32 protein-coding genes (1 of these 32 running past the window's edge) are annotated in these 57,671 nt (G+C 30.3%); 19 read left to right on the forward strand and 13 right to left on the reverse strand.

The genetic code is table 11. From position 1 onward, the window contains the following. Positions 1–397: 397 nt before the first annotated feature. The gene (locus L3J60_RS02445; protein ID WP_291973895.1) at positions 398–1,864 is read right to left on the reverse strand and encodes a glycoside hydrolase family 130 protein; all 1,467 of its coding nucleotides are present in this window, start codon (positions 1,862–1,864) and stop codon (positions 398–400) included. Between the two features lie 307 nt (positions 1,865–2,171). Between L3J60_RS02445 and L3J60_RS02450 the strand changes: the two genes are divergently transcribed. After that, positions 2,172–4,193 (forward strand): glycoside hydrolase family 65 protein, encoded by a 2,022-nt coding sequence (locus tag L3J60_RS02450; RefSeq protein ID WP_291973896.1) that lies wholly within the window; start codon positions 2,172–2,174, stop codon positions 4,191–4,193. Positions 4,194–4,260: 67 nt separating this feature from the next. Here the strand turns inward: L3J60_RS02450 and L3J60_RS02455 are convergent, their stop codons facing one another. The 5 genes from L3J60_RS02455 to L3J60_RS02475 are packed head-to-tail and all read right to left on the reverse strand — an operon-like array spanning position 4,261 to position 15,205. Further along, on the reverse strand, positions 4,261–5,583 hold the full coding sequence (locus L3J60_RS02455) for an MFS transporter (RefSeq protein WP_291973897.1): 1,323 nt from the start codon (positions 5,581–5,583) through the stop codon (positions 4,261–4,263). A 7-nt stretch (positions 5,584–5,590) separates the two neighbouring features. After that, entirely contained in the window at positions 5,591–7,708 is a 2,118-nt protein-coding gene (locus L3J60_RS02460) for a glycoside hydrolase family 97 protein (RefSeq protein WP_291973898.1), read from the reverse strand. Between the two features lie 6 nt (positions 7,709–7,714). Next, positions 7,715–8,629: a GyrI-like domain-containing protein gene (locus L3J60_RS02465; RefSeq protein ID WP_291973899.1), complete on the reverse strand. Its 915-nt coding sequence runs from the start codon at positions 8,627–8,629 to the stop codon at positions 7,715–7,717. Continuing rightward, complete coding sequence (locus L3J60_RS02470) at positions 8,626–11,904, reverse strand: VCBS repeat-containing protein (protein ID WP_291973900.1); 3,279 nt, start codon at positions 11,902–11,904, stop codon at positions 8,626–8,628. The genes L3J60_RS02465 and L3J60_RS02470 overlap by 4 nt, the downstream gene beginning before the upstream one ends. After that, entirely contained in the window at positions 11,897–15,205 is a 3,309-nt protein-coding gene (locus L3J60_RS02475; protein ID WP_291973901.1) for a VCBS repeat-containing protein, read from the reverse strand. Before L3J60_RS02475 ends, L3J60_RS02470 begins: the two co-directional genes overlap by 8 nt. A 238-nt stretch (positions 15,206–15,443) precedes the next feature. Between L3J60_RS02475 and L3J60_RS02480 the strand changes: the two genes are divergently transcribed. From L3J60_RS02480 to L3J60_RS02545, 14 genes are all read left to right on the forward strand, one after another. Further along, complete coding sequence (locus L3J60_RS02480) at positions 15,444–16,943, forward strand: RagB/SusD family nutrient uptake outer membrane protein (protein WP_291973902.1); 1,500 nt, start codon at positions 15,444–15,446, stop codon at positions 16,941–16,943. A 192-nt stretch (positions 16,944–17,135) separates the two neighbouring features. Next, the gene (locus L3J60_RS02485) at positions 17,136–20,447 is read left to right on the forward strand and encodes a VCBS repeat-containing protein (RefSeq protein WP_291973903.1); all 3,312 of its coding nucleotides are present in this window, start codon (positions 17,136–17,138) and stop codon (positions 20,445–20,447) included. A 44-nt stretch (positions 20,448–20,491) separates the two neighbouring features. After that, positions 20,492–22,207: a CRTAC1 family protein gene (locus L3J60_RS02490; RefSeq protein ID WP_291973904.1), complete on the forward strand. Its 1,716-nt coding sequence runs from the start codon at positions 20,492–20,494 to the stop codon at positions 22,205–22,207. A gap of 7 nt (positions 22,208–22,214) precedes the next feature. Next, on the forward strand, positions 22,215–23,627 hold the full coding sequence (locus L3J60_RS02495) for a hypothetical protein (RefSeq protein WP_291973905.1): 1,413 nt from the start codon (positions 22,215–22,217) through the stop codon (positions 23,625–23,627). A gap of 8 nt (positions 23,628–23,635) precedes the next feature. Then, positions 23,636–25,654 (forward strand): cytochrome D1 domain-containing protein, encoded by a 2,019-nt coding sequence (locus L3J60_RS02500; protein ID WP_291973906.1) that lies wholly within the window; start codon positions 23,636–23,638, stop codon positions 25,652–25,654. A 9-nt stretch (positions 25,655–25,663) separates the two neighbouring features. Further along, positions 25,664–26,773 (forward strand): hypothetical protein, encoded by a 1,110-nt coding sequence (locus tag L3J60_RS02505; protein WP_291973907.1) that lies wholly within the window; start codon positions 25,664–25,666, stop codon positions 26,771–26,773. A gap of 52 nt (positions 26,774–26,825) precedes the next feature. Next, a complete protein-coding gene (locus L3J60_RS02510; RefSeq protein ID WP_291973908.1) occupies positions 26,826–27,410 on the forward strand; it encodes a Rid family hydrolase in 585 nt (194 codons plus the stop codon). 6 nt (positions 27,411–27,416) lie between these two features. Beyond that, positions 27,417–28,691, forward strand: coding sequence for an ABC transporter substrate-binding protein (locus L3J60_RS02515; RefSeq protein ID WP_291973909.1), 1,275 nt, complete (start codon positions 27,417–27,419; stop codon positions 28,689–28,691). A gap of 55 nt (positions 28,692–28,746) precedes the next feature. After that, a complete protein-coding gene (aroF, locus tag L3J60_RS02520) occupies positions 28,747–29,607 on the forward strand; it encodes a 3-deoxy-7-phosphoheptulonate synthase (RefSeq protein WP_291973910.1) in 861 nt (286 codons plus the stop codon). Next, entirely contained in the window at positions 29,604–30,704 is a 1,101-nt protein-coding gene (locus L3J60_RS02525) for an ABC transporter substrate-binding protein (RefSeq protein ID WP_291973911.1), read from the forward strand. Before aroF ends, L3J60_RS02525 begins: the two co-directional genes overlap by 4 nt. Before the next feature lie 40 nt (positions 30,705–30,744). Next, positions 30,745–34,308 (forward strand): FG-GAP-like repeat-containing protein, encoded by a 3,564-nt coding sequence (locus L3J60_RS02530; protein ID WP_291973912.1) that lies wholly within the window; start codon positions 30,745–30,747, stop codon positions 34,306–34,308. Next, a complete protein-coding gene (locus L3J60_RS02535; RefSeq protein ID WP_291973913.1) occupies positions 34,308–35,975 on the forward strand; it encodes a CRTAC1 family protein in 1,668 nt (555 codons plus the stop codon). The genes L3J60_RS02530 and L3J60_RS02535 overlap by 1 nt, the downstream gene beginning before the upstream one ends. A 28-nt stretch (positions 35,976–36,003) precedes the next feature. Continuing rightward, a complete protein-coding gene (locus L3J60_RS02540; protein WP_291973914.1) occupies positions 36,004–37,332 on the forward strand; it encodes an asparagine synthase-related protein in 1,329 nt (442 codons plus the stop codon). Then, the gene (locus L3J60_RS02545) at positions 37,325–38,272 is read left to right on the forward strand and encodes a hypothetical protein (RefSeq protein ID WP_291973915.1); all 948 of its coding nucleotides are present in this window, start codon (positions 37,325–37,327) and stop codon (positions 38,270–38,272) included. Before L3J60_RS02540 ends, L3J60_RS02545 begins: the two co-directional genes overlap by 8 nt. Here the strand turns inward: L3J60_RS02545 and L3J60_RS02550 are convergent. From L3J60_RS02550 to L3J60_RS02575, 6 genes are all read right to left on the reverse strand, one after another. Then, complete coding sequence (locus tag L3J60_RS02550) at positions 38,269–38,721, reverse strand: hypothetical protein (RefSeq protein WP_291973916.1); 453 nt, start codon at positions 38,719–38,721, stop codon at positions 38,269–38,271. The genes L3J60_RS02545 and L3J60_RS02550 overlap by 4 nt on opposite strands. A gap of 43 nt (positions 38,722–38,764) precedes the next feature. Then, complete coding sequence (locus L3J60_RS02555) at positions 38,765–42,079, reverse strand: VCBS repeat-containing protein (protein ID WP_291973917.1); 3,315 nt, start codon at positions 42,077–42,079, stop codon at positions 38,765–38,767. A 78-nt stretch (positions 42,080–42,157) separates the two neighbouring features. Further along, positions 42,158–43,726, reverse strand: a complete 1,569-nt coding sequence (locus tag L3J60_RS02560) for a RagB/SusD family nutrient uptake outer membrane protein (RefSeq protein WP_291973918.1) — start codon at positions 43,724–43,726, stop codon at positions 42,158–42,160. 11 nt (positions 43,727–43,737) lie between these two features. Next, positions 43,738–46,860, reverse strand: a complete 3,123-nt coding sequence (locus L3J60_RS02565) for a SusC/RagA family TonB-linked outer membrane protein (protein WP_291973919.1) — start codon at positions 46,858–46,860, stop codon at positions 43,738–43,740. 751 nt (positions 46,861–47,611) lie between these two features. Further along, positions 47,612–48,304: a response regulator transcription factor gene (locus L3J60_RS02570; RefSeq protein ID WP_291973920.1), complete on the reverse strand. Its 693-nt coding sequence runs from the start codon at positions 48,302–48,304 to the stop codon at positions 47,612–47,614. Positions 48,305–48,307: 3 nt separating this feature from the next. After that, on the reverse strand, positions 48,308–49,576 hold the full coding sequence (locus L3J60_RS02575) for a HAMP domain-containing sensor histidine kinase (RefSeq protein ID WP_291973921.1): 1,269 nt from the start codon (positions 49,574–49,576) through the stop codon (positions 48,308–48,310). 341 nt (positions 49,577–49,917) lie between these two features. Between L3J60_RS02575 and L3J60_RS02580 the strand changes: the two genes are divergently transcribed. The 4 genes from L3J60_RS02580 to L3J60_RS02595 are packed head-to-tail and all read left to right on the forward strand — an operon-like array spanning position 49,918 to position 55,788. Beyond that, complete coding sequence (locus L3J60_RS02580; protein ID WP_291973922.1) at positions 49,918–51,156, forward strand: MFS transporter; 1,239 nt, start codon at positions 49,918–49,920, stop codon at positions 51,154–51,156. Between the two features lie 47 nt (positions 51,157–51,203). Continuing rightward, positions 51,204–53,459, forward strand: a complete 2,256-nt coding sequence (locus L3J60_RS02585; RefSeq protein WP_291973923.1) for a glycosyl hydrolase family 65 protein — start codon at positions 51,204–51,206, stop codon at positions 53,457–53,459. Between the two features lie 25 nt (positions 53,460–53,484). Further along, positions 53,485–54,915, forward strand: a complete 1,431-nt coding sequence (gene gtfA / locus L3J60_RS02590; protein ID WP_291973924.1) for a sucrose phosphorylase — start codon at positions 53,485–53,487, stop codon at positions 54,913–54,915. A 12-nt stretch (positions 54,916–54,927) separates the two neighbouring features. Continuing rightward, entirely contained in the window at positions 54,928–55,788 is an 861-nt protein-coding gene (locus tag L3J60_RS02595; protein ID WP_291973925.1) for a carbohydrate kinase, read from the forward strand. Positions 55,789–56,057: 269 nt separating this feature from the next. On the opposite strand, the gene L3J60_RS02600 is transcribed toward L3J60_RS02595, so the two are convergent. Next, positions 56,058–57,671, reverse strand: the 3' portion of a protein-coding gene (locus L3J60_RS02600) for a UPF0182 family protein (protein WP_291973926.1). The gene runs 1,125 nt beyond the window's last position; 1,614 of the gene's 2,739 nt are visible here — the last part of the coding sequence; the start codon falls outside the window, past its right edge; its stop codon occupies positions 56,058–56,060.

Consider the following 57,671-nt stretch of genomic DNA (forward strand, 5'->3'; position numbering starts at 1 on the left):
AATCCCTGATTTTAATAGTTCAACTATCATAACCTTAAACTCATTGTCATACTTTGTTCTTGCCATAATTCAAATATATATTATTTATGGGCTTATTAAAATTGTCACATCAAAGGTAGACACTCCAATGTGTTTGTGGTTCAGATTCGATTTATTTTAGGATAAATAAAAATGATAAAATTGTAGAAATTATGACAATAATTGGACGACAAGATTTAAAAAATATACTTTAAAAATTACAGTTGCCAACAATGGCTAAATTATACTAAAAAGAAAAATTAAAGTAACTTTATAACTTAATAGTAAACATCAAAAAAGCACGATTTATCAATCGTAACTTTTCCTCTCCTAATCCATTGAAACTTACACAATTTGTGATATACTACTAAATAAAGTATCATTCAAATACCATTTCATCAAATAACTCATCCATTGAAATAGTTGCAAATGTAGATGCATAATCTGATATGGCATAAGGTATTATTAATTCATTATTTAAAATAATTGAACCACAGGAATATACAATATTAGGTACATAACCATCCCTTTCATCTTCATTTGGCATAAGTAAAGGTTCTTCTAATCTAGCAATTACCTTTGAAGGATCTTCTAAATCAAGAAGTATTGCACCTAAACTATATCTTCTCATCGGTCCAACACTATGCGTTATTAATAACCAACCTTTTTCTGTTTCAAGAGGTGAACCTGCATTACCAATCTTTGTAAATTCCCAAGGAAAAGTGGGTTCTTGTATTTTTTTTGCGGTTTGCCAAACATTTAAATTATCAGAAAACATAATATAATTAGCATAACCATCATAACGTGAAATCATGGCATATTTTCCATTAATTTTTCTAGGGAAAAGTGCCAACCCTTTGTTTATAGCGTATTTACCATTAAGAGGTTCTATTTTAAAATTATAAAAATCTTTTGTTTCTAATAAAGTAGATAATATAGCACGGCCATTATAGGCTGTATAAGTTGCATAATAGGTTATTTTGCCATCATCATTAGTAAATTTTACAAACCTAGCATCTTCAATTCCATTAGTTTCAGAATAGGAAACTGGAAAAATCACACGTTCAGATAAAGCAGTATCTAAGGAATAGGTTGTTTCATAATGCGAGGTTGCAAACCATTTTATTCTATTTATTTCACCTTTATCAAATTCAGACAACTTTCCATCTTTTAATACTTCTACAATGCTACCCATAAGCTCGCCATAAATAAACTTATCGTTAAGCCTATCTAAAATTTTATTAAGTATAGCTCCATCATGTTCAATTTCCTCAAATTTATGTTTAAATCTTTTTTTATCATAAACATAACGTTTTATGGTTTCAGGTACATCAACAAGATATCCTGGTTCAATAACCGATATGTTATTGTCTTTATCAATTATGGCACTTCTAAAAACTATAGAAGAAATATGTCCTTCTCCTGTAGCTCTAAAACTAATAATTACTCTGTTTTGACCTTCCTCTAAATTAAATTGATCAGGATCTAATACAATTGATGGATTAAAAAAAGCAGCAGATTCAATAGAATATTCCTGTGTAAAATAAGCTCCAATAAGTAGTTTTTTCTTTTTAGAAACGGTTTTATGATTAACCCTTAGCCTTTTAACTATTTCTTTAATTTCATTATAATTTTTCTCTAGAACTTTAGAGATATTCCGATGGCGTTTAGAAAAGTTTTTTAATGTTTGATCTAATACTAAATAGGTTTCTTCTTCCGAAAGATTTAAAATGTTTTTAATTATCATTTCAACTCTTTCATCACTACTAGGTCTGTAAAAGCGAGTGATAATTCTTTTAGGGTCAGGATAAAAACGAAATTTATTTCGTTTAACAGTTAATGACATAATTTTGAGGTGAATAAATGAATTCGGACAAAGGTATTTATTAAATTTTATTTATGTCTATAATTAAAAATATTTTTTTGAAAAATTTCACCTATTTATCTAAGGTTTTATAAATCATTTTCGAAAAGTTTCGAAAAGATATTTCTCCTTTATTTATACTAGTTACAAGGCTTTTAGTTACTGTTTTAATTAAAAAGAAGGAGTCTAAAATTTCATATTATAATAGTTTCACCTTTTTTCCACCATCTAAAAACATTATTTTTACAACAATAGAATTATTGAATTGATTAATATTAGACAAACCATTATGAAAACTATTTTTATCTCTTTATTTGCTTTATTTATGCTAAATACATATGCACAAAATAAAACCAATTTAGGTTGGAAAATAACAGCAAAAACACATGATCCTTATGTTGGAATTACTTTAGCTAATGGTAGGATTGGATTATTGCCTTCGGCAGAATTATTTAAAGTAAAATCTATTATCTTAAACAATGTTTTTGATCGTGGAGAGTCTGGTGGAGTTAGTAGGGTATTGGAAGGAATCAATTTTGCTAATTTAAATTTAGAAATAGATGGTGATAAACTAGATTTAACAAAGGTTACTAACTGGCAACAAACCTTAAATATGAAAGAAGCCAACTTTACCACTTCTTTTGATTATAAAAACAAAGCCCATATAAGTTATACTATTTACGCCTTAAGACAATTGGCATTTACAGGAATGATAACGGTAAATATAAAAGCTCTTAAACCTATTTCTATAAAAGCTACAGGTATAGTAGCAACACCCCATGATTATAAAGACGTTAAACAAACCTATACAGTTTTACACGATGCAGAAATAGAAATGCCCATTATGCAAACAACAGCAAAAAGCAGATTTGGAAGACAAGAGGTTGCAGTATCGGCCAATTTTTTATTTAAAGAAGAAATTCCAAAGGTAACTCATAAAATTATGGATAACAATCACCAAAGTTTGAGCTTTGACACCTCGTTAAAGGCAAACACATCTTATAATTTTGCCTGGTTTGGAGCTGAATGTACTACGCAAGATTTTGTTTATCCCGATAACGAATCGGCTCGTATGCTTATTTTAGCAGAACGAAGTAATTGGCAAGTACTAATTGACCAACATAAAGCGGCTTGGGCAAAATTATGGCAAGGAGACATTGAAATTGAAGGAGATTTAGCTTCACAATTGGATGTGCGTTTGGCTTTGTATCATTTGTATGCATTTTCCAGAGCCGATTCAAATTTAAGTTTATCGCCAATGGGTCTTTCTTCTCAAGGTTATAACGGTCACGTTTTTTGGGATACAGAAATTTGGATGTTCCCACCACTTCTAATGTTTAATCAAGATATTGCCAAATCTCTATTAAATTATCGGTCAGACCGTCTTGAAAAAGCTAAGGAAAAAGCCCGTAATTTTGGTTATAAAGGAGCAATGTTTCCTTGGGAATCAGATGATACTGGCGAAGAAGCAACTCCTGTTTGGGCTTTAACGGGTACTTTTGAGCAACATATTACTGCCGATGTGGGTATTGCTTTTTACAATTATTATAAAGTAACTCAAGATAGAAATTGGCTTAAAAATACAGGCTATCCAATGCTCAAAGAAGTGGCCGACTTTTGGGTAAGTCGCAGTACGCAAAATGCCGATGGTACTTTTAGCATAAACAATGTAGTTGGGGCTAATGAATTTGCACAAAATATTGACGACAATGCTTTTACAAATGGATCGGCCATTACCGTTTTAAATGATGCTCTCAATACCGCCAAAATTTTAGGGATACTAGGGAAGAAAGATTGGAAAACGGTAGCAGACGGACTAGTTATTCATAAATTTAAAAGTGGTATTACAAAAGAAAACAGTACTTATCACGGTCAAATTATAAAACAAGCAGACGTTAATTTATTGGCTTATCCTTTACAAATTATTACAGATAAAAAACAAATTTTAAAGGACTTAAATTATTATGAACCCCGTTTTGCTAAAGATGGTCCAGCTATGGCTCATTCAATTTTAGCTATTTTATATGCTCGTTTAGGAAATACAGATAAAGCTTTTGAATTATTTAAAAGCTCTTATGAACCAAACAAACGACCTCCGTTTGGAGCATTATCAGAATCAGCTACCAGTAATAATCCTTATTTTGCAACAGGTGCAGGTGGATTGTTACAAATTGTTTTAGTTGGCTTTGGCGGATTACATATCAGCGAAAATGGAATTATTCAGAAAAACCCTATTTTACCAAAACAATGGAAATCATTGACTTTAAAAGGGGTTGGTCCAAATAAGAAGACTTATATCATAAAACATTAAAAGGTTTTTAAAAAAAACAAAAAAAGGAGATTTGATAAATTTCAAACCTCCTTTTTTATATTAAACCTTAGTTAATAGTTTGTGATTTATCAGTTGAAACATTTAATCGCATTGCCAAAATAGCTGAAATGGCAAAGAAAACACCACCAAAAATAATTGCATTTGTGGCTCTATTATTAAGTAAGTGCTTAATAATTGACCCAAAAGTTATGGTTTGTATAAACATTGGTATAACTATCATCATATTAACGATACCCATATAAACTCCTCTTTTACCTTGTGGTACAATTTTAGATACCATAGCATATGGAATACCCATCATAGCTGCCCATCCAATACCTAGAAAAAGCATAGGTAAAAATATGAGTATTTGGTTTTTTATAAAAGGCAAACTAATCATTGCAATGGCTGAAAGAAATAAACTTATTACATATGCTTTTTTATTGCTAAATTTTTTAGCAATAGGTACCAGTGCTAAAGCTACAATCATAGTGATAAAATTATAAGAGCCATTCATTAAAGCTGCTTTACCCAATGCAACTCCTTCATTTATGTTAAGACTTTCTCTTAACATTGGTGCAATAAACTGCCAGTAACAAAACAGGGCATACCATTGAAAAAGATAAACAGCTGCTAAACGCCACATGAATTTTGACATCCCACTAATAGCATCAATTATTTCTTTTATAGGTTCAAATATTCTATCCCAAAAGGGGTCTTTTTTACTTAATTCAATAGTTTCTAATTCTTTAGCTGATGGTGGTGTTTCAGGCGTTTTTAAAACAGACCAAAGTATGGTAGTAATAGAAGCGATGGCTCCTATAAAAAAGGAATAGTATAACCAAGTTGGAATTGAAGTTGCGGTTTCACTTGCACTTCCAGAACCTCCAAACCAATCTTGAAAAAGAAATATAGACAAATTTGCTAAAACTATACCAGCTCCTACAAACAAACTTTGCATTTGAAAACCAAATGTTAGCTGCTTTTCTGGTAGTTTATCTCCTATAAAAGCTCTGTAAGGTTCCATAGCTGTATTATTACCAACATCTAAAATCCACAATAAACCTACGGCAAACCATAACTCTGGGCTAAACGGAAAGGCAAACAAACACAAACTTCCTATTATAGCACCAATTAAAAAAAAGGGTTTTCGCCTTCCCCATCTAGGCGACCATGTTTTATCAGATATAGCACCTATAAGCGGTTGAATTAATAAACCTGTTATAGGTCCCGCCAAGTTTAATAATGGTAATTGATCATTTGTAGCACCTAAAAATGAAAAAATAGGATTTACGGCTGTTTGTTGTAATCCAAAACTAAATTGAATCCCAAGAAATCCAATATTCATATTCCATATTTGCCAAAAGGTAAGTCTGGGTTTAAAAGTCATTTTTTTTTTACTTTTTAATTATACTTATTGCTGTTCCGCCTCCAGGAGCTAAATGTAAGGTTAATTTAGCAGTATTATCAAGCGTTATTTTGCGAATACTAACAGCTGTGGGATTATTTTTCCAATCGGCATTTTTGCCATCTTCATAGACGGTGGCAATATAATTAGTGTTTGGTTCTAGAAAATCAAAATTAATTTTTATATCTCTTTTATTTTCATCAGTAATACTGCCTAAAAACCAGTTTCCTGTTTTTCGCTCTTGTCGTGCTATGGTTACAAAATCACCTATTTCTCCATTTAATATTTCAGTTTTTTGCCAATCAACACCTACATCTCTTATAAATTGAAATGCTGGATTGCCTTCATAATTTTGAGGTAAATCTGCAGCCATTTGAATGGGACTATATATTACAACATATAAAGCCAATTGTTTTGCTAAAGTAGTTTCAACCTGATTATTAGGTTTATAAGGATTTAATTTTAAATTAAAAATACCAGGTGTAAAATCAATGGGACCTGCTAACATTCGTGTAAATGGGACAATAGTGGTGTGTTCTGGTCCGTTACCACCCTCAACTGACCAAGCATTAAATTCTTGTCCGCGTAAACCTTCTCTAGAAACCCAATTTGGATAAGTTCTTCTCATCCCTGTTGCTTTAATAGGTTCATGAGTGTCAATAGCAAGTTGATATTTAGCTGCTTTTATTACGGCATTGTTGTAATGATTTACCATCCATTGACCATGATGGTGTTCTCCTTTTGGAATAATAGGGCCAACATAACCTGATTTTATTGTGTGTAAATCTAAAGACTTATAAAGTGCATAAGCTGTATCCATTTGTTTTTCGTAAGTTCTTGGTGCTGCCGAAGTTTCGTTATGCATAATTAATTGAACTCCTTTAGATTTGCCATAACGCACTACTTCTTTTAAATTATAATCAGGATATGGGGTGATAAAATCAAAAACTCCTTCTCTATCTGGAAATCCAATCCAATGTTTCCAACCCGTATTCCAACCTTCAACTAATATCCCGTGCAAATTATTTTTTGCAGCAAAATCTATATACCGTTTTGCATTTTGGGTAGTTGCACCATGATGCCCTTTTTTCTTTTTAACTTTTGTGAAAGTATTCATGTCTTGTGTAGATTCATAATCCCAAGTTGAAATTCCGAGATGCATTTCCCACCAAATACCAACATATTTCATTGGTTTAAACCAAGAAACATCACCTATTTTATTAGGGTCATTAAGATTTAAAATCATTTTTGAGGCGATTAAATCTCCTGCTTTATCTGCTATTTGAATGGTTCGCCAAGGTGTGTTAAAAGGTAATTTTCTTTTCACTTTGTATTTTGTTAAATCAGAACCCACCAAATTACTTTTTAATTTAAAATTTGTGGTATCAACTTTTAAGGTCATACCGGCATAATCTATTAAAGCAGCTTCGTGAAAACTTAAATAAAGACCTTTTGCAGTTTTCATGGTTACGGGTGTATTTACAGCATTATCAGGAATATAAGAGGAATTTAAATTAGGATGATGACGTTTAATGATTGCATTTATTTTTGAAACTTTAGTTGTATTATACAAATGCTCATAACTATCCCAATCGCCCGGAATCCACCAAACTTTATGATCTCCAGTAAGGTTAAATTCTGTATTTTCTTCTTTTATTTTGGCAACTTCAAAACCTTCTTGTTTTGGAAATTCATATCTAAAACCTATACCATTATTAAAAACACGAAAAACGACATTTATTTTTCGGTTTGGTATTTTGGCTTCTTGTAAATTTACCTTTAACTCATTGTAATTATTTTTTACGGAATCTTGCTCGCCCCAAGGCATTTTCCAAGTTGTATTAGAAGTTAATCTGGTTGTCTTTAAAATTTTAAAATATTTTTTTAGTGAAGGAGCATCAACAAAATCAAACCCTAAAAATGAAGTATCAATAACTTTTGAATTTTTATAATTGATTTCATAACCAAATTGACCATCTTTTGAAAGAAACAGATTAACGGCAATGGCTTTATCTGGTGATTCTACTTTTATCAATTTATTTTCTTTTTGACAAGAAAGCAAACTAAATAAAGTAACAAACGTAATAAATAGATTTACTTTTTTCATTTTATCTTAATTTTTTAGTGGCATAAATACATCCGCTTTCCAATGGAGTTCATTAGCATCAGTATGTGGATCATTATAATATATTTCTAAAATAGATTTTTCAACTTTAAAGTTATGATTTTTTGCATAATTATCAAGTGCAAACCATGCCCTATCTGAATAACGATAATTACCATGAAAAACGGCCTTTAAGACAGGAATAGCTTTTAAATTTCGTTTTATTTTTACCAAGGAATCATTAGGATACTGACTTAAATTTTCTATAGGAAAACAGAATTCGGCATTTATCCTATTTTTTTGTTGATCCCAATGGATCACATTTACAAACGGATTACCTATTTTTTTAATCTGATTTTTTGCCAAATATTGCATTAAGTAAAAAATGTTTTGGTTCATTTTTTCAGCTTTATGTGGTAAAGTAGAATTAAAGGAAACATAAATAATAGATTTATAAGCAGGTCTTTCCGATTTTCCAATAATTTTAACCTTAAATTTTTTAAGATGTTTATTTAAGGCTTGATTAAAATCAGTAACAAATAAAATGGACTTATTAATGAATTGTGATTTCCCAATTAAAAAAAGTAAACGTTGTTTAAAGCTGTGGTTTAGATCTTTTACAAACACTTTTACTTTTGTAAGACTATCATTTACTGGATTTAATTCCCAGTGAAGTTTATAAATAGAATCTTTAAGTTGTACGTGCTGATCAATAGTTTTAAAAGCATTTGAGTGAACTATTTTGATGGTTTTTTCAAGTTTAGTTGTGTTCCAGCTTTCGAGCTGAGTAATTCTGCTATATACAGTACCTGGAGAAGTTTTTGTTGAAAAATTAATTTGATAATCGTATTTTTTAAAAAATAGAAACCAAATGAGGCTTAAAATAATAAGGCTTAAAAAAGTTAAAATTAATTTTTTTTTCATTTTTTATTAGTGTTAATAATTCTATAAATTTGAGTGTTGTTGTTGTTTATTGCCACAATTAAATAGTTTCGTGTTCCAATTGTTGTCATTTTAATTTCTTTAATTTGAACATTTCCAAAATTTAAACCCAACTCTAAACCGTTTGTTATTTTATTTCCTTCTTGTAATAGGTAACCCAAATTTCCATCTAATTTTCCTTGATATGGTGGTACTCCAAAAATATTACCCGCTACTAATACTTCATTTAGTCCATCTCCATTAAAATCATCTTTTAGAAAACTAGTAATGGGTGCTAATTGTAATTGTTCTTCAAAAGGTTTAAAAATAAATTTTCCGTTATTATTTTCTAAATAACCCGATGCTAAATTTGTTACCGTTTTAAGCTTTACGTTATTTTGCAATTCTTTATCAATAATTTCATCAAAGGTTTTACCAGCAAAATTTTTATAGGTTTTAAATTTTTTAACAAATTTATCTCCCAAAACGTGGACAAGTTCGTCTTTGTTATTGACACTGTAATATTTGTCGTTTTTTGCAAAACTTACCAAAGTAACCCAATTTCCATTTTTTAAAATGTCGCCAACATACATTTTAAGAGGAAAATCATTTGATGCTTTAAATTTGGTGTTTAAACCCCAATTTCCTAATAGATAATCCGTATCCCCATCGCCATCAATATCAAAAGGCTGAATGGCTTGCCATAATCCACTGTTATTTTTATTAGAAATTGATTTGGTAATCTCTATGAATTTTCCTTTTTCATTTTCAAAGAACCTAGGTGTCATCCACTCGCCAACTATAATTAAATCGTCATAACCATCATGATTAAAATCTGTAAAAACGGCATCGGTTAACATCCCAATATTTTGTGATAAGGTACTTTTAGAAATGCTAAATTTTCCGTGACCGTTATTCAAAAGTAAATAGGATTTTGGTGATTTTCCAAAGGCATTTGCCACAGCTCTACTGCCAACAAATAAGTCTAAATCACCATCTTTATCAATGTCGTTTACACGAACAAAAGAACCATTTTCAAAATAATCTGGTAAAGAAGATTCTGCTTTCACAAAATAATTTTGTCCATCATTAAAATATAAACGGTCTTTTAAAACTTTCGATTTCTTTGAGAATTCATTACCGCCTGTTACCACAAACAAATCTTTATCACCATCATTATCTGCATCAAAAAATAACGCATCAATATCTTCGGAATTAATATCTTTATCAAAAACTGATGATTCTTTTTTATGAATGCCCAAACTGTCTAAAATAAAAAATTGAGAATTATGGTGCGTTGCACCACCTACAAAAAGCAATTTGCTTTGTGATTGTATGCCGTTCATAATATCAAAAGCGGGTCCTTGAGTTGATAATTTATAAGGTAATAAGGGGTTCATTGAAAATTCCGAAAATCTATTTTCAACATGTTTAATTGTTGTAAAACTTGAATCGATTATTGTTTTAAACAAAGGCTTTGGTTTTTTAAAAAATAGCCTATAATCTATAAGTTTGTCTCTTTGGCTAGGCGAAAGGACTAAATTCTGATTTGTTTTAACATTAATCAATATTTGGGTGGTATTATTTGGCCAAATAATACGTAAGGAATCCACTTTTTTTGCAGTATCAAAACCAAAATATAAAACAGGTTCAACTGAAGATTGAAATCCGTGAGTACTTTGTAAGGCTCTATATTGTAATTGTCCGTTGTTATACGCAAACACCTTTGTTCCTAACGCAAATTTATTTTTAGAAGTTGTTTTAAAACTAAGTTTTAAGTAAGTTTTATTTTTAGAATTATTTTTTAAAATACTTGGCTTAGTGTTATAATTATTGATAACTAAATCTAAATCGCCATCATTATCTAAATCTGCGTAAGTGCTACCACTGGATACTGTTGGTGTTTTAGGAAACCAAACTCCTGATTTATCTTCAAATTTTAAGTGATTAGTTCCTTTAAAAATATAGTTGTGAACTGCTGCTTTTGGCATTATTTCTAACGCTTTTTCATCATATAATCTTGAAGTGCTAATATTTCGTTTTGTGGCTTTATCTGTAAAAATTTTAAGATAATCTAAATCGTTTAAGCGTCTATAAATGCCATTGCTTACAAATAAATCTAATTCTCCATCTAAGTTGAAATCGGCTAATAAAGGTGTCCAACTCCAATCGGTTGCAGCAACACCTGCAAATAAAGCTACATCAGTAAAATATTGTCCTTGGTGATTAATTTGCAACATATTGCGTGAAAACTGAGGCTTATACCCAAGTTTTTCTCTTATTTTATGATACTGAGCATCAACATCAGTCAAACTAGATTTAAGATACTTCTCTTGTTCTGGCATCATATCTAAAGTCATAATATCTGGGAAGCCATCATGATTTATATCTGCAACATCATTTCCCATTGAAAACCTACTTGTTTTACCAAAATGGTTTTTAAGTTGTTCTGTAAATGTCCCATTTTTATTATTGATGTAATAATAATCGTCTTCGTGAAAATCATTACTAATATATAAATCATCCCAACCATCATTATTAAAATCGGCTACAGCTACGCCCAATCCATAACTATTTGGGCCACTATAAATACCTGCTTGTTGGCTTACATTTACAAATTTACCGTTGTCATTTCTGTACAATCTATCTCCGTTTTCTGTACTAATTTTTAATCGATTTGAAGCAGGTCCAAAAGATAAAGCACTGTGTTTCCCTTCATTCAATAAATACATATCTAAATCACCATCGTGGTCATAATCAAAAAATGCCACATTGTTGGCTTGGGTTTTGGCATCTAAATTATAATCTGCTGATTGTTCTTTAAAAGTGTTATCGCCTTGATTGATAAATAACTCATTATGACCTTTAAAACCATAAATACCAACCACAGCACACACATAAATATCTAATAAGCCATCGCCATTTACATCTGCCATAACAGTCCCAGTATTCCAATCTGATTTACCAGCAACACCTGCTTTATCAGTAATGTCTTCAAATACAAAATTACCTTTGTTGATATATAATTTGTTAGGTGCTTTGTTTGCCGTAAAATAAATATCGGGCAAACCATCGTTATTAATATCGCCCACAGAAACGCCACCGCCATCATAAAAATACATGTAATCCAATGCATTTAAGGTTTTGGAATCGGTTAAGCTATTTTCAAAAGTGATATTAGAATGTTCACTAGAAATTGGCGTAAATAAATTCTTTTCAGAGTCTGTTTTACAGGACGCAAACATTAAAATAACTAGAAAATAAACAAATTTATTCATTAAATTTAAATAATTGAGGCACATCATTATTTGGACCTACCAAAATATATTTTTGCTTTTTATTTTGATTCAATTTAACCATTGTATTTATTTGACCTTTTACAAAAAAGCCGGTTTTTTGTGGTGGTTGCCACATGAAATTACCCTTTCCATCTCCAAAATAAACATCACCATAACTGGCATCTTGACGCGTATATTGGGTTTTGTAATTATAATTATTTCCCGTAGTAATTAAATCTAAATTACCATCTTTATTAAGATCTAAAACCATAATATTTTTAATGGTTGACATTTGAGCCCTTATTGGTAATGGTTTTACGGTGAATTTATTATGATTATTTAAAAGTACTACAGATTTAAACGTATTAATTTTTTTAATTAATGACTTGTTTAAAATTTCTTTTGAAAACAAATCATTAATTGACATTTTAGCATAATTAGCAAACGTATAATGTTTGTTTTTTATTGAAGTAATTTGAGCTTTTATTTCTTTTAATAAATGAACTGGAACATCTTTATTATTAATAGTTCTTGTAAAAACTTGTTCTATAGTACCATTATTATCAAAATCATTAACAAACATTTTAGCAACATGTGTGCTATCTGCTTTATAAAAAGAATTGTCACCACGATTTCCTAAAATGATATCTAGATCTCCATCATTATCTACATCTGCAACTTTTACACAGTTAAAATCACCTGAAATTTTATATAAATCGGTTTTCATTTCTGTTAATTTAGAACCATCATTTTTAAAAATGTAAGGCGACATCCATTTCCCAACTATTACTAAATCTTTAATTCCATCACTATCCATATCTTTCCAAATAGCATCGGTAATCATACCTAGATTTTTAATTTTTGGTGCTTTTGAAGTGGTAATATTTTTAAAATTACCGTGACCATCATTTTCAAGAAGTAAACTTTCAGGGTTCATTCCGTAAATTTCAGGAATACTTAAACTACCAATAAATAAGTCAACATCGCCATCTGAATCAAAATCATAAGGTTTTATAACTGCTATATTTGCATGAACGTGTGCTATAATTTTATAATCTCCAAAATGACCTTTGCCATCATTAATGTAAGCTCTTACACCAGTTCTTGCATTTTTAAAATTTCCACCTGAGCCTACCAATAAATCTAGATCCTTATCCTTATCAATATCCACAAAAACGGCATACGTATCTTCAAAAAAAGTTTCGGTGGAAAATTTCGATAATTTAAAATTACCTGTTTTATCTTGCAAATACAAATGTCCTAATTGCTCATAAGCACCCCCCATATAAATATCGTCTAAACCATCATTATTAACATCGCCAACAGCTATAGCAGGTCCTTGTTTTGAAAGTTGTTCAGGTGCTAGTCCTTCAAATTCAAAATCATTATAAATATCTTCTTTATGTGCTAAAAAAGGATGTTTATTTACTTTTTGAAATAAAGTTTTTTGAACAGATTTAATTTCTGGAATATAATTAGAAACGGCATCAGCTGCATTTAAGATTAAACTTTGATTGGCAGCAACATTTTTTAGAATTTGTGTTTTTTTATTTGGCCATATTACTTGTAATGAATCTAGCTGGGTAATTTTCCCAAGTCCAAAATTGAGTACATAATCTACAGAAGATTGAAATCCACGGGCAGGCATACATTCTTGATCAAAAATTTGATTTTTATAAAAAAGTTTAACTCTTGTGCCTATGGCAAAACGATTTTTAGCTGTTCCATTTAATTTCGTTTTTAAAAAATTGTTTTTCAACTTTTTATTGGTTGTGTTTTCATAAACCAACGTTTTTTGATTTACATTATTTATAATAATATCTAAATCGCCATCATTATCCAAATCAGCATAAGCAGCACCATTTGAAAAGGTTTTTTTACCAAAGCCCCACTTATTTGCCATATTAGTAAAGGTTAAATCATGGTTATTTTTAAACGCATAATTTACAATAGGTGTACTTGGCATTTTATTGATAATGAAATCAATTTCTTCTTTTTTGCCAGTAAGTGCCATTTTTTGAATAATGCTATTGGCAAAATAATTTAAAAAGTCTTGATTAGTTAAATCATGATAAAGCCCATTGGTAACTAAAATATCTTTATAACCATCATTATCCATATCAAAGATAAGGGCTGACCAACTCCAGTCAGTTTGAGCTACACCACTTAAAAAAGCGGTTTCAGAAAAAGTATTATTACCATTATTTATCTGCAAGGTGTTTTGCATATATTGATAATAAAAATCACGTTTTAATTTAAGTTGATGTACGCTATAACTTTCAAAATCAGATAGGTTTTTTAAACGTTCATCACCTTCTTGTAGCATATCATTTACATAAATATCTTGATGGCCATCATTATTAATATCAGCAATATCTGCTCCCATGGAAGACATGGTTAAGTGTTGAAACTCCTTTTCAATATCCTCTTTAAAAGTGCCATCTCCTTGATTGATATACATATAATCATGTTCATAAAAATCATTACAAACATAAATATCTGGTAATAAATCATTATTGAAATCGCCAATATTAATGCCGAGACCAAAGCCTATTAAGCTTCCGTAAATACCGGCTTCTTTACTAACATCAATAAACTTTCCATTATCATTTCTTAAAAGTTTATCACCACCACCTTTAAATAATTTTGGCAAAGGCCAGTCTTTATCTCTTAAATTTCTTTTATTAACATAGTTTAAACTATTAACAGGTATAAAGCTGTTATTTAAAATATAAGCATCTAAATCTCCATCGCCATCATAATCAAAAAAGGCAGTTTGTGTTGTAAAACCATCATCATCTAGTCCGTATTTGGCAGCATTTTCAGTAAAAGTTAAATCTTTGTTGTTTATAAAAAGTTCATTACGTCTATTATCACCTTTTTTATTTCCTGCATTACTTACATAAATATCTAAATAACCATCGTTATTAATATCCACCATAACCACACCCGTTGACCAAGCATGTCCGCCTTGAGTACCTGACGATACTGTAATATCTTTAAATTTAAAGTTTCCTTCATTTAAAAATAATTTATTTTCTTCTAAATTTGAAATAAGATAGACATCGGGTAAACCATCATTATTAAGATCTCCAATACCAACGCCAGCACCATTATAAAAATTACGATAAGAAAAGATATTCATCATTTTAGTATCCAAAATTTTATTTTCAAAATTGATTCCGGTTTCACTTTCGTTAAGGCTTTTAAAAAGGGTGTCTTTAGAATTAGAAGTTTGTTGATTGCTATTGCAAGCAAAAAAGAGTGGTAAAACGCTTAATAACAGAATTTTTTTAATCATACCTCTAAAAATCTAAAAATTAACTAAATCGATTTATTTAGTTATTTAATTAAGTTTTCAAAAATAGTTAATTATTATTGATTTTTTATTCAATTGAGCTATTTATGAATATAATTTGAATAATTTTTTTTTATAAGAATATAGTTATTTTGGTTGCATAAAAACATTATCAATTTTATATCTTTGTGGTTGAAACACTTTTTGTGGAGTTCGTTTACAATTAAAAATCAAATGATTTATGAAATTTAAAAATCTATATCTTATTTTAGGTTTAAGCCTTCTAATAAGTTGCCAATCTAAGCAAAAGGAAGATTCTAAAAATGCTGAACCAATTCAAAAACTCACTGAAATAGATGCTTTAACCATGGTTTCAGAAATTTATGATACGTATCAAAATTCAGAAGAATTCCTGATAAAAGGTATTTATTATCCCGCTAATTTTTTAAGCCAAGATTTTAATCTTTGGGGTAAAGAAGGGCAATATTTTAAATCTTTTAACATTCCTGCTTCTTATAAGAATAGTAATAATTATTGGAATTTATCTTATGATGGAATTTATAAGGTGAATAAAGCCTTGATTTTATTAGATAAAATGGCGAAAGATAAAATTATTACGAAAAAATTGGCTACTAGATTAAAAGCTGAATGTTATTTTAATAGAGGACTAATCTATTATTATTTGGCCAGTAATTTTGGAAATGTTCCAATAGTTAAAGGTGAAACTTTAGCAGAAAATAAAGAACCTAACGCAAGTCAGGATACAGTTTTTAATTATGTTGTTAAAGATTTTACCAAAGCAAAAAATAATTTACCTTTTACCTATTCAGAAAAAAAAGATTTAGGTCGTGTTACCAAAGGAGCTGCTTTAGCATATTTAGGTGAATCATATATGTGGTTGCATCAATATAAAAAAGCCATAACATCATTTGACAAACTAAAAGGACACTACGAATTAATGTCAAATTATTTAGATATTAACGCATTTAAACATCAAAACAATAAAGAATCTATTTTAGAAATTCAATTTAATGGAAATGACAATTTAGGTTGGGGAAGAGATAATTACTCTACGTTTATTCAATCTTTTACTTTGCCAACAGAAGTTGGAGGTGCTGGTTTGGCTTTTGCAAACCCCAAATATGCGAAAAGTTTCGAACGAAATGATCGAAGAGCTAAAGCTACGGTAATTGGACCAAATCAAAAACATCCCGATGCTAGCATAAATATTTCAAGCTATAATAGTGTTCAAGAAAAATTTAAAGGAATAAATACTTTAGGGACGAGGAAAAACCCTTGGTTAGGAGATGATGGTAAACGTTCTGGTTATTATAGTGTAAAGTCATGGCGAGCACCGGATCCTAATGCAACTGCTTCAGCCGTATTTAGTAAAGCGAATGTTATTTTAATGCGTTATGGTCAAATTTTACTTGATTTAGCTGAATGTAAACTAAAAACTGGAGATGTAAAAGGAGCTCAAAGTTTAATTAACAAAGTCCGCAAAAGAGCGGGATTAAAACCTGTATTTAAAAACGACATGATGCCAGTGTTATTAAATGAGTATCGTCATGAATTAGCAGGTGAATTTTCGCTTTGGTATGTTTTAAGGCGTACAGGAAATCAAATTGAATATATTAAATCAAACTTTAATATTGATATACCAAAGGGTCATGACTTATTACCAATTCCTTCTGAACAATTGCACCTAAATAAGTCACTTAAACAAAATTTTGGATACTAATTTTTTAAGAATTCAATTGTTGTTGTTTGATTAAAATATTGAAGATTAGGAATATGTTTCTTTTTTAATTTAACAAACATTAATGAAATGTTAACAGGAACTTAACGAAAGATTAAAAAGCCTTTATTAGAAAGGAATAGCAAGGTTTTATCGAGTAATTTTAATTAAATTTGTGCCTAAAATTAATTATAAATGAGCGTAGTGAAACCGGTAGGAATTCTATTAATTTTATTTTCTTTTTTTGTAGCCTGTAACTCTTCGGAACCTTCAAGTAAAAGGACCTTGTTTGTCTCTGAACTTCCTGAACAAACAGGAGTCGATTTTACCAATATTGTTACGGAATCCGATAGCTTAAATTATTTTAAATTTCCATATATCTACATGGGTGGTGGAGTGTCTATTGGTGATATAAATAATGACGGACTTCAAGACATTTTCTTTACCTCAAATCAAAATACAAACAAACTCTATCTTAACAAAGGTCATTTAAAATTTGAGGATATTACTGCTAAAGCAAACTTAGCTGGAAATAAATTATGGAATACAGGAGTAACCATGATTGATATTAATAATGATGGTTTTTTGGATATATATGTCAGTGTTTCTGGATTAACTCAAAACAGAAAAAATCAATTATACATTAATAATGGAGATTTAACTTTTACTGAAGAAGCAGAAAAATATGGAATTGCCGATAATGGAAATTCTACACAAGCAAGTTTTATAGATTATGACCACGATGGAGATTTAGATCTTTATGTGGCAAATTATCCACCAAATAAAACTAGTGCACCTATTGTGTTTTATAAGAGGAAAATGGATAATCCCACCTTAGAAGAATCTGATCATTTATATCGAAATAATGGTAATAATACCTTTACAGATGTTACCAAAGAAGCGGGGATTTTAAATTTTGGATTAGCCTTAAGTGTTAGTATTGGCGATTTTAACCAAGATGGTTGGCCTGATATTTATGTTTCCAATGATTTTACTTCACCCGATTACTTTTATATAAACACAAAAGATGGTCATTTTAAGGAAATGGCGAAAGAAAGTTTTAAACATATTACCTTATACGGAATGGGCTCTGATGTTGGCGATTATAATAATGATGGCTGGTTAGATATGGTTCAACTAGATATGACTGCTGCAGATAACAGAAGATTAAAAGCAAATATGTCTGGGATGAATTTAGAATCTTTTTGGGAAATTGTAAACGATGGCATGCACTATCAATATATGCAAAATAGCCTTCAGTTAAATAGAGGATTAGATGCTAAAGGGAATTTAATGTTTAGTGAAACCTCTAGAATTGCAGGTATTTCGTCAACAGATTGGAGTTGGTCTGCCTTATTTGCTGATTTAGATAATGATGGTTGGAAAGATATATATGTAACCAATGGTTCACGTCGTGATGTTAATAATACCGATTATTTTAAGCAACTTCAAAAAAAGAGCCGTTTCTTAAAATTATCTATGGATGATATCAAAAATATTCCTTCTGAAAAAATTGAAAATTATGCTTTTAAAAATAATAGAGACTTAACATTTACAGATGTTTCCAAAAAATGGGGACTTAATTTAAAAGGCTTTTCAAATGGAATGGCTTATGGCGATTTAGATAATGATGGCGATTTAGATATTGTTATTAATAATATTGATTCTATTGCTACCATTTATAAGAATAGAGATAATGAAACCAATAAAAATCATTATTTAAGATTTAAGTTAAATGGTCCAAAATCAAATTTAAATGGATTAGGCACTAAAATTAAAATTCAAAATAAAAGTAAAATACAGTTTCAAGAATTGTATTTAACTCGTGGATTTCAATCTTCTGTAGAACCTTTCATTCATTTTGGATTAGGAAATTTAGAAAAAGTAGATAGTGTAAGTGTTGTTTGGCCTGATGGAAAATCGCAATTATTGACGAATCTTAAAACCGATAAAGTTTATATTTTAAATTATAAAGAGGCTGTTGAAAATCAGTCAAAAGCCACTAAAAAAACAACAAAATTATTTAGAAACATCACTGCAGAAAATCTAATTTCTTTTACCCATCAAGAAGTTAAATCAGATGATTATCTTAAACAACCATTATTACCTTATAGTTTTTCAAATTTAGGACCAAAAATGGCAAAAGCCGATGTAAATAATGATGGATTAGATGATATTTTTATTGGAAATGGTTCAGGTTTTGCAAGTGCTTTATTTTTACAACAAACCAATGGTACTTTTAAATTAGCGATAAATAAAGCGTTTGATGAAGATAAAAAATTCGAAGATATGGGTGCCGCCTTTTTTGATGCAGATGGTGATGGTGATCAAGATTTATATGTGGTAAGCGGCAGCTATGAATTTAATATAAACTCACCTTATTTACAAGATAGATTGTATTTAAATAACGGCAAAGGGACTTTTACAAAAAGCAATAATCTACCAATTGTAAATACTAGTGGCTCAGTGGTTAAACCTGCTGATTTTGATAATGATGGCGATGTAGATTTATTTGTGGGTGGTAGAGTTGTTCCAGGAAAATATCCATTACCAGCCAAGAGTTATATTTTACAAAATAATGGAAAAGGTATTTTTACAGATGTAACAGAAAAAGTTGCTCCTCAATATACAAAGTTGGGAATGGTAACAGATGCTATTTGGACCGATTATAACAATGATAAAAAACTCGATTTAATTGTAATTGGAGACTGGATGCCTATTTCAATATTTGAAAACAACGGCAATAAATTTGTGAATAAAACCAAAGAAGCTAATTTGCAAAATTCAACTGGCTGGTGGTCAAGTATCGCTCAAGGCGATTTTGATAAAGATGGTGATATGGATTATATTGTTGGAAACCTTGGTTTAAATTATAAATCTAAAGCTACTATAAAAGAACCTTTTGAAGTATATGCAAAAGATTTCGACAACAACGGTTCTCTTGATATTGTTTTAAGTTATTACAACGAAGGTAAATTATATCCGGTAAGAGGTCGTTCTTGCTCATCACAACAAAATTCTGAAGTTGCTAAGAAATTCCCTAGCTATAATCAATTTTCGGTTGCTGATGTTACCGAAGTTTACGGCAAAGACGAATTAAAAAACGCCTTGCATTATCAAGCCAAAAATTTTGCTAGTGGCTACTTAGAAAATTTAGGAAATGGTAAATTTAAATTTAAAAAGCTGCCTAACTTAGCCCAATTATCATCCATAAATAAAACGTTAGTAAATGATTATGATGGTGATGGAAATCTTGATTGTGTTATCGCAGGAAATCTTTACGAATCTGAAATAGAAACTCCACGAAATGACTCCAGTATTGGTTTGTTTTTAAAAGGAGATGGCAAAGGTCATTTTAAAGCTATTTCTAGAGAAAAAAGCGGTTTTTATGCACCAGGTGATGTAAAAGATATGATTTCTATAAAAACAAAAGACAACAAAAAATATATTATAACATCCTCTAATAGAGGTAGTTTAAATGTAATTAAATCATTTTCAAAAAAGTAACAGATATTTAAAATAATTCATATTAAGATATAAATTCAATAAAAATGAAGTACCTAGTTCTCGTTTACAAGAATGCTTCAAACAATTTAAAAAAACTCAAATATTTTGCCTTTCTTTTTGTTGTATTGGGGATAATTTCAGGATGTCAATCTAATAACAAATCTGCTTCTAAATCAAAACAACTGTCAGTTGCAAAAATACCTAAAGCTAATAATGATTACTTCCAAAACATTGGTCAACAAATTGGGTTAAATGCAGCACACTCCATTGGTGATGATGATATAAATAATATAGTTGAATCTGTTGGCGGTGGTGCGGCATTTTTAGATTATGATCAAGATGGTTATATGGATTTATTTACTTGTAGTGGCACTTGGATAAAAGGCTTTAGTAAAAGTAAAAAACCATCAAAATTACCTCATAATCATTTATACCACAATTTAAAAAATGGGACTTTTGAAGAGGTTACAGAAAAATCTGGGCTCGATTTTCCTTTTTATAGCATGGGTATTACAGTTGGAGACTTCAATAATGATGGTTATCCAGATATCTACATAAGTAATTATGGTCCAAATGTGCTTTATAAAAACAATGGTGATGGTACTTTTACAAATATCACTAAAAAAGCGAATGTTGGAGGAGGTAAAGATTGCAGTGTGGGCACTGTATGGTTAGATTATGACAATGACGGTCTACTTGATCTTTATGTTGGAAATTATTTGAATTTTGATCCAAATTACAAATATTATTATGCACCAGATGGTTTCCCAGGTCCACTAGCTTATGACAGTCAAGCTGATGTGTTATATCACAATAATGGCGATGGTACTTTTGAAAATGTTACCAAAAAAATGGGTATTGTTGATATTGATGGAAGAGCCATGGGCGTTGGCGCAGCAGATTATGACGATGATGGTTTTGTGGATATTTATGTTGCTAATGATCATACCGTAAATTATTTATGGCATAACGATGGTGGCAAAAAATTTACCAATAGGGGAACCATGTCGGGTACAGGATTTAGTCAAGCTGGTGAAGCCACTATAAGTATGTCAGTTGATTTTGCCGATTATAATGCAGATGGATTGCTAGATATGTTTGTATCAGATGATAATTATTGCTCACTTTATGAGAATTTAGGAAATGGTCTTTTTAGTGATAAATCGTATTCCTCCGGAATTTCTGTAGCCTCTGGTCAATTTGTAGGATGGTCCTCATCTTTTATTGATTATGACAATGATGGTGACCCAGATATTTTTAAAACAAATGGTGAGTTAAAGCATGCTTACGGGCAGGAAGATCAATTATATGAAAATCAAGGTAATGGAAAATTTAAAGATGTTTCAGTAGATAGAGGTGCTTATTTTAAAGAAGAATATGTTGGTCGTGGTGCTTGTGCTGGAGATTATGATAATGATGGTGATATTGATATTTATATAGAAAATTTAGATAGTATCGGTGTGTTTTTAAGAAATAATAAAGGCAATAAAAATAATTGGATTGAGCTGAATTTGATTGGGCAAAAAAGCAATAGAGATGGTGTTGGAGCAAGAATTAAACTTTTTGCTGGTGGAATTGTCCAAACTGCTCAGAAAAAAAGTACAACAGGTTATTTATCTCAAAATGATCCAAGGCTACATTTCGGACTTTTAAAAAGTGATAAGGTAGATAGCATAGAAATAAAATGGCCTTCAGGAAAATTTCAAGTTTTAAAGAATCTTAAAGCCAATCAAATACTGAATGTAACCGAACCAAAATAAGTTTTTAATGAAAAGAAAAATACTAAATAAAGTTTTCTTAGCTATTCTAGTCATTATTTTCTCTAGCTTCTTTTTTACATCCTGTAAAGAAACTACAATGGAAGGCATGATAGTAGCAACTCAAGTTCCTAAAAACTTGCAAAATGCTAATTATTATAATGGAAATTCTTGGCGATATTTCTCTAAATCAAAAATTGTATTATTAAATCCTAATAGGGTCAACAAGCCCGTAAAAGTACTTACCAATAATTTTTATGCTGCTTGTACTCCTCAAATTTCATTTGATGGTAAATCAATGCTTTTCACTGCACAAAAATCTAAAAATGACTTGTGGCAAATTTGGGAAATGAATTTAGAAAATTTAAAAGCACATCAAATAACAACTTCTTCAAAAAATTGTATAGATCCTACTTATTTACCTGAAAACCGGTTTGTGTTTAGTGAAATTGATTCAGATAGTATTTCAAAAAAGGGTATTCCGCTATTTACTGGCAATCTTGATGGAACTAATATTAGTCAAATCACATATAATCCAACAATAAATTTTGCATCAACAGTGTTGAAAGATGGTAGAATTTTAACAATTAGTAGCGAAATTTATCCAAAGGAAAAAGAGGCTATGTTTATGGTTTTACGACCAGATGGCACTAAAGAAGAGCTGTTTTATAAAGGTGCAAAAGGAAGTGTTATTAAAAGTCGTGGCTTTGAAACTACCAAAGGAAAAGTTGTTTTTATAGAGTCTAGTTCCAATAAGAAAACAGGTGATATTATGTCTATTAAATATAATCGTCCTTTACATAGTAGCGTTAATTTAACCCAAGAGATTAAAGGTGATTTTTATACTGTTTCTCAATTAAAAGGTGATACTTTACTTGTATCTTATCGTGAGTCAAAAAGCAATGCTTATGCTCTTTATGAATTTAATTCAAAAACTAAAAAGCTTGGGAAACTTATTTATAAAAATGACACTTTAAATTTACTTGATGCTATTTTAATTAAAAAACATAACAGACCAAGAAATTTACCTAGTGAAGTGAATTTAAAATCAAAAACTGGATTGATTGTTTGTCAGAATATTAATTTTTTAGATTCACCAGATAAAATTTCAAAAGCGGTTAAAATAGAAATTTTAGGGATGGATGCTTCACTTGGAAAAGTTACTGTTGAAAAAGATGGTTCTTTTTATTTAAAAGTGCCAGCAAATACGCCTTTCCAAATTCAAACAATTGATAATAAAGAGCAAGTGGTAAATGGTCCAAGTAGTTGGTTGTATTTACGCCCAAGCGAAAGAAGAGGTTGCATTGGATGTCATGAAAACAGAGAACAGGTTCCTGAAAACAGGCAACCTTTATCCGTTAGAAGAGCACCTATACTTTTGCCAGAACAGATAAAAGAAGTTAATAAAAAAAGGATGCATTAAATAAAGATATGAAGGCTACTAAATTATTAGTGATTATTGGGACATTGCTTGTTTTAGGATTAATTATTTATTTTCCTGGACGCAAATTAGCAAGAGAACACGTTAATTATGAAACTGCTGTTCAAAACCATCCACTATCTTGTATTTCATGTCATTATTACACGCAACGAACCGGATTTATTTCAAAATTGATAAACGAAGATTATTTATCTCCATTTAATTTAACGGTATCAAAAGATGGACGTCGTTTATTTGTAATTGCACAAGATGCTAATGAGTTGCTAGTAGTTGACGCTGATAAAAAAAATGTATTGCATAAAATAAAAGTTGGCATTCATCCACATAGTGTTATTCTTAGTGAAAATGGAAAAATTGCCTATGTAAGTAACCAATGGTCCGATAATGTATCAGTTATTGATTTGGCATCTTCCAAAGTTGTAGACAGTTTAAAAACCGGAAATGGCCCCGCTGGACTTGCGCTTAGTGCTGATGGGAATTTTTTGTATGCAGTAAATGCTTTTGGGTCAAACTTATCTGTAATCAATCTTAAAACTAAAGAAGAAATAAATAGATTTTCCACAGGGAATAATCCAACAGGAATAGCACTTTCTAAGGTTAGTAAAGAACTATATGTTACGAGCAGAAGACAAAATCCCGTTGCCTATGGAGAACCTTTGGTTAGTGATTTTACAGTAGTTAATGATAGTACTCAAAAACTTAAAAAGTACATAAGTATGAATAATGCATACTTGATGGAAAACGTTGCTTTTACACCATCAGGAGACCTTGCGTTAACAGCATTAACCAGACCTAAAAACTTAGTTCCAGCCATACAAGTTGAACGTGGATGGATGATGAACGATGGCATTGGCATTATAGAACAAAAACCCAATGGTAAAGTGGTACAATTATTAATTGATGAACCTAATTCATATTATTCTTCTTTATTTGATGTTGTTATTTCTCCCAATGGCAAAAAGGCATTTCTTTCAAGTTCTGGGGTAGATTATATTTCTGTTGTTAATCTTGATTCTATAAGAAATATAATAGCAAATACTTCGCCTCAAATGCTTAAAAGGTTAGCTAACAATCTTGGAACTAGTAGCCGTTTTGTAACTAAAAGAATTAAAACAGGAGCAGTTCCAAAAGGTCTTGCACTTTCACCAAATGGCAAATTGCTTTATGTTGCAGAAATGCTAGATGATAAAATAGGCGTAATAAATACCGAAACGCTTGAGAAAATATATACTATTGATCTCGGTGGACCCAAACGAATAACCATAGCCAGAAAAGGACGAAGACTTTTTAATAACGCTGCACATACATTCCAAAACCAATATGCCTGTTATACCTGTCACCCAGATAATCATGAAGATGGACTTGAATATAACTTTGCATCGATGGGGAGAAATATTGTAAATGTAATTTCACTTAGAGAAATTGCGGATACACCTCCATATAAATGGAGTGGGAAAAATCAGTCTGTTTATAAACAAGATGGAATGCGCTTTTCCAAATTTCTAACAAGAACTGAATCTTTTAATTATGAAGACCTTGATGCATTAGTTGCCTATATTAAAACGGGTATAAAATTACCTCCGAATTTAATGTATAATAAGGATGGAAAGTTAACGGAATCTCAACTTCGAGGCAAAGAAATATTTAATCGCTCGGTGGATAATTTAGGAAAAGTTATTCCAAAAAAAAGTCGCTGTGTAACGTGTCATCCAAGTCCATATTATACCAATTTAAAATTAGAAGATGTAGGTACTTTATCAAAAACAGATGACTCCATTTTATTTGACACACCAAACCTAAATAATATTTATGCTTCAGCCCCATATTTGCACGATGGTCGGGCAAAAACATTAGAAGAAATATGGACCGTTTATGGTGGAGATGATAATCATGGAAGGGTTAATGATTTATCTAAAATTGAATTAAATGATTTGGTTAATTATTTAAAATCACTTAGAGGCTCTAATTATGAAAAGTCAAGTTTAAAAACACAACACGCTTCATTTTAAAATTTCAGTATGAAAAAAACAGACATTATAAAACAAACAAAATTAACAGCAATGATAATTGTTGTTTTTATAATTGGAACATTAAGCTATAATTTAAGTGCCCAAAATAAAAAACCCAACCAAAATAAAATGCCCATTTATGGGCATTGGAAAAATTTTACCTCAAACGATGGTTTGCCAAGCAATAAAACTTATTGTGTTAGAATAGACGGTAAACGTGTTTTGGTTGGAACAAATAAAGGACTTGCAGTTTATGAAAACGGAAAGTGGAAAACCTATACCATAAAAGACGGGCTTGCTCATAATGGCGTTTTAGCCATTGATGTAAGTAAATTAACAGGAGATGTTTGGTTAGGTACTATGGGTGGATTAACACGATGGTCCGCTGGTAAATTTGAAAACTTTACACAATTAAATAGTGGTATGCCTAACAATCTCATTTATGCTGTTATTTGTGACGCTAAAGATGTTTGGGTAGCCACAGGAGGAGGTGCTGGGAAATACGATACTTATACGAAACAATGGGAAATATTTACCCAACAAAATGCCCCAATGCATGAACCTTGGACTTATGGTGTTTGTGAAGGAGACGGTAAAATATTTATTGCAGCTTGGGGAGGTGGCGTTGTAGAATATACAAAAAAAACCAAAAAATTTAGAGATTACACAGATCCCGATGGTAAAATGGAAATAGATTTATTTCCTGATGATGGTCTAGTTCATGATATAACTACAGGTACCTCATGGGCAAATGGATATTTATGGGTTGCTACCTACTTTGGATTAAGCCGATATGATGGTGTGCATTGGAAAGGTTATTTTGACCATGATAGTGGATTAACAAGTAACTTTATCAATTATGTTAGAGCCGTAGGGTCAATAGCATACCTATGTACAGATAAAGGGCTTAGTACTACAGATGGTAAAAACTGGGTAAACTATACAACTAACAATAGTTCTAAAAACGGGAAAGCCACTATAATAGTAGGAACCAAAAAAACAGAATTAGCAATGATTCCATCCATCTCGCATAATTTTGTTCTCGGAGTGGATGTTAGTAATCACACTATTTGGCTAGCCACATCAAGAGGAGTTAGTAGAGGTGAATTATTAAAATAAAAGTTAATACAAATTAAATATATCTTAAAAGATAACATAAATAGATAAAATTATGGAAACCATAGATAATGAAAAACTATTAATAGACTTGTCAAAGCTTACTGAAGGAGAACAGGTTGAAATGAAAAAACTGGGAATTTTATCGGAGGATAATAAAATTATAGAATCCATCTATCCTTCCATTCATAATGAAAGACCACCAATAGAAAAATTTGTAACTCACGCTCCCAATACTATAAATGAAGCCTATAATTATGAAAAACCTTCTTCATTTTCAAGAGCTTTGCGTCTTGATTTAGGAGATTATAAAGTATTATTAATTTCAGGTACTGCTAGTGTAAATGAAGAAGGAAAACCAGAACATATAGGTGATTTTAACGCACAACTTTGGCGTACCTATGTGAATATTACCAATCTTTTAGAAGCAGAAGGAATGTCTTGGCATGATGTGGTTAGAACAACTAATTATCTTAGAGATATTGAAAGAGATTATGCCGAGTTTAATAAAATTCGTACCAGCTTTTATAAGTGGTTAAAACTTGATCCATTACCTGCAAGTACAGGAATACAAGTTAGACTTTGTTGGGAAACGCTTCTTGTTGAAATAGAAGTTTGGGCTATTTGTAAAAAAAAGTAAAAAATTATGATACGTAATTATAGGTTATTGGTAATGTTTTTGTTGTTACTATTATTTCAGCATACAAATGTTAAAGGGCAAGAAAAAAAATTAATGTATGGCAAAACGCCAAATAAAATTTTTCCTTATAATAATTTTCAAAAAGCCTATAAGTACTTTTTTCTTGAATCGGTTCCGTTTTTAGGAGCTGGTAGAGAAAAATTACCACCTAAAGGTCTTAAAGAAGTAAGAATAGGATTTCTTGGCCCTTTAGAAGGATCTGATTTGGTATCTCTTGGAAAGCAAATGTTAAATGGAGCTAATTTGGCAATAAAAGAAGCCAATGATAAAGGCGGTTATAAGGGAATTCCATTTAAATTAATGGTACATAATGATGTTGGTTTATGGGGAGCTGCTGCAAATGAAGTTGTAAAAATGAATGATGAAAAAGATTGGGTTTGGTTAGGCTCTATTAATGATGTTGTTTCCCACGTGGCTTTAAGAGCAACTTTAAAAATGGAGATGATGATGGTAAATACAGGCGATCCCGATCCAACTTTTACAGAAACTAATATCCCTTGGTTAATTAGGGTGATTAGTGATGATCGCCAAAGTAGTTATGCATTAGCGTCCTACATTTATGAAAAGATGGGTCATAAACGTATAGCAGTTATTAGAACGAACAGTAGATACGGTAGGGTTGGCATTATGGAGTATATGAATGTTGCAGTTAGATTAGGACATCCTGTAATGATAGAAGAACGCTTTGACGATGGAGATACCGATTTTAAAATGCAACTAGATAATATAAAAAGAATAGCTCCAGATGGTATTCTTATTTGGGGAAATGCAAAAGAATCTGCCCTTATTTTAAATCAAATTAGAAAATTAGGGATGATACAACCCGTTTATGCTTCCGATAGAGTGGTTTCTCCCGAATTTATTAAAATTGCTGGTAAAAATGCTGAAGGAATTGTGAGTACAAGTCCATATAATCCAAATGCAAATAATTCGAAATTAAAATCGTTTCAAAAAAATTATTTCAAAAATTTTGGTGAAGCACCAGATGTTTTTGCCGCTCATGCTTACGATGGAATGAGTTTAATTATTAAAGCTATTCAAAAAGTGGGTCTCAATAGAGTTTTGATACGAGATATTCTCATGGATTTAAAAACATTTCAAGGATATCAGGGAGTTACGGGTAAAATTATTCTAGACCAAAGTGGCAACGATATTGGAGATATTTTTATGTCAAAATTAGAAAATGGAAAATTTAAGTTTTCCCCTGTTCCAAAATTTTGATAGAAAAAAACAATAAATTAAAAAGGAAACTTATTAATTATAATATTAAGGCAAAATGGAAACTATTTCATGTAATAAATTAGAAGATGTTAAAATTACTATTCCAAAACAAGTAGGTAAATTAGAAAATCAAAAAACAACCATTGTTAATGTTAGTGGAATTGAAGTAGGCGGAAAAGAAGTAGTGATTTTCGCAGGCCCTTGTGCTGTAGAAAACAAGGAGCAACTATTTGAAACTGCTAAATCGGTAAAAGCTAGTGGTGCTAAAATATTAAGAGGAGGTGCATTTAAACCACGCTCATCTCCTTATAGTTTTCAAGGTCTAGGTAAAGAAGGACTAGAATTACTTAGTCAAGTTAATAAAGCATTAGATATACCAATAGTAACTGAGGTAATGGATACTAGGCAAGTTGAACTAGTATCAGAATATGCCGATTTAATACAAGTAGGCTCACGTAATATGCAAAATTTTCCACTTTTAAAAGAAGTCGGTAAAAGTAAAAAACCTGTTTTGCTTAAAAGAGGTATGATGGCAACTATTGAAGAGTTTTTAAATGCGGCAGAATATATTCTTAGCCAAGGTAACAATCAAGTAATACTTTGTGAAAGAGGCATACGTACTTTTGAAACTTCAACAAGAAATACACTCGATTTAAGTGCTGTGCCCATGTTAAAACATCTTACTCATCTTCCGGTTATTGTAGATCCAAGTCATGGAACAGGTTTAAGATGGATGGTACCTATTATGGCAAAAGCGGCTGTTGCTGCTGGTGCTGATGGCCTTATTATGGAAGTACATTATAAACCAGAAATAGCATTATGTGATGGAAATCAATCGCTTCGACTTAACGAATTTTCAGAGCTTATGGTTGATTTGGGAAAAATTGCCAAGGCTGTCGGCAGAACTATTTTATGAACAAAACCTTTTTCATAGTAAGTTTAAGTTTATTAGTATTTGTTCAGGATGTATTTTCTCAACAAGAAAAATTAACCTCTAATAAACTCATTAAAATAGGACTTTTAATTCCAAATAGTAAAGCTACTGAAGCTAAGTTCGGAGCAGAAATGGCAATTAATAAAGCAAATAAAGAACACAGTAAAAAAGGGCTATCATTTCAATTAATCATTCGTTCTTTAAAAGGTTCTTGGGGAACAGGATCTAGTAAAGCGGTAGCCTTAATTTTTAAGGATAATGTTTGGGCAATAATGGGGGCTCATGATGGAAGAAATGCTCATTTAGTGGAACAGGTAATATCCAAAACTCATGTGGTTTATTTATCTTCTTGGGCAACGGATCCTACACTTTCACAAGCTTTTATTCCTTGGTATTTTAGCTGTGTACCAAATGATAATCAACAAGTAAAAGCTTTAGTTGAAGAAATTTATAAAAAAAGAAAGTTGACTAAAATTGCTATAGTTTCTAGCGAAAGTTTTGATGCTAATGATACTTTTAAAACATTTTTAAAAGAAACTCAAGCAATGGGTCAACCAGAACCTATGCAGTTTATTTATAATAGTTCAAGTTTAAATTTTAATAGTTTAATAACAAAAATTAATAATGCTGAAATTCAATCCATTGTGTTTTTAGATAATCCTTCTTCTTCTCTAAATTTAATTCAAAATTTCAAAAAAAATATTTCTATTTTTGGAACATTAGCGTTTTTCAGAGAAAATGCTTTTGATAAGGTAAAATTATCGCAATACAACCATACTATTTTAGTGTCAACAGGAAATTGGCTTGATTCAAAAAACTCTATATTTAACAATAAATTCCGACAAAAATATGGCAAAGCCCCAAGTGCTGTTGCTGCTTATGCCTATGATGGTATAAATTTGCTTATTAATGCTATTAAACGTTCTTGGCCCAATCGTACAAAAGTTAAAGAAGAACTTTCAAACATTAATTACAAAGGTGTTACAGGATTAATTCAATTTGATGATAAAGGAAATCGAAAAAACGCTGCTGGCTTAATAGAAATTGAAAATGGGAATCCTATTATTATTAAAAAATGAATTTAAATAGTTATTCTTTTTATTTCTTAATTTTGAATGTATGAAAAATATTTTAATTTATGTTTTAGTCACAATTTTTTCAATTACACTATTTAGCTGTAAGGAGTCTGAAAAAGAGAGGAAACAAAAATCTATTGATTTGATGAGTTCAAGAACTTTGGGTTTAGGATATCTTGAAGATTTTAAACTTGAAAAGGCAGAAAAAGAATTCCTTAAGTTTATAAAGTTGGCACCAAAAGAAAAGCTGGGATACGCTAATTTAGGATTAACCTATTTAAGAATGGGGAAGTATGTTGATGCTGAAAAACAACTTTTTAAAGCTATTAAAATCGACCCAAAGGATGCCAATGTAAAATTATTATTAGCAACCGTTTATCAGATGAATGATGAACGTAAAAAAGCCATTTCAGTACTTGTTGATGCACTAAAATTAGATCCAGATCATTTAAAAATACTGTATAAACTTTCTGAATTATATGCTGTAGATGCTAATGTTGAATCAAAAAAACAAAGAAAAAAATACATTCTTCATCTTGTTGAAAAGGCACCAGGAAATTTAGTCCCACTGCTTAATTTGATTGATATATATATCCGCGAAGGGAATAATGATAAAGCAATAGAAAAATTAGAAATTGCACGAAAACAATTTCCAGCGTTTCCAAAAGAGGCTATTCCTTTCTTTAGTAAAACACTTTCCTTACTAAAAAAACAGGATTCAAAAGCAGCAGTCATACCATTTACAATTTTTAACAATTATTTAAAACTAAGCTTTCCTTATCAAGAAGGAATGAAAAAATTAAAAGGTCCCGGTGGTGCATTGGTAGGTTTTCCTCTAATCACTTTTGATCAACAATCCGAAACGCATACTTTAAAAAATAGTGATATTCTTGATGCAATTAAATTTACAGAAATAACTTCATCTGCGGGATTAGATATTGTTCCAAAATTAATAGATAATACAAACAATAAATTTCAAAATTCAACGCATGTTGTGGCAGCTGATTATAATGGAGATGGGAATACGGATCTTTATATAAGTACTTACGATGCTACTTCATCAACCTACAAGCATTATTTATTTAATAACGATGGGGTTAATTTTAAGGATGTTGCTAAAAATGTAGGTATCAAAAAATGTGGTAAAGAGGCATCTGCAACCTTTGCAGATTTTGATAATGATGGATTCTTAGATTTATATATTGTTAGTAATGATGGGGATAAATTATATCGAAATTTTGGAAAAGGAATTTTTAAAGATATAACTGATACGTCTAAAATTGGAAGTCAAAAAGATGGTAATAAAGGATTGTTTTTTGATATTGACCATGACGGAGATCTCGATTTATTTGAAGCAACTGAAAAGTCCAACTTAGTATTCAGAAATAATGGCGATGGTACATTTTTAGAACAAGCAAAAAAAATGGGTGTAGCTGGTGAGGATAATGAAAACACTTCAGATGCGGCTTTTGGCGATTTTGACGACGACGGAGACATAGATCTTATTGTTGTAAATAAAAATGCTAATAATAGATTATACAGTAACCAAAGACAAGGTATTTTTAAGGATATAACTAAAATAAGCGGACTTAAAAATAATGATAATTCTACTTCTGTAGCCGTTGGAGACTATAATAACGACGGCTTTTTGGATATGTTTATAACTTCACTTAACGGAGAAAATAGTACATTGTATCGCAATTTAGGTCATGGAAGTTTTGAAGCTGTAAAAACAAAAAACATGTTTTCAGCACTTAATAATATCCATGCTTTCGACGTTAAATTTTTTGATTTTGATAATGATGGTTTTCTAGATATTATAATTGCTGGAAAATCAAAACAAAAGGATAGTCGTGGTGTATTGCTCTATCATAATAATGGAAATGGAAAATTCAAAGATGTTTCAAATTTATTGCCAGCATCTATAAAAGACGGAAATGAAATAGCACTTTTTGATTATAATAATGACGGAGATATTGATGTAGTTATTGCTAGAATAAATGGAGGAGTTTCTTTATTAAGAAATGATGGTGGTAATATTAATCACTATGTAAATATGAAATTGGTTGGCTTACGTGCTGGAAGTGCAAAAAATAATTATTTTGGAATTGGTGCAAAAGTTGAAATGCGTTCAGGAAACCTTTATCAAACTTCGGTAGTTACTAATCAAAATGTTCATTTTGGTTTAGGAAATCGTTCAAAAGCAGATATCATTAGAATTACTTGGACTAATGGCGTTCCTCAAAACATTTTTCTTCCAGGTGCTGATCAAGCACTTATTGAAGCTCAAACTCTAAAAGGCTCTTGTCCGTTTTTATATACTTGGAATGGTAAAAAATATGTGTTTGCAAAAGATATAATTTGGAGGAGTGCATTAGGTATGCCACTTGGCATTATGGGAGGAAATATGAAACGAGCTTTCCCTAATGCATCGGATGATTATATTAAAATAAATGGCAATTTGTTAAAACCAAAAAATGGTAAATATTCCATTCAAGTAACTTCTGAACTTTGGGAAACTATTTATATTGATAAAATACAGCTGCTAGCAGTTGATCATCCTGATTCTATAGCTATTTATGTTCCAGAACAATTTTCTCCACCACCATTTCCTGGATTAAAAATATATCAGGTTCAAAAAAAATATTTTCCTGTTTCAGTTACAGATTCTAAAGGAAGCGATTTGCTACCTTTTATTGTAAAAAAAGATAATAAATATGTACACAATTTTGAATCCGGAAAATATCAAGGGGTAACAACAATGCATGATTTAATTCTAGATCCTGGTAAAGCAGGTTATAAGGATAAATTATTTATTTTTCTAAACGGTTGGATTTTTCCAACGGATGCTAGTATAAATGTTGCGCTTTCACAATCGGATAAACTAAAGAGTTCACTGCCTATAATCCAAGTAATTAATAAAAAAGGACAATGGCAAACCGTAATTAATAATTTAGGTTTTCCAATGGGGAAAAATAAAACGGTAATTGCAGATTTAACAGGGAAATTCCTTTCATCGGATCATAGAGTTCGTATTTTAACCAATATGGAAATATATTGGGATCAAATATTCTTTTCCAATGAAAATGTAAAGGGTTCTTTAAACACAACAGCTTTAAATATTGATTCGGCTGATATTCATTATAGAGGATTTTCTAAAAGTTATAGAAAAGGAGGAAGATACGGACCTCATTGGTTTGATTATTACACTGTAGATAAAAATACAAAATGGCGAGATTTATCAGGAAATTACACCCGTTATGGCGATGTAAAACCGCTATTAACGGAATCAGATAATCAATATATTATTTCTAATGCAGGTGATGAAACCTCTATTACATTTGATACTAAAAACTTACCAAAATTAAAAAAAGGATGGAAAAGAGATTTTTTAATTCATAGCGTTGGTTGGGTAAAAGATGGTGATATAAATACGGCACTTGGAAATAAAGTGTTGCCACTTCCTTTTCACGGTATGTCAAGCTATCCGCCTTCTAAAAAAGATGTATATCCAAATAATCCAGAACTTATAAAGTATCAAAACAAGTATAATACTAGAGTTGTAAATACTGATAATTTTAAAAATTCAATTAAAAAAGTAAACTAATGTCAAAAGTTAATTTTAAAAATTCATTTTATGTTTTGTTATTTTTTTGTATTCCTACTTTATTGATTGCTCAAAAAACTAAAATACAATTTACAGATGTAACCCATAAAGCAGGGATAGATTTCAACTACACTTTTGGCGATGATTCCTATGTAAATATTCTAGAAAGTAGTGGTTCTGGCGTAACTGTTTTTGACTATAATAATGATGGTTTTATGGATTTGTATTTGCTAAACGGAAAATATCTTGAAGGCATTTCAGATGCGGATGGCAAAAAGTATCAGAACTACCATAATGAATTATACAAAAATAATGGAAATGGTACTTTTACTAAAGTTACTCAAAAATCAGGGTTAGCAGGAAACAATTGGGGAGAGGCAGCCGGAGCCATTGATTTAGACCATGATGGTTTTCAAGATTTGTATGTGTTAAATTATGGACCAAATGTTTTTTATCATAATAACGGGAATGGCACTTTTACTGATATCACTTCAAAGTTAGGTTTACAAGGACCAGATAAATTGAATGGTTTTACAAAATGGAGTATTGGTGTTTCATTTTTCGATTATAATTTAGATGGAAGATTAGATGCTATGGTTGGTAATTTTTTAGCGTTTGACCCAAAATATATTTCTACGCAAACTCCTGGAATGATGCCACATCCATCAGAATATAAAGGTCAAGCATCTATGTTATACGAACAGCAAAAGGATGGTAAATTTGTGGATGTTACTAAAAAAGAGGGCTTGTATTACCCTGATTCAAAATGTATGGGATTAACGGTTTATGATTATGATAATGATGGTGATTTGGATATTTTTCAAGCCAATGACCATCAGTTAAATTTTTTATTTAAGAATGAAAATGGGACATTTAAAAATGTTGGCGTAGCAAGTGGTGTAGCCGCAAATAGCCAAGGTGACCCAACAGGTTCTATGCATGCAACTATTGGCGATGTTGATGGTGACGGATTGATTGATATACTTGTTGCAGATTTAAGGTATGGAGCTCTATATAAAAACCTTGGCAACGGTTTATTCAAAGATATTACTCAAGAAAGTGGCGTGGCACAAGCGATATCAGGTAAAGGAAGCTGGGGAACTGCATTTGTTGATTTTGACAACGATGGAGATTTGGATATAGTTGCCACCAATGGAACTGCTGAAGTGCTTAAATTACAATATCCCCTATTACTAGAAAATGATGGGAAAGGACATTTTAGAAATGTTGGTGCAGAATATGGCTCCTACTTTTCAACCAAACGGTCTGGTCGTGGATTAGCAGTTTGGGATTTTGATAATGATGGTGATATGGACATCATTATTTCTCATCTTGATAAAATAGCAACGCCATCACTTTTAAGAAATGATGGTGGAAATAAAAACCATTGGCTTGGGTTAATTCTGAAGGGAAAAGAGGGTCAGGCTTCTACTATTGCAGCAAAAGTTATTGTTAGCACAGAAAATAAAAAGCAAGTACTAATTAATCAATGGACAACAGGTTACCTTTCTAATAGCGACCCACGATTGCATATTGGATTAGGCAAACAGAATCAAATTGATACACTTGAAATTAATTGGTCTGATGGCACAAAAGAAGTTTATAAAAATATTGTAGCCAATCATTACATTACCATACTTCAGGGTAAAGGAATTATAAAAAATTAAAAAATATTGATTAATAAAAGCAAGGAATATGAATAGTATGTATGTTAGTAAAGTCGTGGATTTAACAAATCCTAAAAAAAATGTCATCTATAATATGACGCATGATGAAGCTGTTAACGTTGTTAAATCAGGCGATGTTGAAGCTGTTCGGAAAATAGATGGGCAATTTGCCCTGGTTTCTGTGGAAGGTAAAACCATTAGAATGGCAAGGTCAATTGGAAGACCATTGCGTTATTTTATTGCAAAAAGAGCTGCTGGACCACAATTAGTGTTGGCAGAACGTATTGACACCATTTTTGAATATCTTAAAAAAGAAGGTATGGATAATCAGTTTCATCCTTCATACACTCGTTTGGTACCTGCACATTATATTACAAAAATTGAATTATTAGGTTGTCCAGATCCTAATCCTGTTTACAGCCGATTTTTCACACCACAACGCAACAAATTTAAACCTGAAAATATTGAGCAAATAGCAACTGACTACATCGGTTCTGTTTATAATGAAATTAAAAAATGGTTACAATTTAGAGCTAAAACCGGACCAATTGGCGTTACTTTTTCTGCTGGAATTGATAGCGGTTCCATTTTCTTATTAACTTATTATGCGTTGAAGGAATTAGGTGAAAGCCCATCAAGATTAAAAGCTTTTACACTTTCTATTGATGGAGATGGAGCAGATTTAATTCAGGCTCGAAAATTTTTATCAGATTTAAATTTAGAATTATTTTTAGAACCAGTTGAATTAAAATATGAAGACTTAAATTGGAAAGAAGCCATAAATGTGGTTGAAGATTATAAACCACTAGACATACAATCAGCTACCATGAATTTATCACTTTTACAGGGAATTAGATCTCGTTATCCAGATTGGAAATATATGATTGATGGCGATGGTGGTGATGAAAATCTTAAAGATTATCCAATTGAAGAAAATCCAGAACTAACCATACGAAGCGTACTTAATAATTTAATGTTATATCACGAAGGCTGGGGTGTAGAATCCATCAAACATTCTTTAACGTATTCAGGTGGATTGAGCCGCGGTTATATGCGTACATTTTCACCTTCAGATTCACTGAATTTTGAAGGATTTAGTCCTTATACCTTGCCAAATGTTATTGATATTTCTGAGGGAATCCCTTATATTGAAATGACTAATTGGGATCACGAAAAATTATATGAGTTAAAAGGTAAAATTGTAGCTATGGGAGTAAAAGCCATAACAGGTATGGATATGCCTGTGTTCCCAAAAAGACGTTTTCAACACGGAACAGTTTCTCTATCAGATTTTAACAGACAATTTCCTGAAAAAGAGATAGATTACAGGAAAGCGTTTCTATCTAAGTATGAATGAAATTAATGATATTAAAATAAATACCAAGTGGATTGTTTCAAAACGTGGTAAAAAAAATCTTGTTGATCCTCAAAAACCGTATGCTTGGCTTATCGAAAAAGAACGCACTTCTTCTGGAAATATAGAAGATATAGGAATTATCTTTTTAACCAATAAGGAGTGCCCTTTTCATTGTTTAATGTGCGATTTATGGAAAAACACAACGGATAAATCTGTTCCTATTGGAGCCATTCCAAATCAAATTAAATGGGCTTTAGCAAAAATACCAAAGGTTAAGCATTTAAAGTTGTATAACAGTGGTAGTTTTTTTGATAAAAAGGCAATTCCTGAAGAAGATTATGAAAAAATTGCTTCACTATTAAGTAATTTTGAAACTGTGATTGTTGAAAGTCATCCAAAATTCATCAATAAAAGATGTTTACATTTTAATGATTTACTTGATGCTAAATTGGAAGTAGCAATTGGTTTAGAAACTGTTCATCCTGAAGTTATCAAAAAATTAAATAAACAAATGACTTTGGATGATTTTAAGAATTCTGTTGCGTTTCTTTCAAAAAACAATATAAAATCTAGAGCCTTTATATTGCTGAGGCCTCCTTTTCTTTCAGAAAATGAAGGCGTTTATTGGGCAAAAAAATCTATAGATTTCGCTTTTGAAACAGGAATTGAAAGTTGTACTATTATTCCTATTAGAGCAGGAAATGGTGCTATGGATTTTTTACAGAAAAAAGGTGATTTTAGCGTACCTACTATTCAATCTTTAGAAAATGTTTTAGAATATGGTGTCAATCAAAATAAAGGAAATGTTTTTGCGGATGTTTGGGATTTACAATTATTTTCAAACTGCGATACATGTTTAAATGAAAGAATAGAACGAATAACAAATATCAACATAAATCAAAGAGTAATTGAAAAAGTTACATGCTCTTGTAGTAATTAATTTATTTGATGTTCAATAATTTCAGAATGTCTGATTTCTCCTCCAAAATTTGCAGCTTTAGCAAAAAAAGCAAATGTCACTATTGAAAAAAGTAAGGTAACTACTAAAAGTTGTTTTGCAAAAACTAATTGTTTTTTTATTGCAACTAAATTAATAATGGATAACAGTAATAAAATACTTGTCAAAAAAGTGGTTTTTATTGCAATGGCTTCATGACTTTTAATAAAGTCATCAGAAATCCCTGGAAGTTTTTCGACGATTAATTTTGACCATTCTCCTGTAAAATAAATAGGAATTGTAAAGATACCTGAAATTATAAATAGGGTTAATGCTACTTTTTTAACACTATCATTTTTTATAGACATTCCATAAATTAGGATTCCTATTCCTATAAGTATTCCCACAATTGGAAAATGGGTTAGCATTAAATGTAAATGAGTTGCATACATAGTTTTAGTATTTAAGTTCAGTTTTTTATAATCCTAAAATTAGCTATTTAAACTTAGTAATTTTTTTTAGCATTTGTAAACTATCATTATTTATTCCTATCATGTAATAGGAAGATTGGTTAATTTTTATCTTTTTAATACTGCGTACAGGTCCAGAAATATTAAAACTTTTATTAATATCAATAGAGGTTTTAAAGTTTCCTTTTTTATCATTTAAAAGCAATACGCCGTGTGAAGCATCTAAACGGCTAAATTGTGTGTTCACCTCGTATAAATTTCCCGCAGTTAGTACATCGGGGTAACCATCATTATTAAAATCATCTACCAAAAGTGTTTGAATACTTGACCATTGAGCCATGTTTGGCAAACGGCAAACTTTAAATTTTCCATTTCCTAAATTTTCTATATAAGAACTTGAAAGATTATAAAGTTGTTGTTTTTTAGCTTTTTGAAGTTGTGATTTACTGAAAATGGTTTTGAAATCAGCCATAGCAAAATTGGTATATGTTTTAAATCTTTCACTCAAATTGGGCATTTGTTTAAACAAAGCATCATGTGTTGCTAATAATGTTTCTTTATTTTTATAATGATAGGTTATCAATGGTTCCAAAACGCCATCATTATCAAAATCCGAAACATATAAATTAACAGGTTGCCTATTTGAAGCTTTTAACAAAGTATTTTCTCCCCAATTGCCAATTACAAAATCCATATCGCCATCATTATCAAAATCTGCTTTAGCAATGCAATTCCATAGCCCATTTGTAAATTTTAGACCATTATTTTTTTGAATATGAAATGATTTCCCTTTATTGTTTATTAGTATAGTTATTGGCATCCAATGTCCTACCAAAATTAAATCCTCAAAACCATCATTATTTATATCTTGCCAAGTAGCATCCTGCACCATACCTATATTTAAAAGTGCTTTAGCTGAAGTATTTGTAATATCAATAAAATGGTTGTTGCCATCGTTTTTGAAAAGATAACTTTTTGGAACAATACCATAATGTTGAGGTTTTGAATTGCTTCCAATAAACAAATCTATAAAACCATCATTATCAAAATCCGTTGCTTTAACTGTTGAAGCATTCACAAAAATAGTTTTAAAAGCATCTTCTTTTTTTATAAATTTCCCTTTGGTATTGAGATATAAACGAGGTTCTAAGTTTTCACCAGAAATAAATTCATCACCACCGCTAACTACAATTAAATCTTTATCCCCATCATTATCAACATCTACAAAAATATTATCGGTATCTTCTTTATGATAATCTATATCTAAATCTGGTTGAATGCTTTTGGTGAAATGCCCACTACTATCTTGAAAGTATAAACTTGACTTTTTTTGTTTTGCCCCACCAATAAAAACATCTTCAAATCCGTTTTTATCTACATCAGCAATTGAGATATGTGGACCTAAATTAGATTGCATAAAAGGGATTAAAGGTTCTCGTGCAAAACCATAGGAGGGGAAATCGGAATCCTTGTATTTTAGTATGGATGGAATATTTTTTAAATATTCAGCATGTTGTTTTTTAATAGTAAAAGTTGAATTTGGTTTAGATTCTTGTTCATTTAAGATTAACGTTTGGTTGGTTTTTACCTTTTTTAAGATTTGTATTTTTTGGTTTGGCCAAATAACTTTAAGTGAATCTATTTGTTTAATTGAATCAAATCCGAAATGTAATTCAGGAGGAACAGAGGATAAATAACCACGAGTAGTAAAGTTTTCAGCATATTGTAATTTACCTTTGTTATAACAGGTTACTTTTGCTCCAATACCTTTTGTGTTTTTAGATAAACCGTGGAAACGTATTTTTAAATAAGATTTACTTTTGCTTGTGTTTTTATAAATCGAACTAGGTTCATTTAAATTATTAACCACCAAATCTAAATCCCCATCATTATCTAAATCTGCGTAAATTGCACCATTACTGAAGGTTGATTTTGTTGTAAGCCATTGGCCATTCATTTTTTTAAAACCTAAATTTCTAGTATTTTTAAAAATATAATTTGGTGTACTTATCTTTGGAATTTTATTAATTAATCCCATGTCTTTAGTGGTCATTCCATTATTAATCAATCTTTGATTTTCTTTAGTAGAAATAAAATTTATAAAATCCATATTGTTTGTAGCTCCGTAAATTCCATTGCTAATAAAAATATCTTTAAATCCATCGTTGTCAAAATCGGCAAATAAAGGAGCCCAACTCCACTCGGTGTTAGTAATTCCAGCATAAAAACCGATTTCACTAAAATTGCCATTTTCCAAATTTAAATGGAGGTTATTATGCATATATTGTGGAGCATATCCATTTTTTAAAAACCGATTGTAGTGTTCATATTCATATTCTGTACCAGAAGCAGTATAGGTAGAACGATCTTCTGGTAGCATATCCACTGATAAAATATCCGTAAAACCATCATTATTAAAATCTGCTACATCATTACCCATAGAAAAATGAGTGGTATGTCCTAATTTTGTAAAATCCTTTGAAATTTGTTCGGAAAAAGTACCGTTTTTTTGGTTTAGATACATATAATCATTTTCAAAAAAATCATTACCTACATAAATATCTGGCCAACCATCTTGATTAAAATCTGAAATTGCTAAACCTAATCCATAACCTGTTAAACTACTAAATATACCTGCTTGTTTAGTTACTTCAGTAAAATGTCCGTTGTCATTTCTAAATAATTTATCACCAGCTGGAGCATCGCTGATATGTCTTTTAAAACGACCGAAGGTGGCACTTGGATGAACCGATTGGTTTTTCATTAAAAATAGGTCTAAATCTCCATCTAAATCAAAATCAAAAAAAGTTGCTTGATTAGAATAGGAGGAAATAGCTAATCCATATTGTTTGGCTTCATCTTTAAAAAAAGGAATTCCATTTTTGTTTAATCCTTGATTGATATATAATTGATTAGCTCCATCAAACCATTTTTTATCAGCTACTTGACACACGTAAAGGTCTAACCAACCATCGCCATTAACATCCGCAACTGTTACTCCTGATGACCAACCTTGTTGTCCCTTTAAATTAGCTTGTAAAGTAGCATCTTTAAATTTTAAATTTCCTTGATTTAAGAAAAATTTATTGGAAACCTGATTACCAATAAAATACAGATCAACAAGCCCATCATTATTAAAATCGCCTGCTGCCACACCAGCACCGTTATAATAATACAAATAAGTTAATATATTTAGTTTTGGAGTATCGTGAAGCTTGTTTTCAAAATTAATGCCAGTTTGTGTTGCACTTAATTCTTGTAATAAATATTTTTTGGAAGATGTTTTTTGACAGGAAAACAATAAAAAACTCAATAATAATGTAGGTAAAACAAATTTCATTTGCACTTATTAATTCGCTAGTAATTTACAAAAAAAAAGCCCTTCGTAAAAAGGGCTTTTTAAACTTAATTTTAATTATTAATATCCGGGATTTTGAGTTAAATTAGGATTAGATAATAATGCAGTAGATGGTATTGGGAATAATGCTCTATAAGCATCATCAGCATCTTTTAATCCCCAAGCATCAGCAAATTTACCAAATCGAATTAAATCATTTCTTCTCCAAAATTCTTTGTACAATTCTCTACCTCTTTCATCTAACATGGTTTGCTCTGTTACAGCAGCAAGTGGAGTTGCAGAACGAATAGTTCTAAGATTATTAACCATATCTAAAGCAGTTTCTGAAGAAGTACCACCACGCATAATAGCTTCGGCTTTCATTAAATAAGCATCAGCATATCTAAAGAATATTTCAAAATTAGTAAAAGCACCATCTTCAGGATGGTATTTAATTACTCTTATACCAGTTCTTTCATTATTACCAATTAATCCAGGGAAATCTTTAGTAAATACTAAATCATTACCAGCACGGTCTTTTAATTTAGCACCAGTTGCATCATATTGTTGACCTACTAAGAAACCAAATCCAATACCATAATGTGATCCGTCAGTTGGAACAAAGCCACGTCTTTCTTCTTGACCATTTCCAGGTTCATTAGAAGTAGCACTACCTTCAAATTTATCATAGAAATCGGCTAAAGTTGAGAAACCATTCCAACCTCCACCTTCATTGTCAGGAACACCTTGGTTATAATGTAAACCATCCCAAATTCTATTACCAGTTCCTGTAACTGCCCACCAAATAGTTTCAGAATTGGCTAATTTTGGACCACCATTATCTTTATCTCCTCTAAAAATATCAAAATAATTAGACATTAAACTATAACCGTCAGCGGTAATAGCATCTACATATTGAATTACTTTATTCATATCACCAGCGTCTGCAGTGGCATTTCCTGAATAAATATTTTTATTTAAATAAATTTTAGCTAATAAAAAGTTAGCAGCTGCTTTGGAAGCCCTTTGGTTTCCTCCATTTGGTCCTTGAGTAGCTAAATCAGGTAGTGCTTCTGTTAAATCTTTAATCATAAAATCTACAGCTTCGACTCTAGTCATTACTGTTGGATTTACCTCTGGACCTTCGTCTGGAGTTCTAAAAGGAACTTGACCATACATGTCATTTACCCAAAACATAGCAAAAGCTCTTAAAAATTTAGCTTGTGCAACAACTGGAGCACTAGCAGAACTTCTATCATCTATGATTAAACCAGCGTTAAAAATAGTTTGATTTAAACCATTCCAAGTATCTTTAACTTGAGAGTGAATTGGTGACCAAGTATGGGCATGTAAAGTTCTCCAAACTCCATTATCACCCCAATCCGTACCTCTTGTAGGTACAACAAATTCATCAGTAGTTACTTCATTTAAGGCAAATAAGTTTGCTTGATTTCCAATTTGACCGTAAAGACCGTTATATAAGTCGTCTAAGGAGGATTCAGGGTTGGTAACTCCTGTAAACCCGCCTGTTGAACTGTCTGCAAATACAGAATCTGTTTGTTTAATTTTTAGATCAGTACAAGATACAGCAGTTAACACCGCAGCGATTACTACGAATGAAAAGTGTATTTTTAATTTATGTATTTTCATAATTTATATTTTTAAAATGATACAATTAAACCAAAAGTAAATGTTCTAGGAGTAGGGTATGAGGTATAATCTACACCTAATGAAGGAACATTATTTAATGTGTTAGAAGTGTTTACTTCAGGATCTAAACCACTATAAGGTGTAATAACAAATAAGTTTTGACCAGTTACTGACAATCTAACAGATTTTAAAGCACTTGATTCTTTTAATTTAAAGTTATAACCAATGGTTAAATTTTGTAGCCTTAAGAAATCACCACTTTCTAAAAATCTTGTAGAAACATCAGGAGCATTATTACTAGCTTCACCACTTGTTAAAACATTATAAGTAACATTTCTAGCATTTCCAATACTACCCGCAGTAAAGAAGGCATTTGCGGTATTGTTATAAATATATCCACCATATTGTCCTGTTAAAGAAACTGATGCATCCCAATTTTTATATTTAAAGGAGGAAGATATACCTAAATTAATATCAGGTAAAGCACTTTTGCCTACAAATTTTTGAACATCCCCAATTTGTTGACCGTTTGCGTCATATCCTTGGAAATCTCTTAAATAAAATGAGAATAATGGTTGACCTTCAGCTAACAATTGAGCATAAGCACCAGATAATCCTTGCCCAAATATTTGACCAAAGGGTATTTGTCCATCAAAATTCTTAACCATATTATCATTATAAGCAATATTAAAACCAACATTCCAGGTAATATCATCTTGTTGAATTACATCATAATTTAAGGATAATTCTACTCCTTGATTTATAATATCTGCATTAACATTGGTAAAAAAGAAAGGTTGAGGTGAAGGTTGAGCGGCTTCATTTTGTAATAAAAAATTATTAGTATCTTTATAATAATAATCAATAGTACCGTTTAAACGATCGTTATTAAAACCAAAGTCAACACCAATATTTATTTGATCTGTTTGCTCCCATTTTAAATCTGGATTAGCAAATGCAACGGTGTTTGTTCCTGGAGGATTTATGTTCCCGCCATTATCAATACTAATACCACCAAATCTTTCTCTACGGATAAAGTTACCATATCCTACACCATCTTGGTTACCAGTAATACCCCAACCTAAACGTAATTTCAAAGTAGAAATATTATCTGAAATAAAATCTTCATCTGATATATTCCAAGCGAATGCTGCAGATGGGAAATAACCATATTGATTGTTTCCTCCAAATTTTGAAGAACCATCAGCCCTTAATGTTGCAGTAAATAAATATTTATCTTTAATAGAATAATTTACTCTTCCAAAGAAAGATTGTAATTCATCTGTATTTTTATAGGTGTCAGCAGCAATTGCATTAACATTTAAACCGCTTGGAGCAGCCATATTATCTGTTGTAACAGTTGGGAATAACCGTGTAATAAATAATCCATCAGTGTCATATCCAAATTGCTGGAAGCTTCCTGTTATACTATTTCGAATGGCGTCAGAAGAAGAACTTAAGTCAGAAACCATATCATCAAGATTGTTAGTTCCAAATCCCCAACCAGAAATATTTGTTCCTTTGCTATTAAATTCTTGATATGAATAACCTACTAAAGCTGTTAGTTTTGAGTTTGCGAATTCTTTTTTGTAATTTAAAGTGGCTTCCATTAATTGATTATTTAAATCAACATCATTGATTGATCCACGACCATTACCACCAGTACCGTTGGTAAATCCAGTTATTAAACCTGAAACGGCAGAACCTCTAGTAGAAAGTGAATTGTCATTACCCAAAGTTACTTTAGCATTTAAATCATCCGTAATAGCGTAGATAACAGAAAAATTAGCTAACACCCTATTGGTTTCTGTTTTACTTTGAATCCAAGCTAACATTTGAGAAGGACTTAAATTTGACCCACCAGGATTAAAATCAAGATGAGTAGGCCAAGTTGGGTTTGCAGCATAGGCAGCACCTAATAAATCGCCTTGAAAACCTGCGTTATCACTAATCCCAGGAGCTTCATTGTTTACTTTTGAAACCGTCAATTGTAAGTTTAATTTTAATTTATCTTTAAATAGACGATGGTTTATATTTAATCTTCCTGTAAGCCTTTCTAAATTAGATTTTTCAAGAACACCTTGAATATTGCCATAACCAACAGATGCTCTTAAAGCACCATTTTTATAGCTTTTAGAGTAGGATAAGTTTTGATCTGTTGATACAGCGTTTCGTGTTACTACATCTTGCCAATCGGTATAATGATTTTCCGGATTGGTGTCAACTAATTGCCACAAAGGAGTATCACTAAAATCTTGAGCGGAAGCATCTCCACCAAATTGTGTAACTGCTGCTAAAAAATCAGGGCCATTTAATAAGTCGTAACTATTAGCTGCTGTTGCAAAACTAAGATTAGATGAAAATTCAAATTGATTTCCAATTTTCCCTTTACCATCTTTAGTAGTAATAATGATAACTCCATTTGCACCTCTAGAACCATAAATAGCAGTTGCAGAAGCATCCTTTAAAATACTGATACTTTTAATATCATTAGGGTTTAAAAAATCAAGCGGATTTTTAGCTGCACTACTACCAAAACCTATATCTGCACCTCTAGCGGAAGATCCACCTCCTGGTAATGGTACACCATCAACTACAAAAAGAGGATTGTTATTAGACCTAACAGAAGATGTACCACGAATTCTGATATTAATACCAGCACCTGGTTCACCACTTGACTGAGTTACTTGCACCCCGGCAGACTTTCCTTGAAGCAATTGTTCAGGAGAAACCATTGATCCCTTGTTGAAGTCTTTAGCACTAACGGCATCAACCGCACCAGTAGCATCTTTTTTAGTAGTGCTACCATAACCAATAATTACAACTTCTTGTAAAGATTGTGAATCAGGTTGAAGTACTACGTTAATAGTAGCTTGACCTGTGTATTTAATTTCTTGCGTTTTAAAGCTTAAATAGCTAAAAACAAGAATAGCGTCAGAACTGATATTATCAATGGTGTATTTACCATCAAAATCAGTTGTTGCACCTTGTGTTGTGCCTTTTACGGATACATTTACTCCTGGTAGCGGACCATTGGCTTCTGAAACTATACCAGTAACAGATTGAGCCATCATAACACTTCCAGAAAGTATAAATACTAAAAATAATAATTTTTTAAGTACCATATTTTTCATGTTTTAAAATTTAGTAAAATATTAAATTTGGTTAACGTTTTTACATAAAAAAACAATTATTAATAAGTGTTTCTTATATGTTAAGAACAAATGTATGTAAATATATAAAAAAAACTAAAACGTTTTCTTAATTATTAATAAAAAGTTAATGGTATGTTAATAAACTATAAATTTATTTAACGCTTCACATTGTAAATGCACTGAATATAAGATAGTTAAGTGATTTTTTTAATTTGTTTAAATTACGAAATCGGTTTCGTAAATAAACATATTAAGAAGACCAAATTAAGTATTAATAACCTGAGTTCGATGTAAGAAAATAAATACTGGGTTGAAAATCAACAAGCTACGTAATTTCGATGAATGAAGCAAAGCGAAATGAGGAAGCAATCTCATTTTTATGAAAAGATTACTTCAAATTATGGCACTACATTTATAATTTTCGTAATGACATTTTGATTTTCAGTTATTTAAAGTAAATCCTTAGGTCGAACTCAGGTTAATAGGGTTAATTTTTAAAATAATAATAATTGGAAAATCATTTTATAAATTGCAACTAATAATTAAATTTATTGATTGTCCGTAATTAATCATAAAATGTTCGTCACCCTGAACTTGTTTCAGGGTCTAATCAATATAAATCGGTGATTAGTAAAAACTATGAGATACTGAAACAAGCCCGCCTGTTGCTGGCAGGTTCAGCATGACGTTGTTCTTTATTATTACTAATTATGGATAATCAAGTTCAATTTTAATCGTCTGGGATAATCAATATAAATCCTTGGGTATGAATATTTTCAATTTTAATGGAAGCATCTTTAGCTAAATATTTTCTTAATCGCGTAATAAAAACATTTAAACTTTTTTGATTGAAATAATCATTTTTCCCCCAAATGGTTTGCAAGATGTCTTTATGTAAACAGATTTGATTTTTATTTTTTAACAAATAAAACAGCAATTCACTTTCTCTGGCAGTTAAATGTCTGCTTTCGTTATTAAATTTTAATTCGTAAGTTAAAGGAAAGTAATGATATTTGCCTATAACATGATAATCTTGAATTTTATCTTTTTTTTCATTCAAAATACCTAATAATCGATTTAATCGTATCACTAATTCTTCTTCATCAATTGGTTTTCTAATATAATCGACTGCTCCTAAAGAAAAACCTTTTAATGCATCAATTTTTAAAGACCTAGCTGTTAAGAAAAGAAAAGGAATGGTTATTTTTTTTTGATTGATTTTTTCTGCAAGCTGAAATCCATCCATCTCAGGCATCATAACATCTAATATGCATAAGTCAAATTTATCATTAGATAATTTAGTTAAAGCTTTATTACCACTATTTACCCATTCAATTATAAAGTTATTCATTTTAAGGTATTCCGTAAGTAAATACCCTAATGAGGTGTCATCCTCTACTAAAAGAAGTTTATATTTTTCCATTTATTAATTAATTAGGGGTAAAATTAGAGTTATTTTGGTTTCTTGATTCAATTTACTTTTCATCTCAATTTTTCCTTTGTGTAATTTAATAATTTTTTTTACATAATATAAACCTAAACCATATCCTTTTACCGTATATAAATCTCCAGAAGAAATGCGATAATGTTTTTTGAATATAATTTTTTGATTTTTTTTATCAATTCCAATACCATTATCAAGTATTGTTATGCATAATTTTTTAGATTTTATTTCAGAAATTAAATGAATTTTAATAGGTTTTGAATTATACTTTTTAGCATTATCTAACAAATTGTTAATGGCGTTGGTAAGGTGAGTAGGATTACATTTTAATAAGTAAACACCTTCTTTAATTTCAAAATTAAAATCAACGTATTCCATTTTAGAGACCAATTTGAAATCGGAACATAATTTTTGGAGATAAGGGCGAAAATTAGTTTCTTCTAATTCTAAACTTTTATTTTTTTTATCAAAATTTGCTAACTGTAATACATTTTCTATTTGTTCTTTAAGTCGTTCATTTTCATTTTTAATAATATCTAAAAAGGGTTTGCTTTTTTTATCTTCATTTTTCTTAAGCATTTTGGTTGCCAAACCAATTGAAAAAACGGGAGTTTTAAGCTCATGAGTTAGATTATTGATAAAATCATTTGTTTTAGTAATAATATTTTGTTGCCAATAAAATGATTTTAAAACCCAAATAACAATAATTATAATGGCTAATAAAAAAATAAAACTTGGAACAGTAAGTCCGTTAAGTTGAGCTAAAAAATAATTATTAATTTTATTAAAACGAATTTCTAAAATAACATTATTATGCACTAAATTTGGTAAATAACCTTTAAGTTGAATTGGGTACTTTATATCTTTTTTATTTTGATTAACAAAGTTTTTGGATGTAATAAATAGCGTGGTGTCTTTCACAAAAAGTTTATAGGAAAAATCAGTTTTAATTCCATTTTCTAAGAGTTTATAATCTATAAAATCATTTAGAAAATAACTTGCAGCCTCTCTGGTGCTGTCTAATTCTGTTTTAAAATAAGTAGCATCATTTGTAATGGCTTTTCCAAGTAAAAAGGTAAGTTTATTATTATAACTTAAATCGGTTTGAACGGTTTGAACAGTTTTACCCATGTTTTGATTAAAACGAACATTTGCCAAGTTTAAACCAATCCTCAAGTATTGATATTGTGTAATTACTAATCCGATTACTGAAATTATAAAAACTAGAACATAAATATTTCTTTTTTTCAAACTTTTAAATTAAAAGATAAATGCTGTTCAAAGGTAACTAAAGAAATTAGTTTTATAAAAATAAATTGAGAATTGCATCGGTTTTAATAATTATAATTTTTTAATGATTATCAAATTCATTTTATTAAATAAGTAACCGATAAAAATCTATCGAAACCGTTTTCGGAATAGATAATCCCTTTATTTATATGAATAATTTAAAAGTTAGAAGGCATTAAATAAATATAAGATAAAATTAAAAGGAGTTCTATTTTTAAAAGGACTTTAAATTAGTAATTTTAGTTACATTTGTTTTTCAATTGTGTTAAAATAAGCGTTTAATAAATGTCAACTAACTTATTATGAGAAATTTAGGCGTAAAAGTATCCATGTATTTAAATTATTTTGTTTTTGCTATTTTACTAAATAGCGTAGGCATTGTAATTTTAAAATCACAAAACATTTATGGGGTTAATGAAGTTACAGCAAGTACGCTTGAACTATTTAAGGATATACCAATTGCTATTGTTTCATTTTTAATAGCTTCATTTTTACCTAGAATAGGATATAAAAAATCCATGTTAATAGGATTGTTTCTAGTTACTTTAGGCTGTGTTCAAATGTATTTTTCAAATTCCTTTATGGGTGCTCGAATTTTATTTGCAACGGTTGGAGTTTCTTTTGCCTTAATAAAAATTTCGGTTTATTCAATGATTGGCTTGGTAGTGAATAACCAACATGAACACAATAGTATGATGAGTTCTATTGAAGGTGTTTTTATGATTGGCATTGCCTTAGCTTATTTTTTATTTCCTGCTTTTAATAATGAATCTGAGCCAAATTCTTGGTTAAACGTATATTGGTTGTTAGCAGCAATATCTGCAATTTCCTTTATTATATTATTGAATATAAAGTTTGATGAAGGGCATGAAATTCCTGGTGTAAATTTAGCAGATGATGCCAAGCAAATGATGCTTTTAATGGCTAAATTATTAGTATTAGTATTTATAGTAAGTACATTTTTTTATGTAATGGTGGAACAAGGCATTATGAGTTGGTTGCCTACATTTAATTCAAGGGTTTTAAAATTGCCAGAAAATGTTGGTATTATGATGGCGAGTATTTTAGCTATTTCATTGGCAATTGGACGATTGGCAGCAGGAGTAATCACTAAACATTTTTCATGGTTTTATGTGGTTTCATTTAGTATGTTAATAGCCATGGCAATTGTAGTTTTTGTTTTACCAAAAACAGTTAATATAAAACCTGTTGAAATAAATAGTTTAGCAGACATTCCTTTAATCGGTTATGTATTTCCTGTAATTGGATTGTTTATTGCACCTATTTATCCATTATTAAGCTCTGCTATTTTAAGTGTTTTGCCAAAAAAATTGCACAGTCCAATGACGGGTTTAATCGTTATATTTTCAGCTTTAGGAGGTACTTTAGGATCAAGAATTATTGGTTGGTTGTTTAAAAATATGGGAGCTGGTAAAGCTTTTTATTTTTTGTTAATTCCAATGGGATTATTAATAATTTCATTCTTTATTTTAAAGAATTTAACAGCAAAAGCAGCTAGAACTGCTGAAATTAAAGTATAAAATCTGTTCTATTAAGAACAATTAAATAAAATAAATCTATATCAAAAATGAATAATTGGAGTTTAACAGACGCAGATTTTAAAGAATCCTATCAGTTAAAAGAAACCCTTTTTAGTACAGCAAATGGGTATTTAGGAGTGCGTGGTAGTTTTGAAGAAGATGTAATAAAAAATGTGCCAAGCGTAAGAGGTATTTATATTAACGGCTTTTATGAATCTGAAGAAATTGTGTATGGCGAAAAACTTCATGGATTTCCAGATCGAAGTCAAAGTATTTTAAATGTAATTGATACACAAAGAATTAATTTAAAAATTAATGGTGAAAATTTTTCACTTTTTTCAGGAGAAGTCTTGTTTTATGAACGAACTTTAAATGCTAAAACAGGAATTTCTACAAGAACCATTCATTGGAAATCTCCTAAAGGAGATGAAGTGAAATTAATTTTTAAAAGATTGGCTTCCTTTTTTCAAAGAGAGTTGTTTTTAATTAATTTTAGTATTGAGTCTCTAAATTTTACAGGTGAAATTGAAATGATTTCAACTATAAATGGCAATGTTTCTAATATTGTTGCTACAGATGATCCAAGGGTGGGAACTGCTAATGCACAAGCGTTATCGGTTGTAAATTTACTCTCTAAAAATAATCAATCCTATATTGAGGCAAAAACCAAACATTCTAATTTAAAAGTGGTTGCGGGTATTGTACATCAAATTCCTAAATCTTTTTCAGAAAAAACGCTAAAAGAAGATAAACAAATAATACATTTAATTAACGGAACAATTCAAAAAGGAGAAACCCTCAATTTTACAAAATTTGCCGTTTATACCGATACTAATCGACACAAAAATGAATTAGAACAAAATAAGGCCATTCTTAATGATGTAATTAGCAATAACTATGGATATTATGCTGATTTGCAAAAAAAATATTTAAATGATTTTTGGAAATTAGCCGATGTTAAAATTGAAGGAGATGAAAAAATGCAGCAAGGATTGCGATTTAATTTATTTCATTTAGTGCAATCCGTAGGTAAAGATAGATGGAGTAATATTTCAGCTAAAGGATTATCTGGTGAAGGTTATGAAGGGCATTATTTTTGGGATACCGAAATTTATATTTTTCCATTCTTTTTATTTACTAATCCTGATTTAGCTAAAAACCTATTAAATTATCGATTTAATATTTTAGATTTTGCACGAAAAAGAGCATGTCAAATGGGTCATAATATTGGTGCATTATACCCTTGGAGAACCATTGCCGGTGACGAATGCTCACCATTTTTCCCAGCAGGTACCGCTCAGTATCATATAAATGTTGATATTGCTTATTCCATCATTCAGTATTATAGTGTAACTGACGATATTGCATTTATGGTAGATAAAGGCTTAGAAATGCTGATTGAAATTGCTAGGTTAATGTATCATATTGGGCATTTTAGAGAAAGTGATGGTAAGTTTTGTATTGATTCGGTTACAGGGCCTGATGAATATACATGTATTGTAAATAACAATTACTATACCAACGTATTAACTAAAAATTTATTTGTACAAATAGGTGATATTTGGAATGAAGTTTTTAATTCAAATAATTCGAAATTAAGTGAGTTGGTTAAAAAACTTAAATTTAAAAATCAAGAATTAAAGGATTTTTCTACTGCAGGAAAAGCAATGTTTTTACCGTTTGATAAAAAAAGAAAGTTACACCCTCAAGACGATAGTTTCTTTAACAAAAAAGTTTGGGATTTTGAAAATACACCTAAAGAAAATTATCCGCTTTTGTTAAATTATCATCCATTAACTTTATATCGTCATCAAGTTTGTAAACAAGCAGATACTATTTTGGGACACTTTTTATTAGAAAACGAAAGTAGTTTAGAAGCCATTGAAAACGATTATAATTATTACGAAAAAATAACAACCCACGATTCTTCTTTATCTACTTGTATATTTAGTATTATGGCAAATCGTATTGGAGAATATGATAAAGCTTATAATTATTTTATGAATACCGCACGTTTAGATATTGATAATTTGCATCACAACACTAAAGATGGTATTCATACGGCTTGTATGGGTGGTTCTTGGATGTCCATAGTTTTTGGTTTTGCTGGTATGCGAGTGGTTAATAGCGAGCTAAATTTTCATCCTCATTTACCAAAAAAATGGAAATATTTACAATTTAAAATAAAATTTAAAAATAGGGTTTTAGATTGTTTATTATCGCAAGATGGCATTCAAATAACCTTAGAAAAAGGAGCTCCGTTAAATGTAAATATTGATGATAAAATAATGAAAATCAGTTAAGTATAATTTATAAATAATAGTATTCTTGAAAAATAAAATTCAATTAATAACGTATATTAACCGAATTGGATGTAAAAACACTAATGAATTAAAATCTCTTTTAACAACTGAATTAAAAGGACTTTTTGGAGGTGTTCATCTCCTTCCTTTTTTTTATCCATTTGATGGAGAAGATGCAGGGTTTGATCCAATTGACCATCAGCAAGTTGATAAAAGATTAGGTACTTGGAATGACATAAAAGAATTAAGTTCTGAAGTAGCTATTATGGCCGATTTAATTGTAAATCATGTATCAGCAAAATCAATAGCCTTTAAAGATTATCTTGAAAAAGGGGGAAATTCTGCATATAAGTCGTTATTTTTAACTTATGATAAGGTGTTTCCAAAAGGTGCTTCGGAGCAAGATTTGTTAATGGTTTATAGACCGCGACCAGGATTTCCTTTTACTTCATTTGACTTTGCTGACGGATCAAAAAAATTAATTTGGACTACTTTTACTACTAATCAAATTGATATTGATGTTTATAGTAAATTAGGAACTAGTTATTTAGATAATATTCTAATTACATTTCAGAAAGCAGGTATTTCCATGATTCGTTTGGATGCTGCAGGCTATGCTATTAAAAAACAAGGAACTTCTTGTTTTATGATTGATGAAACTTTTGAGTTTATTGGCAATTTAACCAAAAAAGCTAAAAGTAAAAATATTGAAGTGTTAGTTGAAGTGCATTCGCATTATAAAACTCAAATTGAAATTGCTAAACAGGTAGATTATGTTTATGATTTTGCATTGCCTTTATTGGTTTTAGATACCATTTTTAATAAAAATTCGAACAACTTAAAAAAATGGTTAAAAATTAGCCCTAAAAATGTAATTACAGTTTTGGATACTCATGATGGAATTGGTATTGTTGATGTGGCTTCTGAAAATGGAATTCCAGGATTAATAGATGATGTTACGGTAGATAAAATTGTAAATAAAATACATAATAATAGTAAAAAAAGTAGTTTAAAAGCAACAGGTGTAGCCGCATCTAATTTAGATTTATATCAAGTAAATTGCACTTTTTTTGAAGCTCTAGCAAAAAATGAAAATGATTATTTAATAGCACGTGCCATTCAGTTTTTTGTTCCTGGAATTCCACAAGTGTATTATGTGGGTTTATTCGCAGGCGAAAATGACTTGGAATTACTTCAAAAAACAAATGTAGGACGAGATATTAATCGACATTATTTTACAAAAAGTGAAATTAATCAAAAAATAATAGCTACTTATTTTATAAAATTAAAAGAATTGATGTTGTTGAGAAATAATCATATTGCTTTTAATGGAGAATTTCAGTTATTAGAAACTAAAGAAAACATCTTACATATAAAATGGATTTTAAATGAAGATTGGGCTGAACTTAAGGTAGATTTAATTTTAATGAAAATGCAAATTAATTATTCAAAATAGAAAATATAAGTAATGGAAAATTCAGTATTTAACGTTATTGGAATTGGAGAGTTACTTTGGGATATACTACCAGAAGGAAAAGAGTTGGGTGGTGCTCCAGCAAATTTTGTTTACCACACAAAATATTTTGGAGCAAAGTCCTTTATAATCAGTGCCATTGGGAATGATAATCTTGGTGAAGAAATTATAGCTGTTTTAAATAAGAGGAATATTAATTGTTCAGTTAATAAAGTTAACTATCCAACAGGAACAGTTTCTGTAGCACTTAAAAGCGGAATACCATCCTATATAATTCATGAAAATGTAGCTTGGGATTTTATTAAATTGCAAAAAGAAGCTATTCCTATAATAGAAAATGCAGATGCTATTTGTTTTGGTACGCTGTCACAACGATCAATAACTTCTTTAAAAACCATCAAAAAAGTGCTGAGTTTAGTACCAGAACATGCTTTGAAAGTATTTGACATAAACTTAAGAGCTTTGTACTATTCCAAAGAAATAATTGAAAGTTCTTTAAAAGCAGCGAATGTTTTAAAATTAAATGATGAAGAACTAATTGTTTTAACTAAAATGTTCAATTTAAAAGGAAATCAGGAAGAATGTTGCAAACAACTTTTAAATAAATATAACCTAAAGTATTTAGCATTAACTAATGGTTCAAAAGGAAGTTTAATATTTCATAAAGATAAAATTTCAAAATTGGCTGTTCCAAAAATAAAAGTTATAGATACTATTGGAGCTGGAGATTCATTTACAGCAGCAATGGTAATGGGAATATTAAATAAAAACACTTTAATAAAAATTCATAAAGATGCTGTAATGCATGCGGCGAAAGTCTGTGCTAATAAAGGTGCAACTCCAACTAATATTTAGTTTATTTCTATAGCTATTAAGCGTAAATTAATTTAAAATAAGTATATAAAAGACCTTGTTGTTACAATCCTCTATTCAATAACTTAACACAACTGATAGAAATTTGAACAATTTTTTAAAGATAATGATTGGAAAAACTACTGATTACAAAACCAATTACTAAATTTAAATACAAGTGTACCTGCAATTCTTAATTTAAAAACCCATTGGTTTAAATATATTATTTATCCAATGGGTTTTTAAATTAAGAAAAATTATATAAATTTAAGTTAGTTATCCTTCTTTGATGTAGCCATTTTTGATAGAATTGACTTTGTCTGTTTTAATTCTTTTCCAAAACCTTCCAAATTGCCCTTTTCTAAAAAGCTAAATGCTTTATTATAATGCTCAAGTGCTTTTTGTGCATCAATAGAAATAACAGAGCTTCCATTAATTTGTGTTGACAAAGGCTGATTTGGCAAAATTGTTTGGGTAGTTTGAATATTAAAAATAGCTTTTAGTGCCTCATCAAGCGTTTTTCTCATTTCAATTTTATCTTTATAAGCAACAATAACTCTTTTCAATTCAGGAATTTGACCGCTTTCTGAGAACAGATATATTGGTTCTACATATATAAATGAATTTTTTATAGGAATAACCAATTGATTGCCTTTAATTACTTGCGAGCCTTTCTGACCCCAGAGTGTTAGTTCGGAAGAAATATCTGGTTTTTGGTTAATTCTAGCTTCAATTTGCATAGGTCCATAAATTAATTTTTCTTTTGGTAGTGTATAAACAATTAATTCACCATAATTAGGGGCATCAGATCTGGCACATAACCATGCAATCATATTATCTTTTTTAGAAGGTGTTAATGGTAACATCAAAATAAATTCTTCATTTTTTGTTTTTGGTAATCGCATAATTATATAATAAGGAAACATTTTTTGGATTTCATTACTATATATTTCGTTTGGTGTTTCCCAATAATCTTCTTGATTATAAAACACCTTAGGATCAGTCATATGGTAAACATTATACATTTTAATCTGAGCATTAAACAAATCAGTAGGATAACGGATATGTGATTTCAAAAAACTAGGCATATCACTAAAAGGTTTATAAAGTTTAGGATATATTTTTTGAAAAGTTTGAATTAATGGATCTTTAGTGTCAATTACGTAAAATGAAACATTTCCGTTGTAGGCATTAATTACAATTTTTACAGAATTTTTGATATAATTAAATCCTTCTATAAAAGAATTTTGAGAAACAGGTTCTGAATATGGAAACATGGTGCTGGTAGTATATGCATCTTGAATCCAATATAAATTACCATCAGTACCAACAACCATGTAAGGTTGTCTGTCTAAAGAAAGGTAAGGGGCAAGTGTTTGAACACGTTGTTTAATATTTCGGTTAAACATAATTCTACTTTGGTTGCTAAGGTATCCTGTAAAAAGAATGTTAATATCAGAGAATTTCCAAGCAAATATTAAGCGTTTGAATAATGAAGAAATTTGTACGCCTCCTTTACCCGCATAGTTAGTATATTTATTGTCATTTCCCTTGGGGTAGTCAAATTCTTTAGCTTTTGTATTTACCAAAACAAACTGGTCTGTTTCTTGACCATAATATATAGCTGGCTGTTTAACTTGTAAGTTTACAGAAGATTCTGGAGGAATATTTTTCACAATAAGTTTTGGCAATCCGTTTGGAGTAACTTCATTAACAGGATTCATTACAATACCATATCCGTGTGTGTATATTAAATGGTTGTTTACCCAAGTTTGTGCTCGTTCAGGAATTTGTGATTCTGGCAGTTCTCTTGATCCCACGGCAACTTCAGTATATTTATCAAAATGATAACGGTCAACCTGAACGTTATTAAAATTATAATACAA

The sequence above is a fragment of the Lutibacter sp. genome (assembly GCF_021647475.1).
GTDB lineage: Bacteria > Bacteroidota > Bacteroidia > Flavobacteriales > Flavobacteriaceae > Lutibacter.

Coding starts and splice junctions, on each gene's coding strand:
- L3J60_RS02445 (WP_291973895.1), bottom strand. CDS start 1,864: ATGTCATTAACTGTTAAACGAAATAAATTTCGTTTTTATCCTGACCCT.
- L3J60_RS02525 (WP_291973911.1), top strand. CDS start 29,604: ATGAACAAAACCTTTTTCATAGTAAGTTTAAGTTTATTAGTATTTGTT.
- aroF (WP_291973910.1), top strand. CDS start 28,747: ATGGAAACTATTTCATGTAATAAATTAGAAGATGTTAAAATTACTATT.
- L3J60_RS02540 (WP_291973914.1), top strand. CDS start 36,004: ATGAATAGTATGTATGTTAGTAAAGTCGTGGATTTAACAAATCCTAAA.
- L3J60_RS02480 (WP_291973902.1), top strand. CDS start 15,444: ATGAAATTTAAAAATCTATATCTTATTTTAGGTTTAAGCCTTCTAATA.
- L3J60_RS02475 (WP_291973901.1), bottom strand. CDS start 15,205: ATGATTAAAAAAATTCTGTTATTAAGCGTTTTACCACTCTTTTTTGCT.
- L3J60_RS02485 (WP_291973903.1), top strand. CDS start 17,136: ATGAGCGTAGTGAAACCGGTAGGAATTCTATTAATTTTATTTTCTTTT.
- L3J60_RS02570 (WP_291973920.1), bottom strand. CDS start 48,304: ATGGAAAAATATAAACTTCTTTTAGTAGAGGATGACACCTCATTAGGG.
- L3J60_RS02550 (WP_291973916.1), bottom strand. CDS start 38,721: ATGTATGCAACTCATTTACATTTAATGCTAACCCATTTTCCAATTGTG.
- L3J60_RS02500 (WP_291973906.1), top strand. CDS start 23,636: ATGAAGGCTACTAAATTATTAGTGATTATTGGGACATTGCTTGTTTTA.
- L3J60_RS02465 (WP_291973899.1), bottom strand. CDS start 8,629: ATGAAAAAAAAATTAATTTTAACTTTTTTAAGCCTTATTATTTTAAGC.
- L3J60_RS02560 (WP_291973918.1), bottom strand. CDS start 43,726: ATGAAAATACATAAATTAAAAATACACTTTTCATTCGTAGTAATCGCT.
- L3J60_RS02495 (WP_291973905.1), top strand. CDS start 22,215: ATGAAAAGAAAAATACTAAATAAAGTTTTCTTAGCTATTCTAGTCATT.
- L3J60_RS02490 (WP_291973904.1), top strand. CDS start 20,492: ATGAAGTACCTAGTTCTCGTTTACAAGAATGCTTCAAACAATTTAAAA.
- L3J60_RS02585 (WP_291973923.1), top strand. CDS start 51,204: ATGAATAATTGGAGTTTAACAGACGCAGATTTTAAAGAATCCTATCAG.
- L3J60_RS02580 (WP_291973922.1), top strand. CDS start 49,918: ATGAGAAATTTAGGCGTAAAAGTATCCATGTATTTAAATTATTTTGTT.
- L3J60_RS02450 (WP_291973896.1), top strand. CDS start 2,172: ATGAAAACTATTTTTATCTCTTTATTTGCTTTATTTATGCTAAATACA.
- L3J60_RS02555 (WP_291973917.1), bottom strand. CDS start 42,079: ATGAAATTTGTTTTACCTACATTATTATTGAGTTTTTTATTGTTTTCC.
- L3J60_RS02565 (WP_291973919.1), bottom strand. CDS start 46,860: ATGAAAAATATGGTACTTAAAAAATTATTATTTTTAGTATTTATACTT.
- L3J60_RS02535 (WP_291973913.1), top strand. CDS start 34,308: ATGTCAAAAGTTAATTTTAAAAATTCATTTTATGTTTTGTTATTTTTT.
- L3J60_RS02510 (WP_291973908.1), top strand. CDS start 26,826: ATGGAAACCATAGATAATGAAAAACTATTAATAGACTTGTCAAAGCTT.
- L3J60_RS02545 (WP_291973915.1), top strand. CDS start 37,325: ATGAATGAAATTAATGATATTAAAATAAATACCAAGTGGATTGTTTCA.
- L3J60_RS02515 (WP_291973909.1), top strand. CDS start 27,417: ATGATACGTAATTATAGGTTATTGGTAATGTTTTTGTTGTTACTATTA.
- L3J60_RS02595 (WP_291973925.1), top strand. CDS start 54,928: ATGGAAAATTCAGTATTTAACGTTATTGGAATTGGAGAGTTACTTTGG.
- L3J60_RS02455 (WP_291973897.1), bottom strand. CDS start 5,583: ATGACTTTTAAACCCAGACTTACCTTTTGGCAAATATGGAATATGAAT.
- L3J60_RS02530 (WP_291973912.1), top strand. CDS start 30,745: ATGAAAAATATTTTAATTTATGTTTTAGTCACAATTTTTTCAATTACA.
- L3J60_RS02505 (WP_291973907.1), top strand. CDS start 25,664: ATGAAAAAAACAGACATTATAAAACAAACAAAATTAACAGCAATGATA.
- L3J60_RS02460 (WP_291973898.1), bottom strand. CDS start 7,708: ATGAAAAAAGTAAATCTATTTATTACGTTTGTTACTTTATTTAGTTTG.
- L3J60_RS02470 (WP_291973900.1), bottom strand. CDS start 11,904: ATGAATAAATTTGTTTATTTTCTAGTTATTTTAATGTTTGCGTCCTGT.